At 63.1% G+C, this 56,048-nt stretch carries 54 protein-coding genes (2 of these 54 running past the window's edge); 25 read left to right on the top strand and 29 right to left on the bottom strand.

Features of this window, described 5'->3' with window-relative positions:
- The 8 genes from ACIP02_RS08160 to ACIP02_RS08125 form a co-directional block, all read right to left on the bottom strand.
- A protein-coding gene (locus ACIP02_RS08160; protein ID WP_400615020.1) for a DUF2025 family protein crosses the window boundary here: on the bottom strand, positions 1–261 show its 5' portion. Its footprint begins 69 nt before the window's first position; 261 of the gene's 330 nt are visible here — the first part of the coding sequence; its start codon is at positions 259–261; its stop codon lies beyond the left edge, outside the window.
- Between the two features lie 313 nt (positions 262–574).
- The gene (locus tag ACIP02_RS08155) at positions 575–1,444 is read right to left on the bottom strand and encodes an efflux RND transporter periplasmic adaptor subunit (RefSeq protein ID WP_400615017.1); all 870 of its coding nucleotides are present in this window, start codon (positions 1,442–1,444) and stop codon (positions 575–577) included.
- A 12-nt stretch (positions 1,445–1,456) separates the two neighbouring features.
- The gene (locus tag ACIP02_RS08150; RefSeq protein WP_400615015.1) at positions 1,457–1,663 is read right to left on the bottom strand and encodes a DUF1656 domain-containing protein; all 207 of its coding nucleotides are present in this window, start codon (positions 1,661–1,663) and stop codon (positions 1,457–1,459) included.
- Complete coding sequence (locus ACIP02_RS08145) at positions 1,650–3,638, bottom strand: FUSC family protein (protein WP_400615013.1); 1,989 nt, start codon at positions 3,636–3,638, stop codon at positions 1,650–1,652. Before ACIP02_RS08145 ends, ACIP02_RS08150 begins: the two co-directional genes overlap by 14 nt.
- A 264-nt stretch (positions 3,639–3,902) precedes the next feature.
- Complete coding sequence (ccoM, locus tag ACIP02_RS08140) at positions 3,903–4,019, bottom strand: cytochrome c oxidase subunit CcoM (protein ID WP_003254862.1); 117 nt, start codon at positions 4,017–4,019, stop codon at positions 3,903–3,905.
- A 135-nt stretch (positions 4,020–4,154) separates the two neighbouring features.
- On the bottom strand, positions 4,155–4,316 hold the full coding sequence (locus tag ACIP02_RS08135; RefSeq protein ID WP_003254864.1) for a hypothetical protein: 162 nt from the start codon (positions 4,314–4,316) through the stop codon (positions 4,155–4,157).
- 67 nt (positions 4,317–4,383) lie between these two features.
- A complete protein-coding gene (locus tag ACIP02_RS08130; protein WP_400615009.1) occupies positions 4,384–4,713 on the bottom strand; it encodes an aspartate-semialdehyde dehydrogenase in 330 nt (109 codons plus the stop codon).
- Between the two features lie 63 nt (positions 4,714–4,776).
- The gene (locus ACIP02_RS08125; RefSeq protein WP_400615006.1) at positions 4,777–5,472 is read right to left on the bottom strand and encodes a M949_RS01915 family surface polysaccharide biosynthesis protein; all 696 of its coding nucleotides are present in this window, start codon (positions 5,470–5,472) and stop codon (positions 4,777–4,779) included.
- A 151-nt stretch (positions 5,473–5,623) separates the two neighbouring features.
- Here ACIP02_RS08125 and rapA point away from each other — a divergent pair, with 151 nt between their 5' ends.
- Positions 5,624–8,470, top strand: coding sequence for an RNA polymerase-associated protein RapA (gene rapA / locus ACIP02_RS08120; protein ID WP_400615004.1), 2,847 nt, complete (start codon positions 5,624–5,626; stop codon positions 8,468–8,470).
- A 355-nt stretch (positions 8,471–8,825) separates the two neighbouring features.
- Complete coding sequence (locus ACIP02_RS08115; protein WP_400615002.1) at positions 8,826–11,090, top strand: putative bifunctional diguanylate cyclase/phosphodiesterase; 2,265 nt, start codon at positions 8,826–8,828, stop codon at positions 11,088–11,090.
- On the opposite strand, the gene ACIP02_RS08110 is transcribed toward ACIP02_RS08115, so the two are convergent.
- Positions 10,990–11,877, bottom strand: a complete 888-nt coding sequence (locus tag ACIP02_RS08110; protein ID WP_400615000.1) for an NAD(P)-dependent oxidoreductase — start codon at positions 11,875–11,877, stop codon at positions 10,990–10,992. The two genes, ACIP02_RS08115 and ACIP02_RS08110, sit on opposite strands and share 101 nt — an antisense overlap.
- Before the next feature lie 309 nt (positions 11,878–12,186).
- Positions 12,187–12,498, bottom strand: a complete 312-nt coding sequence (locus ACIP02_RS08105; RefSeq protein ID WP_400614997.1) for a DUF2288 domain-containing protein — start codon at positions 12,496–12,498, stop codon at positions 12,187–12,189.
- Between the two features lie 358 nt (positions 12,499–12,856).
- On the opposite strand from ACIP02_RS08105, the gene ACIP02_RS08100 reads away from it, so the two are divergent.
- The 8 genes from ACIP02_RS08100 to nhaA all read left to right on the top strand — a co-directional run bounded on the left by ACIP02_RS08100 (position 12,857) and on the right by nhaA (position 21,825).
- Positions 12,857–13,972, top strand: a complete 1,116-nt coding sequence (locus ACIP02_RS08100; protein ID WP_400614994.1) for a branched-chain amino acid ABC transporter substrate-binding protein — start codon at positions 12,857–12,859, stop codon at positions 13,970–13,972.
- Positions 13,973–14,159: 187 nt separating this feature from the next.
- A complete protein-coding gene (gene livH / locus ACIP02_RS08095) occupies positions 14,160–15,083 on the top strand; it encodes a high-affinity branched-chain amino acid ABC transporter permease LivH (protein WP_400614991.1) in 924 nt (307 codons plus the stop codon).
- On the top strand, positions 15,080–16,336 hold the full coding sequence (locus ACIP02_RS08090) for a high-affinity branched-chain amino acid ABC transporter permease LivM (protein ID WP_400614989.1): 1,257 nt from the start codon (positions 15,080–15,082) through the stop codon (positions 16,334–16,336). Before livH ends, ACIP02_RS08090 begins: the two co-directional genes overlap by 4 nt.
- The gene (gene livG, locus ACIP02_RS08085) at positions 16,333–17,100 is read left to right on the top strand and encodes a high-affinity branched-chain amino acid ABC transporter ATP-binding protein LivG (RefSeq protein WP_003254878.1); all 768 of its coding nucleotides are present in this window, start codon (positions 16,333–16,335) and stop codon (positions 17,098–17,100) included. The genes ACIP02_RS08090 and livG overlap by 4 nt, the downstream gene beginning before the upstream one ends.
- Entirely contained in the window at positions 17,101–17,802 is a 702-nt protein-coding gene (locus tag ACIP02_RS08080) for an ABC transporter ATP-binding protein (RefSeq protein WP_003254879.1), read from the top strand.
- 173 nt (positions 17,803–17,975) lie between these two features.
- The gene (locus ACIP02_RS08075) at positions 17,976–18,650 is read left to right on the top strand and encodes a COG3650 family protein (protein ID WP_400614986.1); all 675 of its coding nucleotides are present in this window, start codon (positions 17,976–17,978) and stop codon (positions 18,648–18,650) included.
- A 103-nt stretch (positions 18,651–18,753) separates the two neighbouring features.
- The gene (locus tag ACIP02_RS08070) at positions 18,754–20,361 is read left to right on the top strand and encodes an NAD(P)/FAD-dependent oxidoreductase (protein WP_400614984.1); all 1,608 of its coding nucleotides are present in this window, start codon (positions 18,754–18,756) and stop codon (positions 20,359–20,361) included.
- Between the two features lie 288 nt (positions 20,362–20,649).
- Positions 20,650–21,825, top strand: coding sequence for a Na+/H+ antiporter NhaA (gene nhaA, locus ACIP02_RS08065; RefSeq protein WP_400614981.1), 1,176 nt, complete (start codon positions 20,650–20,652; stop codon positions 21,823–21,825).
- A gap of 67 nt (positions 21,826–21,892) precedes the next feature.
- Here the strand turns inward: nhaA and ACIP02_RS08060 are convergent, their stop codons facing one another.
- Positions 21,893–22,357, bottom strand: a complete 465-nt coding sequence (locus ACIP02_RS08060; RefSeq protein WP_009684613.1) for a glycine zipper 2TM domain-containing protein — start codon at positions 22,355–22,357, stop codon at positions 21,893–21,895.
- A gap of 146 nt (positions 22,358–22,503) precedes the next feature.
- Between ACIP02_RS08060 and ACIP02_RS08055 the strand changes: the two genes are divergently transcribed.
- Positions 22,504–22,737: a hypothetical protein gene (locus tag ACIP02_RS08055; protein WP_400614978.1), complete on the top strand. Its 234-nt coding sequence runs from the start codon at positions 22,504–22,506 to the stop codon at positions 22,735–22,737.
- 131 nt (positions 22,738–22,868) lie between these two features.
- On the opposite strand, the gene pdxH is transcribed toward ACIP02_RS08055, so the two are convergent.
- The 5 genes from pdxH to dinG all read right to left on the bottom strand — a co-directional run bounded on the left by pdxH (position 22,869) and on the right by dinG (position 30,349).
- Positions 22,869–23,516 (bottom strand): pyridoxamine 5'-phosphate oxidase, encoded by a 648-nt coding sequence (pdxH, locus tag ACIP02_RS08050; RefSeq protein ID WP_400614976.1) that lies wholly within the window; start codon positions 23,514–23,516, stop codon positions 22,869–22,871.
- Positions 23,517–23,534: 18 nt separating this feature from the next.
- Positions 23,535–24,512 carry an OmpA family protein gene (locus ACIP02_RS08045; protein ID WP_400614974.1) on the bottom strand — a complete coding sequence of 326 codons (978 nt, stop codon included), beginning with the start codon at positions 24,510–24,512 and terminating at the stop codon, positions 23,535–23,537.
- 99 nt (positions 24,513–24,611) lie between these two features.
- On the bottom strand, positions 24,612–25,757 hold the full coding sequence (locus tag ACIP02_RS08040) for a serine hydrolase domain-containing protein (protein WP_400614971.1): 1,146 nt from the start codon (positions 25,755–25,757) through the stop codon (positions 24,612–24,614).
- A gap of 133 nt (positions 25,758–25,890) precedes the next feature.
- Positions 25,891–28,125, bottom strand: coding sequence for a beta-galactosidase (locus ACIP02_RS08035; RefSeq protein ID WP_400614969.1), 2,235 nt, complete (start codon positions 28,123–28,125; stop codon positions 25,891–25,893).
- A 79-nt stretch (positions 28,126–28,204) separates the two neighbouring features.
- Positions 28,205–30,349, bottom strand: a complete 2,145-nt coding sequence (dinG, locus tag ACIP02_RS08030) for an ATP-dependent DNA helicase DinG (protein ID WP_400614967.1) — start codon at positions 30,347–30,349, stop codon at positions 28,205–28,207.
- Positions 30,350–30,447: 98 nt separating this feature from the next.
- Between dinG and ACIP02_RS08025 the strand changes: the two genes are divergently transcribed.
- Positions 30,448–30,912, top strand: a complete 465-nt coding sequence (locus ACIP02_RS08025) for a CopD family protein (RefSeq protein ID WP_400614964.1) — start codon at positions 30,448–30,450, stop codon at positions 30,910–30,912.
- Between the two features lie 177 nt (positions 30,913–31,089).
- Here ACIP02_RS08025 and ACIP02_RS08020 read toward each other — a convergent pair whose 3' ends face one another.
- The 4 genes from ACIP02_RS08020 to ACIP02_RS08005 form a co-directional block, all read right to left on the bottom strand.
- Positions 31,090–31,848: a collagen-like protein gene (locus ACIP02_RS08020; RefSeq protein ID WP_400614961.1), complete on the bottom strand. Its 759-nt coding sequence runs from the start codon at positions 31,846–31,848 to the stop codon at positions 31,090–31,092.
- Entirely contained in the window at positions 31,841–32,116 is a 276-nt protein-coding gene (locus ACIP02_RS08015; protein ID WP_400614959.1) for a DUF1145 domain-containing protein, read from the bottom strand. The genes ACIP02_RS08020 and ACIP02_RS08015 overlap by 8 nt, the downstream gene beginning before the upstream one ends.
- A gap of 97 nt (positions 32,117–32,213) precedes the next feature.
- On the bottom strand, positions 32,214–32,933 hold the full coding sequence (locus tag ACIP02_RS08010) for an OmpA family protein (RefSeq protein ID WP_400614957.1): 720 nt from the start codon (positions 32,931–32,933) through the stop codon (positions 32,214–32,216).
- Positions 32,934–33,022: 89 nt separating this feature from the next.
- Entirely contained in the window at positions 33,023–33,715 is a 693-nt protein-coding gene (locus tag ACIP02_RS08005; protein ID WP_400614955.1) for an OmpA family protein, read from the bottom strand.
- Positions 33,716–33,873: 158 nt separating this feature from the next.
- Between ACIP02_RS08005 and ACIP02_RS08000 the strand changes: the two genes are divergently transcribed.
- Genes ACIP02_RS08000 through ACIP02_RS07985 form a run of 4 tightly spaced genes read left to right on the top strand, consistent with a single transcriptional unit; the run spans position 33,874 to position 35,537 of the window.
- A complete protein-coding gene (locus tag ACIP02_RS08000; protein WP_012273855.1) occupies positions 33,874–34,368 on the top strand; it encodes a DUF6231 family protein in 495 nt (164 codons plus the stop codon).
- 2 nt (positions 34,369–34,370) lie between these two features.
- On the top strand, positions 34,371–34,847 hold the full coding sequence (locus ACIP02_RS07995; protein ID WP_400614951.1) for a YchJ family protein: 477 nt from the start codon (positions 34,371–34,373) through the stop codon (positions 34,845–34,847).
- 2 nt (positions 34,848–34,849) lie between these two features.
- A complete protein-coding gene (locus tag ACIP02_RS07990) occupies positions 34,850–35,326 on the top strand; it encodes an LEA type 2 family protein (RefSeq protein ID WP_400614949.1) in 477 nt (158 codons plus the stop codon).
- A gap of 7 nt (positions 35,327–35,333) precedes the next feature.
- Entirely contained in the window at positions 35,334–35,537 is a 204-nt protein-coding gene (locus ACIP02_RS07985) for an SEC-C metal-binding domain-containing protein (RefSeq protein WP_110679145.1), read from the top strand.
- 252 nt (positions 35,538–35,789) lie between these two features.
- Here the strand turns inward: ACIP02_RS07985 and ACIP02_RS07980 are convergent, their stop codons facing one another.
- From ACIP02_RS07980 to ACIP02_RS07965, 4 genes are read right to left on the bottom strand one after another with little or no spacing between them, the layout of a single operon-like run.
- Positions 35,790–36,692, bottom strand: coding sequence for a pyridoxal-phosphate dependent enzyme (locus tag ACIP02_RS07980; protein WP_400614945.1), 903 nt, complete (start codon positions 36,690–36,692; stop codon positions 35,790–35,792).
- Positions 36,689–37,900: an MFS transporter gene (locus ACIP02_RS07975; protein ID WP_400614942.1), complete on the bottom strand. Its 1,212-nt coding sequence runs from the start codon at positions 37,898–37,900 to the stop codon at positions 36,689–36,691. Before ACIP02_RS07975 ends, ACIP02_RS07980 begins: the two co-directional genes overlap by 4 nt.
- A complete protein-coding gene (locus ACIP02_RS07970; protein ID WP_400614940.1) occupies positions 37,897–38,685 on the bottom strand; it encodes an alanyl-tRNA editing protein in 789 nt (262 codons plus the stop codon). The genes ACIP02_RS07975 and ACIP02_RS07970 overlap by 4 nt, the downstream gene beginning before the upstream one ends.
- Positions 38,682–39,386 carry a serine O-acetyltransferase gene (locus ACIP02_RS07965; protein ID WP_400614937.1) on the bottom strand — a complete coding sequence of 235 codons (705 nt, stop codon included), beginning with the start codon at positions 39,384–39,386 and terminating at the stop codon, positions 38,682–38,684. The genes ACIP02_RS07970 and ACIP02_RS07965 overlap by 4 nt, the downstream gene beginning before the upstream one ends.
- Positions 39,387–39,565: 179 nt before the next feature.
- Between ACIP02_RS07965 and ACIP02_RS07960 the strand changes: the two genes are divergently transcribed.
- Both ACIP02_RS07960 and ACIP02_RS07955 read left to right on the top strand, forming a co-directional pair.
- Positions 39,566–40,906, top strand: a complete 1,341-nt coding sequence (locus tag ACIP02_RS07960) for a PLP-dependent aminotransferase family protein (RefSeq protein ID WP_400614934.1) — start codon at positions 39,566–39,568, stop codon at positions 40,904–40,906.
- 103 nt (positions 40,907–41,009) lie between these two features.
- Positions 41,010–43,451, top strand: coding sequence for a penicillin acylase family protein (locus ACIP02_RS07955; RefSeq protein ID WP_400614932.1), 2,442 nt, complete (start codon positions 41,010–41,012; stop codon positions 43,449–43,451).
- Positions 43,452–43,495: 44 nt separating this feature from the next.
- On the opposite strand, the gene ACIP02_RS07950 is transcribed toward ACIP02_RS07955, so the two are convergent.
- Entirely contained in the window at positions 43,496–43,945 is a 450-nt protein-coding gene (locus tag ACIP02_RS07950) for a type II toxin-antitoxin system HicB family antitoxin (RefSeq protein WP_400614930.1), read from the bottom strand.
- Positions 43,942–44,124, bottom strand: a complete 183-nt coding sequence (locus ACIP02_RS07945; RefSeq protein ID WP_400614928.1) for a type II toxin-antitoxin system HicA family toxin — start codon at positions 44,122–44,124, stop codon at positions 43,942–43,944. The genes ACIP02_RS07950 and ACIP02_RS07945 overlap by 4 nt, the downstream gene beginning before the upstream one ends.
- 207 nt (positions 44,125–44,331) lie before the next feature.
- Between ACIP02_RS07945 and ACIP02_RS07940 the strand changes: the two genes are divergently transcribed.
- The 5 genes from ACIP02_RS07940 to pdeM all read left to right on the top strand — a co-directional run bounded on the left by ACIP02_RS07940 (position 44,332) and on the right by pdeM (position 51,565).
- Entirely contained in the window at positions 44,332–45,348 is a 1,017-nt protein-coding gene (locus ACIP02_RS07940; protein ID WP_400614926.1) for a ligase-associated DNA damage response exonuclease, read from the top strand.
- Entirely contained in the window at positions 45,345–47,003 is a 1,659-nt protein-coding gene (locus ACIP02_RS07935; protein WP_400614924.1) for an ATP-dependent DNA ligase, read from the top strand. Before ACIP02_RS07940 ends, ACIP02_RS07935 begins: the two co-directional genes overlap by 4 nt.
- Positions 47,004–47,115: 112 nt before the next feature.
- Positions 47,116–48,231, top strand: coding sequence for a succinylglutamate desuccinylase/aspartoacylase family protein (locus tag ACIP02_RS07930; RefSeq protein WP_400614921.1), 1,116 nt, complete (start codon positions 47,116–47,118; stop codon positions 48,229–48,231).
- A gap of 67 nt (positions 48,232–48,298) precedes the next feature.
- The gene (locus ACIP02_RS07925; protein WP_400614919.1) at positions 48,299–50,749 is read left to right on the top strand and encodes a ligase-associated DNA damage response DEXH box helicase; all 2,451 of its coding nucleotides are present in this window, start codon (positions 48,299–48,301) and stop codon (positions 50,747–50,749) included.
- A gap of 165 nt (positions 50,750–50,914) precedes the next feature.
- Positions 50,915–51,565, top strand: coding sequence for a ligase-associated DNA damage response endonuclease PdeM (gene pdeM, locus ACIP02_RS07920; RefSeq protein ID WP_400614917.1), 651 nt, complete (start codon positions 50,915–50,917; stop codon positions 51,563–51,565).
- A gap of 6 nt (positions 51,566–51,571) precedes the next feature.
- Here pdeM and ACIP02_RS07915 read toward each other — a convergent pair whose 3' ends face one another.
- Entirely contained in the window at positions 51,572–51,799 is a 228-nt protein-coding gene (locus ACIP02_RS07915) for a hypothetical protein (protein WP_201202766.1), read from the bottom strand.
- A 93-nt stretch (positions 51,800–51,892) separates the two neighbouring features.
- On the bottom strand, positions 51,893–52,459 hold the full coding sequence (dcd, locus tag ACIP02_RS07910) for a dCTP deaminase (protein ID WP_050704036.1): 567 nt from the start codon (positions 52,457–52,459) through the stop codon (positions 51,893–51,895).
- A gap of 327 nt (positions 52,460–52,786) precedes the next feature.
- Here dcd and ACIP02_RS07905 point away from each other — a divergent pair, with 327 nt between their 5' ends.
- Positions 52,787–52,996, top strand: coding sequence for a cold-shock protein (locus ACIP02_RS07905; RefSeq protein ID WP_003254922.1), 210 nt, complete (start codon positions 52,787–52,789; stop codon positions 52,994–52,996).
- Positions 52,997–53,155: 159 nt separating this feature from the next.
- Here the strand turns inward: ACIP02_RS07905 and apbC are convergent, their stop codons facing one another.
- Positions 53,156–54,250, bottom strand: coding sequence for an iron-sulfur cluster carrier protein ApbC (gene apbC, locus ACIP02_RS07900; RefSeq protein WP_012273870.1), 1,095 nt, complete (start codon positions 54,248–54,250; stop codon positions 53,156–53,158).
- Positions 54,251–54,407: 157 nt separating this feature from the next.
- Here apbC and metG point away from each other — a divergent pair, with 157 nt between their 5' ends.
- A protein-coding gene (gene metG / locus ACIP02_RS07895; protein WP_400614913.1) for a methionine--tRNA ligase crosses the window boundary here: on the top strand, positions 54,408–56,048 show its 5' portion. It continues 399 nt past the right edge of the window; 1,641 of the gene's 2,040 nt are visible here — the first part of the coding sequence; its start codon is at positions 54,408–54,410; its stop codon lies off the right edge, out of view.

The following is a 56,048-nucleotide window of genomic DNA, read 5'->3' as shown; positions in this document are numbered from 1 at the left end:
TAGCGGCTCACCGATGTTCAGGCGGTCATCCACATGCTGCTCCAGCAACAGCGCCAGCCGTTCACGACACAGCGCCATGCGCGGCCCTTGCTCGGGCCGCCAGACAAACTCGTTACAAGGCGTGATGCTGTCGTCGGCCACATCCATGCCGAACGCGTCTTCGGAAAACCGCACGATATGAACGCCGCGCTTGCCGTGAAAACCGACAAAGCCCTTGAGCTGGTCGGCAGCATTGCAGATGTCCTGGGAAGTGATGGCCATGTCGCAACCTCGCAATGAAAATGGAAGATACGCACGCCGGGCGGAATGGGGTCGCCTCTGCCGGGCAACTCGCAGCGGTCAGCCTAATGCAGGTGGCGACCCATGCGCCATGACCTTGCTCAATCACAGGCCGCAGCAATGCCGATCAGTTAAGAAATGGCAAGGTGTTCTTCATGCATTTAGCAGCGCCTATTCGATCGAGCGCCGCGCGGGCGGCGCTTCGCGGCACAAGGCCGCTCCCATAGCGAGACCGCAATCCCCTGTGGGAGCGGCCTTGTGTCGCGATTGGGCTGCAAAGCAGCCCCCTGGGCGCTCACTCCCGGTCTCGACCCTCATGCACCTGCACACTCGCTGTCATCCCGGCACTCAGGACTACCCCCTCCGGCACCTGGTCCAGTCGAATCCTCACCGGAATCCGCTGTGCCAGCCGCACCCAGTTGAAGGTCGGCTCCACCTCCGGCAGCAACTGGCTGTCCGGGTTGCTGTTGCGGTCGGTGATACCGCGGCTGATGCTCTCCACATGCCCCTGCATCGGCTCGCCCGCCCCCATCAGCCAGACGTTCACCGTGTCGCCCACGCGAATGCGCGGCAACTTGGTTTCCTCGAAATACGCCTGGATATAAAAGGTGGCGTCATCCACCAGGGCCATCACCGCTTCACCGGTGTTCACATAGTTGCCCTGGGCCAGGCGCAGGTTGGTGATATGCCCGTTGCGCGGTGCCCGCACTTCACTGCGCGCCAGGTTGATCTTGGCCACTTGCAACTGTGCCTCGGCTTCGTGCAACTCGCCACGGGCGATGGCCGCATTGATCTGCGCATTTTCACGCAGCTCGGCACTGATCGCCTCCGGCCCCAAGGCGGTTCGCCGGGCCGCTTCACGCTCGCGCAGCCGCAGTTGCTGGGCGCGGGTTTCGGTCACCGCACTGGCCTGATCGAAAGCGGCCTGGAAGCGCTCACGGTCGATGCTCATTAACAGGTCGCCCGCCTTGACCTGCTGGTTGTCGTGCACCTTCAGCTCGCGCACCCAGCCGGACACGTCTGGGGCGATCACCACCACATCGGCGCGCACGCGGGCATCGCGGGTCCAGGGGGTAAGCATGTAGTACTGCCACAGCTGATAGCCGGCCAACACGGCCAGTGCCACCACGCATAGGGTTACCAGGGTACGTACAGCCGCACGCATCGAAACACTCCTTTATAAAGCTCCCAGCAGGCGTACCACCAGGAACAGCACACAAACGAACAACGCCGCGTCGAACAGCGCTTCATGCCAGATCCAGCGCCCCAACGGCGTAGCCTGCACCAGCAGGCGCAGCAGGCCGGTAAGCGCCAGCGCCAGCAATACATAAAGCAGAAACGGGCTGAGCAGCACGCCGCCCACTTCCCACTCACGCAACCCCATGGGCTTCCTCCTGCCAGCGGCACCACTTGCCCCAGCTTTTCTGCAGTTGCAGCACCGCGCCCTCGGCCAGCCGCAATGGGTCGCTCGATGGCAGCCGGCGCAAAGCGGCAATGAACTGCTCGCTGGCACTGTCTAGGTGCTGCCCACGCCCGGCTGCAGGCCCCTTGGCCAGCACCGCCTCCACTTGCTGCAAATAGTCGCGCTCGGCCCGGCCCAAAGGCGCTTGGGCGACGGCCAGGCACATGCGCAGGTGCACCAGTTCGTCGCCGATATCCAGCCCGTGCAGGCCATCATCCCAGCGTTTGCGCTCGCCTTCCGGCAGGTCACTGGCATGCCGCGCCAGTTGCATCAGGCGGTCGGCCATGCGCCCGCCAAACCAGGTGTCGGCCCCGCGCAGTTCACGCCGTGTGAGGCGTACCAGGTCGCTTTGGGTGGCTGCGCGCAGGCGCCGGCCAAGCCAGGCAGGGTGGCGGAACACCAACAAGCGAAACGCCATGACCGCAGCCGACACCCCCACCAGCATGGCCAGGGCGCTGTTGAGCATGGTTGCCACGCCGAACTGCATGGCGTTAAGCGGCGACACCAACACGATGAAATGCAGGCAATACGAGGTGGCCGTGGCCCCGGTACGTGGGTGGGCCATGCCCAGCGCACCCAGAAACAGCGGCACGCCCATGCCCAGGCAAAGCATGGCGAAACTGCTCCACTGCGGCAGCAGAATCTGCCCGACCAGAAACGCTGCAGGTATCGCCAGGAAGATCCCGCGCAAGAAACTCAGGCCAATCTGCGCGCCGTTCTCCCGGCTGGCGAAAAGGCTGCAGACCACACAGGTCAGCACCAGGCCACCCGGCGCCGAAGGCCAGGCGGTGGTCAGCCAGAAACCGCTCATTACCAGAAAGGCCAGCGCGCTACGCGAACCGAACAACAAGGCCAGCGACCAGTCGCGGTGCGCAGCCAGGCCTTGGGCCATGTCTTTCGGCGCCCTGCCCGCTTCAACATCGTCCAGCGCCTGGCTGGCAGCCATGGCGTAATCCAGCAGCAGGGCCATGCGCGCCAGGCAGAAATGCTCCGCCGAACTGATCTGCTCATCGTGAGCGGCATCCCAGATGCGCTGGCGCAGCAGTAACAGGCTGGGCTGGTCGTGCTTGCCCAACAGCGTGCGCACTTCCAGCAACCAGGGCGTGAGGTGTTCGGCCTCGCGCTCATCCAGCTGCCGCCACTGGCGGCGTACCGAGCGGGAAATGCGCAACAGCACCATCAGCTTCTGGCTAAGGCCACGGATGGCACGGGCACGTTGACGCCCGCGATTGCCTTCGAACCAGGCATGTTCACGCTGGCTGTCGATGGCAACAATCCGCCCCAGGCTCTCCAGCAAGCCTTTGCGCGCCTCGTCTTCACCGCCGAGCATGGCGCTGGCGGCCTGCAGGCCGTTCTGCCAGGCCTGCCGCGCCTGCCCGCCCAGTTGCTGCTCCACCCGCATGGGCCATAGCAAGGCACTGCTGGCAGTGGCGCAGAAAATGCCCAGGCAGATCTCGGTGCAACGGGCCACCGCCTGGTCGAAGACCTGCAGCGGGTGGTCAATGGCCGGCAAGGCGATGATTGCAGCGGTGTAACCGGCCAGCACGAAGGCATAGGCCCAGGCGCTGCGCAGCTGGGTAGACGCTGCGGTACACAGCGCCAGCCACAGGGCCAGGGTGAGCAGGAACAACCACGGGGTTTGCGCGAACAGGCCAATGAAGAGCACCGACATGACGGTACCGACCAAGGTACCGGCCAACCGCGCCAGGCCCTTTTGTACCACCATGCCAGAAAGCGGCTGGGCGACGATGAAAGCAGTCATCAGTGCCCATGATGGTTGTTCCAGACCCCAGCGCATCGCCAGCCACAGCGCCAGGCCGCCACCCAGCACGGTCTTGATGGCGAACTTGAGGGCGAGGCTGCTGGGGGCGAACAGGGCCTGAAAGGTGATGGGCACGACGCGGACCTTGCGGGGGATGGTCTTACTGAAAAGATAGACAATAGTGGGGAGGATAAGGTGGAAACGAATAATTAGCTAGCTAATCATCTTTACGTGGGGGTTGGGGTCTCCTGTGCTGGCCTATTCGCGGGTGAACCCGCTCCTACAAAGGACCCCATACAACCCGTGAAGCCGCGAATACAGGCAAAACTCAAATCCCAGGCAAAAAAATGGGCGACCGAAGTCGCCCTAAATGCCTTGCGTGCTCGTGTACCCGGAAGGTCAGCGCGGCTTGCGCTTGTTCGAGTCCTTCCAGATGAAAATGCCCAGACCAGCAAAGAAAGCAACCATCAACCCGACCGTTACCACACCGGCGATAACCACATTGTCGAAGAACATGCTGGCCTCCCCATTCGTTTGCCGTTGTCCGATGGGAGTAAGTTAACCAATGTGCGGGGTGAGAAAATTGATCGGGGTCAATGGTGCCCGGGGCCGGGCACGCGAGGCGGGTGCAGGGTTGACCTGCGTCAAATTTCAGCGCTTCTTAGGTTTGCCCTTGGGCTTCTTTTTCTTGCTGGTGCTCAACGGCAGGGCCTGCTCGAACGCGTTGCGCATTTCGTTCAGGCGCTTTTCCTTGAGGTCATGAACGCGCTTGGCGCGTTCGGCATCGAAATCGATGAGGTTGTCTTGGCTCATGAGTGGGCTCGACGATCAACTGAGACGTGCATGATGAAGCCAGGCGCTGGCGCTGACCAGCCCCGCGTCAGACTTCGATGTCCACCAACAAGCCCTGGCGCTTGGGTTCGTCCAGCAAGGGTGCCACCGGCACGGTATTGTCGGCATTGACCTCATCGCCAGGCTCGGCGCTGTAGTCCCTTGCCCCACCCTGCTGGCGGCGTTGCTGCTGGCGGCGCTGCTCGTCCCGCAGCAGCAACGCCTGTTCTTGAGGGTCGCGCTGCTGCTTGAGGTCGATGGTACTCTCGCCGGACGCAGGCTGCGCCGGCACCACCGGCTTGATGTCGGGGGTTGGCTTGACCGGGTCCTGTTGCGAGGTCACCGGGGCGGCACTAAGCGGAATGATCGGTGGCAGCATGGACGTTCTCCTGTGCCCACTGTATCGGCAGGCGCGTGGTTACCTTGATGACTTGGACAACCGTTACTCGGTTTCGTCGTCACGGTCGTCCTCACTGGGCGGGCTAGCCTCGCTCCAGGGCCGCTTGTAAACCTGTTGCCAGACCGCATCCATATGATCGCGCAATACCTGCGGGGCGTTTTTCAGCGAGGCGCTGTCCGCTCGCTCGCCACCGACCGGTTCCTCGCCCGCCGGGGTGATCAGCGACTGGCCGGTGATGGTGTAGCTGGCCTGGCCTTCACGCATTTCGATGGCGATGTCGTGCGGGTCGATACCACCACCACAGAAGGCGTGGCTGGCAACCGTCACCTCGGCCACACCATCTTTGTTCAGGTCGCTGACATCACTGACGTCGGTATAGAAGTCCACGTCCAGGTCCAGGCCGGGGCACGTGGTTTCCTGCTCGATCTGCCAGCGTGCCTTGAAGGCATCACTATCGGCGGCGCGCCCGTACAAGGTGGCCTTGAGCACTACCTTGTCCACTTCCTGCTCGCTTTCCGGGTCGCTGGCCTGGCCATCGCTGCGGCTCAGTACCAACACGCCTTCGCCATCGCGGTCACGAAAGTGCACGCTCTTGATCGGCGTCTGCACGCCCAACACCTCAAGCTGCTCCGTCGGAATGGGCGGTAGCGTCTCGAAGTTTTTCTGCTCGCAGGCGCTCAGCAGCAACAGGCTGCCCGCAACCATGGAAGCGCTGATCCAGCTGTGCTTGGCAGACATGGTGGTGCAGGGCCCTCGTCGGCGGTGCGGTACAGGGCGATGAAACGACTAGACTGATGGCTTTCGGCACCTTTCGGTGCGCTCAGTGCTTTGGTCTGACCGGCCGATCCGTTAACATAACCGGCTTTTTCATCGCGGGAGTTCAGGCAGTATGGCGCAGCAGTATCAACCGGGGCAACGCTGGATCAGCGACAGCGAAGCCGAGCTCGGCCTGGGTACCATCCTGGCGCAGGATGGCCGCCTGCTGACCGTGCTCTACCCGGCCACTGGCGACACCCGCCAGTATTCCCTGCGCAATGCGCCGCTGACCCGCGTGCGCTTCTCGCCAGGTGACCAGATCACCCACTTCGAAGGCTGGAAGCTGACCGTCCGCGAGGTCGAGGACATCGACGGGCTGATGGTCTACCACGGCCTGGACGGGCAGAACCAGCCGCGCACCCTGCCGGAAACCCAACTGTCGAACTTCATCCAGTTCCGCCTGGCCAGTGACCGCCTGTTCGCCGGGCAGATCGACCCGCTGTCGTGGTTCAGCCTGCGCTACAACACCCTGCAGCACACCAGCAAGCAGATGCAGTCGGCGCTGTGGGGCCTGGGTGGTTGCCGCGCACAACCGATCGCCCACCAGTTGCACATCGCCCGTGAAGTCGCCGACCGCAGCGCCCCGCGGGTACTGCTGGCCGACGAAGTGGGCCTGGGTAAAACCATCGAGGCCGGCCTGGTCATTCACCGCCAGCTGCTGTCGGGCCGTGCCAGCCGGGTACTGATCCTGGTGCCGGAAAACCTCCAGCACCAGTGGCTGGTAGAAATGCGCCGGCGTTTCAACCTGCAAGTTGCGCTGTTCGACGCCGAGCGCTTCATCGAAAGCGACGCCAGCAACCCGTTCGAGGATGCCCAGCTGGCGCTGGTTGCCCTGGAATGGCTGGTGGACGACGAAAAGGCCCAGGACGCACTGTTTGCCGCCGGCTGGGACCTGATGGTGGTCGACGAAGCTCATCACCTGGTCTGGCACGAAGACCAGGTCAGCGCCGAATATGGACTGGTCGAGCAACTGGCCCAGGTGATCCCGGGCGTGCTGCTGCTTACCGCCACCCCCGAGCAGCTTGGCCAGGACAGCCACTTCGCCCGCCTGCGCCTGCTCGACCCTAACCGTTTCCACGACCTGGCCGCCTTCCGCGCCGAGAGCGAGCATTATCGCCCAGTGGCCGAAGCCGTACAGGAACTGCTCGACGAGGGCCGCCTGTCGCCGAAGGCCCACGCCACCATCCAGGGCTTCCTGGGTGCCGAAGGCGAAGCGCTGCTGGCTGCGGTCAGCGACGGCGATACCCAGGCCAGCGCGCGGCTGATCCGCGAGCTGCTCGACCGCCACGGCACCGGCCGCGTACTGTTCCGTAACACCCGCGCGGCGGTCCAGGGCTTCCCTGAGCGGCAGTTGCACCCTTACCCGGTGGCCATGCCCGAGCAATACCGCGAATTGCCGCCAGGTGAAAAGGCCGAGCTGTACCCGGAAGTGGCCTTCCAGGCCCAGGGTGATGCTGCCGACGACGAGCGCTGGTGGCGGTTCGACCCGCGCGTCGACTGGCTGATCGACACCCTGAAAATGCTCAAACGCACCAAGGTGCTGGTGATCTGTGCCCACGCCGAAACCGCCATGGACCTGGAAGACGCACTGCGCGTGCGCTCCGGCATCCCGGCTTCGGTATTCCATGAAGGCATGAGCATTCTTGAGCGTGACCGTGCCGCCGCTTACTTCGCCGATGAAGAATTCGGCGCCCAAGTGCTGATCTGCTCCGAGATCGGCAGTGAAGGCCGTAACTTCCAGTTCTCGCATCACCTGGTGATGTTCGACCTGCCGGCCCACCCCGACCTGCTCGAGCAGCGCATCGGCCGCCTGGACCGTATCGGCCAGAAGCACACCATCCAGCTGCATGTCCCGTACCTGCAGGAAAGCCCGCAAGAGCGCCTGTTCCAGTGGTACCACGAAGGCCTCAACGCCTTCCTGAATACCTGCCCGACCGGCAACGCCCTGCAACACCAGTTCGGTCCGCGCCTGCTGCCGCTGCTTGAAGGTGGCGACAGCAAGGCTTGGGATGCTCTGGTAGCCGACGCCCGTGGCGAGCGCGAACGCCTGGAAGCCGAACTGCACACCGGCCGCGACCGCCTGCTGGAGCTCAACTCTGGCGGTGCCGGTGAAGGCGAGGCGCTGGTCGAAGCCATTCTCGAACAGGACGACCAGTTTGCCCTGCCGATCTACATGGAGACCCTGTTCGACGCCTTCGGCATCGACAGCGAAGACCATTCCGAGAACGCGCTGATCCTCAAGCCGAGCGAGAAAATGCTCGACGCCAGCTTCCCGCTGGGCGACGACGAAGGTGTGACCATCACCTATGACCGTGCCCAGGCGCTGTCGCGTGAAGACATGCAGTTCCTGACCTGGGAGCACCCGATGGTGCAGGGTGGCATGGACCTGGTACTGTCCGGCTCGATGGGTAACACCGCCGTCGCGCTGATCAAGAACAAGGCGCTCAAGCCGGGTACCGTGCTGCTCGAACTGCTGTTCGTCAGCGAGGTGGTAGCACCGCGCAGCCTGCAACTGGGCCGCTACCTGCCGCCGGCGGCGCTGCGCTGCTTGCTCGATGCCAACGGCAACGACCTGGCATCGCGCGTGGCTTTCGAAACCCTTAACGACCAGCTTGAAAGCGTGCCGCGTGCCAGCGCCAACAAGTTCGTCCAGGCCCAGCGCGACGTGCTGGCCAAGCGCATCAGTGGTGGCGAAGAGAAGATTTTGCCAACTCACGTTGAGCGCGTGGCCGAAGCCCAGCGCCGCCTGGCCGCCGAGGCTGACGAAGAACTGGCCCGCCTGGTCGCCCTGCAAGCAGTCAACCCCAGCGTGCGTGACAGCGAAATCGACGCCCTGCGCAAGCAGCGCGAAGACGGCCTGGCCATGCTGGAAAAAGCGGCATTGCGCCTGGAAGCCATTCGCGTGTTGGTGGCTGGTTAACCCGGTCCGTGCGTCCCTAAGGGCTGTCTTGCACAGCCCTTGAGGACACAGATTTCTTGCTTATTATTCCAAGCCTGTTGCGATACCTGTGGGAGCGGGTTTACCCGCGAACACCGGCAAGGCCGGTGCCATCCACTGCGCTGCCCTATTCGCGGGTGAACCCGCTCCCACAAAGCCCTGGTGCAGCCCAATACTCATATTTTATATTCCTGGCTGCGATTGGTTTTATAACCAAATCGTAGGAATCAATATGCCATTATTCAGGAAGGCTTAAACACCTCTTCCTATACTGCCTCTGGACAGTCTGCACAGGGTTGTAGCGCAGACGAGTGAAAACTCGACCAAGAGGCATTCCATGGAGTGGCTGGGGCTGCAACTGTTCGCCGACCTGCCGGCAACCGGGCGTATCGTTATCGATTGCCGGCATGAACCGATGCTGGTGCTGCTCGCCTATTTCGTGGCCTGCGCGGCCTGCTTCGCCACCCTCGACATGGCCGAGCGCCAGTCCCACAGCGAAGAACCCACCGCCCATCGTCAGTGGAGCATGCTTGGCGCCTGCTGCCTGGCCGGCGGTATCTGGGCCATGCACTTCATCAGCATGCTGGCCTTCCAGGCCCCGGTGGAAGTGCATTACGACGTGTCACTGACCATCCTTTCACTGCTCATCGCCCTGGCTGTCGCCTGGCTGACCATGCACAGCCTTGAACGCAAGCAGATGCGCGCGCAGCACTTCGTGCAAAGTGCCGTGCTGATCGGCCTGGGCATCATCCTCATGCATTTTGTCGGCATGGCCGCGATGGAAACCGGTGCCCGGCAGTACTACCAGACTGGTCTGCTGCTGGCTTCTGCCGCCATGGCCTTGCTCACCAGCCTGGCTGCACTGTGGCTGGCCCGCTACTTTCGCAATGGCAGCGGCACCCTTTACCAGGCCATGAAATACGGCGCCAGCCTGCTGATGGCCGGCGGCATCGTCGCCACCCATTTCACCGCAATGTCGGCCATGACCCTGATCATCCCGGCCGATACGGCCCTGCGCCTGCCGTCTGGTGACAACAGCCTGCAACTGGCACTGGGTATCGGTTTCATTACCTTGCTGATCAGTGGCGCCTGCATCAGTGCAGCACTGGCCGACAAGAAGCTGCAAAGCAAGGAGCACGACCTACGCCGTGTCAGCATACTGCTCAGCCAACTGGATCAGGCCCGCGCTTCGCTGCAGCAGGCTGCGCATTACGATGCGCTGACCAACTTGGTCAATCGCCGTGGTTTCAACCAGGTATTCGCCGAACGCCTGCTCGAACACCAGGCCAGCGAAGCCCGCCTGGCGGTGATGTTCCTGGATATCGACCATTTCAAGCGCATCAACGATAGCCTCGGCCATGCCGCGGGTGACGAACTGCTGAAGGTGATCGCCAATCACATCAAGGCCGCTACCCGCAGCCAGGACTTGGTTGCCCGCTTTGGTGGCGATGAGTTTTGCGTGGTCACCAGCCTCAACGGCCGTGACGAAGCCCGCCATCTGGCCCAGCGCATCATGCAGCGCATGAAAGAGCCCATCGACCTGGGTGGTCGACGCATCGTCATGACCACCAGCATCGGTATCAGCATCTTCCCGGAAGACGGCAACACTGCCGAAGAGCTGCTCAAGCATGCCGACCTGGCCCTGTATCAATCCAAGGACAACGGCCGCAACAGCCTGAATTTCTTCAACGACAGCCTGAAGGCGCGTGCTTCGATTGCCTTGCAACTGGAAGAAGAACTGCGCCAGGCCCTGCTCGAAGAGCGTGGGCTGTGCGTGCACTACCAGCCAATCTTCGACCTGCGCAGTGGGCACGTGGCCAAACTGGAAGCCCTGGTGCGCTGGCAGCACCCGCAACACGGCCTGCTGGCGCCGGACCGCTTCATCGGCATCGCCGAAGCCAACGGCCTGATCATCGGGCTCGACCTGTGGGTACTGCGGCACGCTTGCGCCGACCTTGCCCACTTGCAGCGTCACGGCTATGGCGAGCTCAAGGTCACGGTCAATTGCTCGGCAGTCACACTCAGCCACGACGAACTGCCCAACGAAGTGGAAAAAGCGCTGACGCATGCCGGCCTTGCAGCGCGGCAACTGGAGCTGGAAGTGACCGAAAACGCCCTGATGGGCGACATCCAGCGCACGGTCAGCCTGCTCAAGCGCGTTCGCGCACTGGGTGTGACCTTGTCCATCGACGATTTTGGCACCGGCTACTCGTCACTGGCCTACCTCAAACGCCTGCCGCTCGACGTACTGAAGATCGACCGAAGCTTCCTGCAGGATGTGCCGGCAAACCAGAAAGACCGCGAAATCGTTCAGGCGATCATCGTCATGGCGCATACGCTGCACCTGCAGGTGGTGAGCGAGGGCGTGGAGACCGTCGAGCAACAGGCATTTCTCGAAAACCATGGCTGCGACTACCTGCAGGGCTACCTGCTGGGGCGCCCGGTACCGCTGGCCGAACTGCGGCCACTGCTGGAGCGGCTGCAGCGTCAGAACGGTGCGGTCACTGCTTGTTGCGGTAAAGTGCTACCAGTGTCGCCGGATCTTTTTGCAGGTAACCCTGGCTACCATGCAGGCGCATCAGTTGCGCGGCGAGGCCACTGAGCGGTGTCGCCGAACCCTGCTCACGGGAAAACTTGACCGCGCCATCAAGGTCCTTGAGCAAAGTGCGTACGTGCCACTTGACCGGCTCAAAGCGGCTCTCGGCCATTTGTGGCGCGAGGATCTGCAGGGGTTTGGAATCGGCAAAACCACCCGCGAGCGCTTCAGCGATGAGCGTTGCGTCTACCCCGGACTGCTCGGCCAGTGCCACCACTTCGGCAATCACCAGCGCATTGCACGCCACGATCATCTGGTTGCACGCCTTGGTGACCTGGCCCGCACCAACCGCCCCCATGTGCGTCACGCGCTGGCCAAGCACCTCCAATACCGGGCGTGCGCGCTGCAGGTCGGCCACTTCACCGCCAACCATGATTGCCAGGGTGCCGGCCTCGGCACCTGGCGTACCGCCAGACACCGGTGCATCCAGCCAGGCCATGCCGCACAGCGCTGCCAATTCGGCGGCCATTTCACGGGTGGCGGTAGGCTCCAGGCTCGAGAAGTCGATCAGCAGTTGGCCACTGCGCCCGCCCTCGGCAATGCCCTGTTCGCCGAACACCACCTCGCGCACCACCGCCGTGTCGGCCAAGCACAGCAACACCATGTCAGTTTCATGGCACAGTTCGGCCGGGCTGCTGGCCAGCTGCGCACCCGCGGCGACCAAGGCGGCACACTTGTCCGGGCTGCGGTTCCATACGGTCAGTGGGTAACCCGCGGCCAGCAGGCGGCGGCACATGGGCAGGCCCATCAGGCCGATGCCGGCGAATCCAAGCGAAGGTAGTGCAGTGCTCATTGATGACTCCTGACTAGTTCGAACATTTGCAGGCTGGCCACGAGCCTGTGGGAGCGGCCTTGTGTCGCGATGGGCTGCGCAGCAGCCCCTTGATCTCTGCATGAGCGCAAAAAATTGGGGGCTGCTGCGCAGCCCATCGCGACCCAAGGCCGCTCCCACAAGGTTCCGCTTCGCCTGGCAGATCTGTGGACACATTACGCATCCCGTAAACTGTTACCGCCACGCCGAATTGTTACTTACCTCTACCCGCATTGAACGCCCTCAAGCACCAAAACGGGGCTGTTGCGCATTTTTGCGCACCAAAAAAGATCACGCCTCAGCCGGGCCCTTTACCTGAATCACGATAAACGGCGAAACCACCACCGCCCAGATCTCTGGATCGCGGCTTTGCAGGTCCAGCGCCTGTTCGGCAGTCACCGGCCCAACAGTGCCATCACTACGCCACTTGGCGAAGATCTCGCTGCGATTCTCGGCCATCGCCTCGGCAACGGTGATCAGGTCCAGGCTGGTGTCGACCCAAATCAGGTCACCCTTGGCCCAGAAACGCTCCAGCGCTTTCCACTCGATGATTGCCGTCTCGCCAAGCAATTTGGCATAGAGGGTGCTTGTTTGATCAGTCATGGGTGGTATCCGCAAAAATCGGCCAATAAAAATGGCCGGCATTTTTGCAGAAAAACCCGGTTTCAAATACGTAATTTGGTCGATTGGCCCCGAAGTTGTGGGGCGGGGCCAGAGATGCAGGCAAATTGATGGCGCCTTTTTGTATCTTTGTGTCGACCATGCGACAACCCTGGGAACTGGCACTTTTAGCCCGCTTTTCAAGCGCGCAAACAGCGCTCTACACTGTACCGGTACAGTTCCGGGACATGTTCCGGGGAAGGTGGGCTTGCGCGTTGGCATGGCCGCGCCGCAAATCCCGCCCGGTCTGTAGCCCTGGCCGCCAGGACTATAAGAATTACAACAGAATGAGTGGAGCACTATGATCAAGATTTCCAAGCTGTTCGCCGCAATGGTACTGGCCGGGGTAGCCAGCCATTCGTTTGCCGCCGATACCATCAAGATCGGGATCGCGGGCCCTAAGACCGGCCCTGTGACTCAGTACGGCGACATGCAGTTCATCGGCGCCAAGCAAGCCATCAAGGATATCAACGCCAAGGGCGGCGTCGATGGCAAGTTGCTCGAAGCCAAGGAATACGACGACGCCTGCGATCCTAAACAAGCCGTGGCAGTCGCCAACAAAGTGGTCAACGACGGCGTCAAGTTCGTCATCGGCCACCTGTGCTCCAGCTCCACCCAGCCAGCGTCCGACATTTACGAAGACGAAGGCGTGATCATGATCACCCCGGCCGCCACCTCGCCGGAAATCACCGCCCGTGGTTACAAGCTGATCTTCCGCACCATCGGCCTGGACAGCGCCCAGGGCCCTGCCGCCGGCAACTACATCGCCGACCACGTCAAGCCGAAAGTGGTTGCGGTACTGCACGACAAACAGCAGTACGGTGAAGGCATCGCCACCGCGGTCAAGCAAACCCTGGAGAAGAAAGGCACCAAGGTTGCCGTGTTCGAAGGCCTGAACGCTGGTGACAAGGACTTCTCCTCGATCATCCAGAAGCTCAAGCAGAACAACGTCGACTTCGTCTACTACGGCGGCTACCACCCAGAGCTGGGCCTGATCCTGCGCCAGGCTCAGGAAAAGGGCCTGAAGGCCAAGTTCATGGGCCCGGAAGGTGTGGGCAACGACTCCATCTCGCAGATCGCCCAGAACGCCTCCGAAGGCCTCCTGGTGACCCTGCCGAAGTCGTTCGACACCGATCCTGAGAACAAGGCCATCGTCGACGCCATCAAAGCTGACGGCAAGGACCCAAGCGGCCCGTTCGTGTTCCCGGCCTACTCGGCAGTCGAACTGATTGCAAAAGGTATCGAAGCGGCCAAGTCCGAAGACACCGACAAGGTGGCAGCCGCCATCCACGCCGGCTCCTTCAAGACCCCGACCGGCACCCTGTCGTACGACGAGAAAGGCGACCTGAAAGACTTCAAGTTCGTGGTCTACGAATGGCACTTCGGCAAGCCGAAGACCGAAGTCTCCCCTCAGTAACTGCGTGACTAAATAGCTGACCGTAGAAGCCCACTGTGCGAGCAGTGGGCTTTGTTTTACGAGGTTCATGGGCCTGATCCCCGCGATCCGGGGGCCGACCCACCTGAAAATCTTAAAACCGTCACCCGCGGTTTCCTGGCCTTACCCCCGCCAGCGAAATGCAAATCAGGTTTTTAGGAGCGCTGTAATGCCTGAGATCTACCATTTCTTCCAACAACTGGTTAATGGATTGACCATCGGCAGCACCTATGCCTTGATCGCCATCGGTTACACGATGGTGTACGGCATCATTGGCATGATCAACTTCGCCCACGGCGAGGTGTACATGATCGGTTCCTACGTGGCCTTCATCGCCCTGGCGGGCCTGGCCATGATGGGTATCCATTCGCTGCCGATCCTGATGACCGTCGCCTTCGCCGCGACCATCTGTGTCACCAGTGCCTATGGCTACAGCATCGAACGGGTTGCCTACCGCCCCTTGCGCAACAGCAACCGCCTTATCCCGCTGATTTCCGCCATCGGCATGTCGATCTTCCTGCAGAACACGGTCTTGCTGTCGCAAGACTCCAAGGACAAGTCCATCCCCAACCTGATCCCCGGCAGCTTCTCGTTCGGCCCAGGTGGTGCGGAGGAGGTCCTGGTTTCCTACATGCAGATCCTGGTGTTCGTGGTCACCCTGGTGGCCATGACCCTGCTCACCCTGTTCATCTCCCGTTCCCGCCTGGGCCGCGCCTGCCGCGCCTGCGCCGAGGACATCAAGATGGCCAACCTGCTGGGCATCAACACCAACAACATCATCGCCCTCACCTTCGTCATCGGTGCCGCCCTGGCCGCCGTGGCGGCCGTGCTGCTGAGCATGCAGTACGGGGTGATCAACCCCAACGCCGGTTTCCTGGTGGGCCTGAAGGCCTTCACCGCGGCGGTATTAGGTGGCATCGGCAGTATCCCGGGCGCCATGCTCGGCGGGCTGGTGCTGGGCGTGGCCGAAGCGTTTGGCGCCGATATCTTCGGCGACCAGTACAAGGACGTGGTGGCATTCGGCTTGTTGGTTCTTGTCCTGCTATTCCGGCCGACCGGCATTCTGGGCCGCCCGGAGGTTGAAAAAGTATGAACAGAAATCTCAAACAGGCGTTCTTCAGCGCCTTGCTGGTCTGGGCCGTGGCCTTCCCGGTGCTGGGCCTGAAACTGAGCATCGACGGCATCAGCTTGGTGGTGCACAGCCAGGGCTCGTTCACCATCAGCATCATTGCCGTGTGTTCGGTGCTGATGTTCCTGCGTGTGCTGTTCGACCGGCAGTGGAGCGCGGTGATGGGCCGCCGTTCGGATCGCAAGCTGATCCCGCCGGCTGTCAGCAACTACCTGACCCTGCCGAAAACCCAGCGTTACGTGATCATCGGCCTGATTGTTGCCGCCCTGGTGTGGCCGTTCTTCGGTTCGCGCGGTGCAGTCGACATTGCCACGCTGATTCTGATCTACGTGTTGCTGGGCTTGGGCCTGAACATCGTGGTCGGCCTGGCGGGCCTGCTCGACCTCGGTTATGTCGGCTTCTACGCCGTGGGTGCCTACAGCTACGCCATGCTCTCGCACTACCTGGGCTGGAGCTTCTGGGTGTGCCTGCCGATCGCCGGCCTGATGGCCGCTACGTTCGGCTTCCTGCTCGGGTTCCCGGTGCTGCGCCTGCGCGGCGACTACCTGGCGATCGTGACCCTCGGCTTCGGCGAGATCATCCGCCTGTTCCTGCGTAACCTCACCGACTGGACCGGCGGCCCCAACGGCATCAGCAACATCCCCAAGCCGGAGTTCTTCGGCCTGACCTTCGAGCGCAAGGCCGCCGAGGGGATGCAGACCTTCCACGAGTTCTTCGGGCTGCAATACAACTCGATCAACAAGGTCATCTTCCTCTACCTGGTCGCCCTGCTGCTGGCCCTGCTGGCGCTGTTCGTGATCAACCGCCTGCTGCGCATGCCGATCGGCCGTGCCTGGGAAGCGCTGCGTGAAGACGAGATCGCCTGCCGTGCGCTGGGCCTCAACCCGACCATCATCAAACTCTCGGCGTTCACCCTGGGTGCCTGCTTCGCCGGTTTCGCCGGCAGCTTCTTCGCCGCGCGCCAAGGCCTGGTGACGCCGGAGTCGTTCACCTTCATCGAGTCGGCGATCATCCTCGCCATCGTCGTGCTCGGCGGCATGGGCTCACAGCTGGGCGTGATTCTTGCGGCCATCGTGATGATCCTGCTGCCCGAGCTGATGCGTGAGTTCAGCGAGTACCGCATGTTGATGTTCGGTGCGCTGATGGTGTTAATGATGATCTGGCGTCCGCAGGGCCTGCTGCCTATGCAACGTCCACACATGGAGCTGCGTCGATGAGCCGCGAAATTCTGCAAGTCAGCGGCCTGAGCATGCGCTTCGGCGGCTTGTTGGCGGTCAACGGCGTGGCCCTGACCGTCAAGGAAAAACAGGTCGTTGCGCTGATCGGCCCGAACGGCGCCGGTAAAACCACCGTGTTCAACTGCCTGACCGGCTTCTACAAGCCCAGCGGCGGCACCATTCTGCTCGATGGCCAACCGATCCAGGGCCTGGCCGGCCACCAGATCGCCCGCAAGGGCGTGGTGCGGACTTTCCAGAACGTGCGCCTGTTCAAGGAAATGACCGCGCTGGAAAACCTGCTGATCGCCCAGCACCGCCACCTCAACACCAACTTCTTCGCCGGCCTGTTCAAGACCCCGAGCTTCCGCCGCAGCGAGAAGGAGGCCATGGAACGCGCGCAGTACTGGTTGGAGAAGGTCAACCTGACCGAGTTCGCCAACCGTACCGCCGGTACCCTCGCCTACGGCCAGCAACGCCGCCTGGAAATCGCCCGCTGCATGATGACCCAGCCTCGCATCATCATGCTCGACGAGCCGGCTGCCGGCCTGAACCCGAAGGAAACCGAAGACCTCAAAGCACTGATCGCCTACCTGCGTGAGTCGCACAACGTCACCGTGCTGCTGATCGAGCATGACATGAAGCTGGTGATGAGCATTTCCGACCATATCGTGGTGATCAACCAGGGTACCCCCCTGGCCCACGGCACGCCGGAAGAGATCCGCGACAACCCTGATGTGATCAAAGCCTACCTGGGGGAAGCGTAAATGCTGAAGTTCGAAAACGTTTCCACCTTCTACGGCAAGATCCAGGCGCTGCACAGCGTCAACGTGGAAATCAACCAGGGCGAAATCGTCACCCTGATCGGCGCCAACGGTGCCGGCAAGTCGACCTTGCTGATGACCCTGTGCGGCTCGCCGCAAGCACACAGCGGCAGCATCAAGTACCTGGGTGAAGAACTGGTCGGCCAGCCGTCCTCGCACATCATGCGCAAGAGCATCGCGGTGGTGCCGGAAGGCCGCCGTGTGTTCGCCCGCCTGACCGTTGAGGAAAACCTGGCGATGGGCGGTTTCTTCACCGACAAGGGTGACTACCAGGAACAGCTGGACAAGGTGTTGCAGCTGTTCCCGCGCCTGAAGGAGCGCTATATCCAGCGTGGCGGCACCATGTCCGGTGGCGAGCAGCAAATGCTCGCCATTGGCCGGGCGCTGATGAGCAAGCCCAAGCTGCTGCTGCTCGACGAGCCCTCGCTGGGCCTGGCGCCAATCATCATCCAGCAGATCTTCGACATCATCGAACAGCTGCGCCGCGACGGCGTGACGGTGTTCCTGGTGGAGCAGAACGCCAACCAGGCCCTGAAGATCGCTGACCGGGCGTATGTGCTGGAGAACGGTCGGGTGGTGATGCAGGGGACCGGTGAGGCATTGTTGACCGACCCGAAGGTGCGCGACGCGTATCTGGGTGGTTGATTGGAAAGGGCCTTCGGGCCCTTTCCTTTTTCCTGCCAGAATGTAGAGCCTGTGCCGGCCTCTTCGCGGGTTCACCCGCGAAAGGGCCGGCACTGGCAACCATTAACTTGTGATCCACCACCAGCCTGCGTAACGTGGCCAGCTTTCACGGCAAAGATCCCGGAGCCCGCCCCATGCGCCTTACCCCCACCCTGCTGCTCACCGCCCTGCTGCCCCTGTTCGCCGGCTGCCAGCTGATGGCTGACGCCCCCAGCGACCCGAACATCGGCACCACGCGCATGCAGGGCGAACTGCGCGCCGCAGGCGGCCAGTTGCTGTTCAAGCCGTGCAGCGAGAACCGTACCTTCGTGATCAACGACGTCGGCGCCACCGGTATTTTGCAAGAAGCCGCCAACCTCGCCAAGGACGCCAACGACAAACTGTTCGCCGACGTCCGTGGCCACCTCACCGGCAGCAAGCAGGCCAACAATGACGGCCAGCTGGAAGTCCGCCGGCTGTACCGCCTGGAGCCTTCCGCCCGGGCCTGTGAAGACCCCAATTTCAAGCAGCTGACCCTGCGCGCCAGCGGCCATGAACCAGACTGGGACATCAAGGCCAGCGGCAAGGGCATGGTCCTCAACCGTGTCGACCAGGCGCCATTGCCCCTGCCGTTCCTCGAAGAAGAAGTGCCCGGCGGCGGCCTGACCCTGACCAGCGAAGCCAACGGCCAGCATGTGGAGCTGTGGGTCGCCCCACAACGCTGCGTCGACAGCATGAGCGGCGCCGTCCGCCACCTGCGCGCCGAACTGCGCATCGACGGCAAGACCCTGCAAGGCTGCGGTTACTACGGCGGCGCACGCGACAACTGATCGCCGGGCGCTTTTATCCTGCCAGTCAGGGCGGTGAACAGCTTATACTTGGCGGTTTGTGTAAAGCCGCCGGCCGCCCATGGCCGGGATACTGGACCCTGCCATGCTACGAATCACCGAACTGAAGCTGCCCCTGGACCACCCCGACGAAGCGCTGCGTGAAGCCATCGTCCAGCGCCTGGGCATCCGCGACGAGCAACTGCTCAGCTTCAACCTGTTCAAGCGCAGCTACGATGCGCGCAAGAAGAACAGCGAACTGCTGTTCATCTACACCATCGACCTGGAAGCCAGCAACGAAGCCGAACTGCTCGGCAAGTTCGCCGACGATCGCAACATCGGCCCGGCCCCGGACGTCACCTACAAGTTCGTTGGCCAGGCCCCGGCCGACCTGCAGGAGCGCCCGATCGTGGTCGGCTTTGGCCCGTGCGGCATCTTTGCCGGCCTGCTGCTGGCACAAATGGGTTTCAAACCGATCATCCTCGAACGCGGCAAGGAAGTGCGCCAACGCACCAAGGACACCTGGGGCCTGTGGCGCAAAAGCGTGCTCAACCCCGAGTCCAACGTGCAGTTCGGCGAAGGCGGCGCCGGTACCTTCTCCGACGGCAAGTTGTACAGCCAGATCAAGGACCCGCAGCACCACGGCCGCAAGGTGCTGGAAGAGTTCGTCAAGGCTGGCGCGCCAGACGAGATCCTGTACATCAACAAACCGCACATCGGCACCTTCCGCCTGACCGGCATGGTCGAGCAGATGCGTCAGGACATGATCGCCATGGGCGCTGAAGTGCGCTTCCAGGAGAAGGTCACCGACCTGCTGACTGATAACGGCCAACTGACCGGCGTGGTGCTGGAAAGCGGCGAGCGTCTGCATTCGCGCCATGTGGTTCTGGCCCTGGGTCACAGCGCCCGCGACACCTTCCGCATGCTGCACGCCAAGGGCGTGTTCATGGAAGCCAAGCCGTTCTCGGTGGGCTTCCGTATCGAGCACCCGCAAACGCTGATCGACAAGGCGCGCCTGGGCAAGTACGCCGGCCACCCGAAACTCGGCGCGGCCGACTACAAGCTGGTGTATCACGCCAAGAACGGCCGCTCGGTGTACAGCTTCTGCATGTGCCCGGGCGGCACCGTGGTTGCCGCCACCAGCGAGCCTGGCCGGGTGGTGACCAACGGCATGAGCCAGTACTCCCGTAACGAGCGCAACGCCAACTCCGGCATCGTCGTCGGCATCGACCCCGAGCGCGACTACCCGGGTGGCCCGCTGGCTGGTATCGAACTGCAGGAGCGCCTGGAGGCCCACGCCTATGTGATGGGTGGCAGCAACTACCAGGCACCGGCGCAGCTGGTGGGCGACTTTGTCGCTGGCCGGCCATCGACCGCGCTGGGTAGCGTAGAGCCGTCCTACAAGCCGGGCGTGACCCTGGGTGACCTGGCACCGAGCCTGCCGGACTTCGCCATTGAGGCAATCCGCGAAGCACTGCCGGCGTTCGACCGGCAGATCAAGGGCTACAACCTGCATGATGCGGTGTTGACCGGGATCGAGACGCGTACGTCGTCGCCGTTGCGGATTACCCGTGGTGAGGATTACCAGAGTTTGAACATGAAGGGACTGTTCCCGGCGGGTGAAGGGGCTGGTTATGCGGGCGGGATCCTGTCGGCGGGCGTCGATGGCATCCGGATTGCCGAGGCGGTGGCGCGGGATATGCTCGGCCTTTGATCCCTTTTTGCCTGCCGGGGCCTCTTCGCGGGTAAACCCGCTCCTACATCGTCCGTTGTAGGAGCGGGTTTACCCGCGAAGAGGCCCCGGCAGGCATCAGAATTATCCAACCTCAACACCAGACTTCTCCTCCCCCCATCCCTCCCCATTTGCATCTAGGCTTGCAACAGCCCAGCCAGCAACACCATATAACAAAAACGAATATAGTTTTTGTTTTAATGCATATCATCACAGGCTAGGGTGTACGCCCGTTCCATTCGTAAACTGCTCATGGAGAGCCTATAGCCCGTGCGTAGCCTGTTTACCCGTTTCTTCCAGCTCGAAGCCGCCAGCGGCCTGCTGCTGATCGCCGCCGCCGTATTGGCCCTGGTCATCAACAATTCGCCACTGTCCTACCTGTACAGCGGCCTGCTCGACGTTCCCGTCGCCGTTCAGGTCGGCGCACTGAACATCGCCAAACCGTTGCTGCTGTGGATCAACGACGGCCTGATGGCCCTGTTCTTCCTGCTGATCGGCCTTGAGGTCAAACGCGAGGTGGTCGACGGCCACCTGTCCAAACCCTCGCAGATCGTGCTGCCTGCCACGGCCGCGATCGGCGGCATGGTGGTGCCGGCGCTGATCTACTGGTTCATCAACCGCGAAGACCCCGCCGCCGTGGCCGGCTGGGCGATCCCCACGGCCACCGACATCGCCTTCGCCCTCGGCGTGCTGGCCCTGTTGGGCAAGCGCGTGCCGGTGTCGCTGAAGCTGTTCCTGATGACCCTGGCGATCATTGACGACCTGGGCGCGATCATCGTCATCGCCCTGTTCTACTCCGGCACCCTGTCGAGCATATCGCTGCTGCTGGCTGCGGCTTGTCTGGTGGTGCTGGTGGCCATGAACCGGCTGGGCGTGGTCAAGCTCGGCCCGTACATGGTCATTGGCCTGATCTTGTGGGTCTGCGTGCTCAAGAGCGGCGTGCATGCCACCCTGGCCGGTGTCGCCCTGGCCTTGTGTATCCCGCTGCGCACACGCAACGCCGAATCTTCGCCACTGTTGGCGCTGGAACATGCCCTGCACCCATGGGTGGCCTACGCCATCCTGCCGCTGTTCGCCTTTGCCAATGCCGGCGTTTCGCTGGCCGGCATGTCCCTGGACAGCTTCACCCACCCCGTGCCAATGGGCATCACGGTTGGCCTGCTGCTGGGCAAGACCGTGGGGGTTTTCGGCCTGACCTGGCTGGCGGTCAAGCTGCGCCTCGCCGCACTGCCTGCGGGTGCTGGCTGGGGGCAATTGCTGGGGGTGGCGATACTCTGCGGCATTGGCTTCACCATGAGCCTGTTCGTTGGCTCGCTGGCCTTTGTCCCGGGCAGCAGTGACTACGCCGGCATGGACCGCATGGGCATCCTGACCGGCTCGTTCTTCGCGGCTGTAATCGGCTATGCCGTCACCGCCATGGCCAGCCGCAAGAACATCACCGGCTGACGTGGCTGACGCATAAAAAACCCCGACTGGCGCAAGCCAGTCGGGGTTTTGTTTTACTGCGCTACGGTCAGTGCGAGACGCGGCTGGTACCGTCAACGGTCATGATGCGCACACGGTCGCCAACGCGGAAGATTTCATTCTCCTGCACGGCCTGCACATAGGCACGCATGCTGCCGTCGTCTTCACGCACAGTGATTTCGACGCCTTGGGTGCGGGTCAGGCCTTCTTCAGCAGCGGAACCGGCCAGGCCACCGGCCACGGCACCGATTACTGCGGCAACGATGCTGCCACGGCCACCACCCACGGCACTGCCGGCAACGCCACCGACGATAGCGCCAGCACCACCGCCGATCGGGGTCTTGGTACCCTCGATCTTGACCGGACGCAGGGATTCGATGGTGCCCATACGTACGGTTTGCACGCGGCGGGCCTCATCACGGGAGTAGCTGTCACCGGTCAGGCTTGAGGCGCAGCCCCCCAGCAGCAGCGACATGGTGGTAAAGGTTGCCACCAGCAAAGCGGATTTACGCATGGGTAAAGTCTCCATAAGTCAGGTGCTTATTAGACGCTGCACATTGACGGCTGTCACGGTACAAACCTAATAAAATTGTTTTCATTCAGCCGGGGTACAGCCAGTACAGCTGTGCCATGGCGCTTCAATTGAGACCAAGGATAGCCATGGATTACTTCATCGTTGTGGTTACAACCGTTGCCGGGTTGTATTTCCACGGGTGGTTATATGTGCGCATGCGCCGCTGGATGGACCGTGACCTGGCATTGTCGCTGGCGGGGACGGACCCGGGGAAGCGGGAATTTATGCTGAAGAGGCTGGAGCAGGCGCGGGTGGAGAAGGTGAAGCGCAAGGAACTGGCGGGGTGGTTGGAGCGGGAGGCGGCGGGGTATTCGGGGTAACTTTAGAGATTGCTGGGGCCGCGTTGCGGCCCTATCGCGACGCAAGGCCGCTCCTACAAGTTGCCGGATGCGCGATCCCATGTAAGAGCGGCCTTGTGTCGCGACAGGACCGCGCAGCGGTCCCGGCGACATCAGGGTGCCAGCCGCTCGCGCAGCCACTGCCCATCAACCGACCGATAGTTCAGCCGGTCATGCAAACGACTCGCGCGCCCCTGCCAGAACTCGATACGCTCAGGCAACAACCGGTAGCCGCCCCAATGCTCCGGGCAATGCGGCTGGGTATCCGAGAACCGCGCTTCGGTGGCCTTGACCAAGCCCTCCAGCTCCTCTCGCCCGGCAATCACCCGGCTCTGCGGCGACGCCCAGGCACCCAGGCGGCTACCCAGCGGGCGCACCTGGTAGTAGTCGTCCGACTCCTTGGCCGAAACCTTGACCACCCGCCCCTCGATACGCACCTGACGCTCCAGCGCCGGCCAGAAAAAGGTCATGGCTGCAAACGGGTTGGCCTGCAGTTGCTGGCCCTTGGCGCTGTCGTAGTTGGTGAAGAAGGTGAACCCCTGCTCATCGAGCCCCTTCAGCAGCAAAACACGGCAATGCGGGCGGCCTTCGCCGTCCACGGTGGCCAGGGTCATGGCGTTGGCTTCCACCGGTGCCTGCTCGGTTTTCACCGCATCGGCAAACCACTGGTGGAACAGGGCAAACGGCTCGCCCGGCGCCTGGGCTTCAGCCAGGCCATCACGGGTGTAGTCGCGGCGCATATCGGCCAGGGATTGGGTCATTACTGCGTTCCTTGACGATCAGTTGGTCTTCGCAGGGCTGTTGGCAGCTACTTTTTTATCAGCGGTAGCTTTTTTGGCGGCCGGCTTGGCTGGCGCGGCTTTTTTCTTGGCGGCCGCCTTTGCAGGCGCCTTGGCCTTGGCTACCGGCTTTTTCGCCGCAGGCTTGGCAGCTGGCTTGCTGTCGGCGGACTTGGCGGCGGGTGCCTTGGCATCCTGTACCGCTACCATGGAAGCCGGGACGGGTGCCGGCGCAGCCTGCTGGTACTTGGCCAGCAGTGCGACCATGGTGTTTTGCGGGGTGAGCAGCATTTCCACGCGACGGTTAAGGGCACGGCCCTCGGCGCTGTCGTTGGCGGCACGTGGCATCACCGAACCCATACCCTTGAGGGTCAGGCGGTCACGCTGCAGGCCACTGAGGCGGAAGATGGCCGACACCGAAGCGGCGCGCTCCAGGCTGAGCTTCTGGTTGGCAGCAGCGGCACCACTGGTGTCGGCATGGCCCAGTACCAGCACGGCAGTCTTCGGGTCGCCTTCGACCGTCTTGGCCACGCGGGTGATCGGGCCGAGGGTCATGGGCAGCAGCATGTTCGGGCGGTCCGGGTTATACGAGCTGTCCACCGGGATGGTCACGGCCAGTACGTTATCGCGGCGCTCCAGCTCCAGCTTACTGTCCTTGATCGCTTCGCGCAGCTTGGGCTCGTACTCGTCCAGCCAGGCCTGGGTTGCCTTCTGGTCGATCTTTGGTACCACTGGCCCCTTGGCTTGCTTTTCATCGCCGCCGAACGGCCACCACCAGCGGCTGGCGCTTTCGGATTTGGCGTCGGCCTTGGCCACTTTTTCAGTAACGGCTGCCTTCACTTCCTGCTCGGCGACCTTGTCCGAACCGAAAGGCCACCAGCTGGAACCGCCCTCCTTGGCGCCCTGCGGGGAGTGGCTGGCGCAACCGGTAACGGCGGTCAGGCACAGGGCGAGTGCTAAGGTTTTATGTGAAGACATCAGCGATACACCATGAAATAGAAAGATATTTTGCCTAGGCACTTCAGGCGTTGGCATTGAGGATAGTCAAAGGGGTGGGGCAATACCCGCATTACCCGATCAAAGGCAACTGGCAAGGACACGCACCAGTTTTTGCGCACGCGGGTCCATGAGTACATACGGGCCGAGGGTATTGACCACGAAACCGAAGGCCACATCGTGCTCCGGGTCGGCAAAGCCGACCGAGCCACCGGCACCGGGGTGGCCGAAGGCGCGGGCGCCCAGGCCAAAGGTGGCGTTAGCCACGTCAGGCTGGTCAAGCATGCAGCCCAGGCCGAAACGGGTCTGGGTGAGCAAGGTGCGGTCCTGGCCGAGGCTGTGCTCGCGGGTCAACTCATCAAGCAGTTCGGATTCGAGCAGGCTGCCATCCAGCAGGCCGGCATAGAAGCCCGCCAGGCTGCGGGCGTTGCCATGGCCGTTGGCCGCAGGCTGCTGCATGCGCCGCCATTCCGGCTTGTTGGTGCTGGTCAGGATCGCTGGCGGGTTGGTGAAGGCACGGGTCGACAGGGCCTCGGGCTCGCGCATGGTCACCTGCAGCAAGCGCTGTGCGGCGGCATCGCCGGGGTTGCCCTTGCCACGGGCGATGTGCGCCACGCGGTCGAAGTCTTCGTCGGCCAGGCCAACATGGAAATCCAGCCCCAGCGGGCGAGCGGTGCGGGCCACGATCGAGTCACCGGGGCCACGGCCATCGGCACGACGTATCAGTTCGCCGATCAGCCAGCCGTAAGTGATAGCCGCATAACCGTGTTCTGTGCCAGGTGTCCACCATGGCGTCTCGGCCGCCAGGGCATCGACCATGGTCTGCCAGTCATACAGGGCTTCAGCCGGCAGCAGCTCACGAATGGCCGGCAGGCCGGCACGGTGGCTGAGCAACTGACGCAAGGTGATCGACTGCTTGCCGGCCTGGGCGAACTCGGGCCAGAAGTTGGCCACTGGGGCATCGAGGGCCAGCTTGCCCTCGCCAACCAGCTGTAACGCGGTAACAGCGGTAAAGGTCTTGGTGCAGGAAAACAGGTTGGCGATGGTGTCGCTGTGCCAGGCCTGCTGGCCGTCCTTGTCGGCACTGCCGGCCCACAGGTCGACAACAGTCTCGCCGCCAACCTGGATGCACAGCGCGGCGCCACGCTCCTGGGGATCATCGAACAGCGCGGCAAAGGCTTCGCGCACGGCTTCGAACTTCAGCTCATAGTGACCCTGGATCTGCACCCGCTGCTCTCCGTACGACCATATTCAAAAAAGGTGTGCATTGTTTCAGTAGTTTGGCGTTTTGCAAACTGGCTTGGGCTGGGTGGTCGCGATGAATGGTGCTCCCACAAAAGCAAACGGCGTCAGCCTGTAATCAGGGCGCCGGTTTTTCCAGCTCGGTGCGCAGCTGGGCCATGGTTTGCAAATTGCTCTTGCGCACGGCATCGACAAAGCCCGGGTACGGCATGTCGGTGATCGCCACCAGCCCGAGGTGGCCGTTCTCGCCGTCGAGCAGACGGCCGCTGGCCGGCTGGTCGAGGTACTGGAACCAGTGCGCGCCGACGATCATCGGCTGCTCAAGCGCTGCCTTGAGGAAATTGCCATAGGCCGGGCCACGGTCTTCTTCGCGCACCAACTCCAGCGGCCCGGGCCAGAACGGCCCGCGATCACGCGAGCCAAACTGGAACTCGGACACCAGCACGGGCTTGTCCAGCTCGGCCAGACGGGTGAAGTCGTAGCCGTCCTGCGGCTTGAGGGTGTAGAAATTGAAGCTGAGCACATCACAGAACTCGGCGCAGGCCTTGACGGCCTCCGGCGTGCTGACGGCATAACGACCACCCAGCAACAAGTGGTTGGGTGCATGCCACTTCAATGCATCAGAAATGGTCTTGAAGTAGGTTTCGGCAAATACCTGCTGGAAATGCTGGTAGTCACGCTCGATTTCCGGATGTTCCGGGCTGGGCAGTGGCGCTTCGAAGCCCGGGTCTTCCATCAGTTCCCAGGCAGTCAGTTCGATGCCCCAGGCCTTGGACAGCCCCTCCTGGTTGCGGTACTTGTCGCGCAACTGCTTGAGGAAAGCGCGCTTGGCCGGCACGTCGGTGGTCAGGCGCAAGGTGCCGTAGGCCAGGCCATAACGGGCCTTGGGGTCGTCACCCGGTGCAGCCCAGGCCAGCTCGTTGTCGGCGAAATAGCCAATCAGCCAAGGGTCATCACGGTGATCGCGGGCGGCGATGGCCACGGCACGTTCGGTAGCCATGGCAAAGCGCGGGTCGAACGGGTCGGGCATGCGGCCCCACCAGTCCATGCCAGTGCTGATGCTGGCGTAATCGCCAACGATCGACAGCGGCAAGGTATATGGCATACGCCTGGCCTGGTCGAGGGCTGGCTCACTCCAGTTACCAAGGGTGTTGAAACCCCATGCCTGCAAACGGTCAAGTGCATGCGCCTGCCAGCGTGCTGCATCCAGCGCCAGCGGTGGGCAAGCGGCCGGCTGCCCTTCTACCGGAGGCGGGCAGGGTTTGCCATAGGTACGCTGCAGGTTGGCGGCATAGAAGTCGAACCAGCGCCCTTTCTTGAAATTGCGCCCTTGCGACGAGGTGTTGCCATCGTCGTTGTTGCCTTCGCCATAGAACGCGGCCAGTGCATCACCCTCACCCGGCAATGCCTTGAACATGGTTTCGCGACCGGCGGTGTAGGTACGCCCGCCGTCGGCTGCCACGGCATTCACCCCCAGCGAGTAGAACGGGTGCCCTTCCGGCGTTACCAGGTACCAGCGGCCATCGCGTTTTTCGGTACGGAAGAAGCCCTTGGCCGCAAACGCCGGCCCGGCCACCAGGCCACCATAGGCATCCAGATGCTGCTTGCCACGCTCTGCCAGCCAACCCTTGAGCTGCTGTTGCTCACGGCTATCGGCTGCCTTGAGCTGGTCGTCATTGGTAACCTTCTCGGGCCAGTTGCCACGGGTGGATTGGCCGTACGCATCGATCAATTCGTGATAGGCCGCCTTGTAGGCCTGGTCGTCGTCCTGGATACCCACCCGCTCGATCAGCAGGTTCTGCGCGACCTTGGGGTTGGGGATGCTGAGGCTGATCGAGGCCACCTGCTTGAGGTCGACCGCACCAGCGCTGCTGGTCAGCAACAGGCGCTGGCCAGCATGGTTCCAGGGCATCGGTGGGCCGGCGCGCATGCCCTGGCTGAGTGGTGAACTGGCCGTCAGCGGCACCATCACGGTTTGCGCGGGGCCGGCCGGCAGGTCGATACGGCTGGTCAAGGTACGGCCATCGCTACCTTGCACCGTAACATCCACGGTCAGCGCCCAGTCCATGGCACTTTGCAGGCGCATGGTGAGGAACTGCCCGCTGGACCAGTCCCAGACCCCACCTTGCGGGCTCAGGCGCAGGGTCGGCCGCTGGGCGGGGTTGAACACCACACGCCGCAACACCTCGCCTTCAGCCGTTTGCTCCGCGTTGTACTGCGGCATGCCGGCATCCTCGGTCGCCACATTGACCACCGAGGCCGGGCGCACGAAGCTGAACAGCGTCTGCTGCCCGGCCAGCAAGGGCGAGCTGAACAACAGGGCGAAAACGGCAGGCAAGGTACGGCGGACCATAAGGCTGAGGCTCTCCTTCAGGGCCGTCATGGCCCAGGACTGAGTAAAGGACAACGCGCCGCAGCAAGTGCTCCGGCGGTCAGGAAATCTCCCGCCGGAACGGCGGCAGCGCATTGAGAATAGCCTTGCCGTAGCGCTGGGTGACCAGGCGCCGATCCAGCAAGGTGATGACGCCGCGATCCTGCTCGGTACGCAGCAGGCGGCCGCAGGCCTGGATCAACTTGAGCGAGGCGTCGGGCACGGCAATTTCCATGAACGGGTTGCCACCGCGCGCCTCGATCCACTCCGACAACGCCGCTTCGACCGGGTCGTCGGGTACGGAGAACGGAATCTTGGCGATGACCACGTGCTCACAGTACGCCCCCGGCAAGTCGACCCCTTCGGCAAAGCTGGCCAGGCCGAACAGCACGCTGTGCTGACCATCGTCGACCCGCGCCTTGTGCTTGTTCAGGGTTTCCTGCTTGGACAGGTTGCCCTGGATCAGCACCAGCTTGCGCCAGTCACGGTCCAGCCCATCGAACACGTCCTGCATCTGCTTGCGCGAAGAGAACAGCACCAGCGCGCCGCGGGCATCTTCGACGATATTCGGCAGCTCGCGGATGATCGCTGCCGTGTGCGCCGCCGCGTCGCGTGGGTCGGCCTGCAGGTCGGGGACCCGCAGCAGGCCGGCATCACCATGCACGAACGGGCTGGGCACCACGCAGGTAACCGCATCACGCGGCAGCCCGGAGCGCATGCGGAAGCGGTCGAACTTGCCCAGCGCAGTCAATGTCGCCGAGGTCACCAGCGCGCCATGGGCCACGCTCCACAGGCTTCGACGCAGCATTTCGGCAGCGAGGATGGGGCTGGCGTTGACTTCGATGTCGAACAGCGCACCACTTTCGGCCAGGGTCAGCCAGCGCGCCATTGGCGGGCTGTCTTCCGGGTCTTCGGCGGTAAAGGCCGTCCACAGCTCCCAGTTGCCCTGAGCACGTGTGACCAGGCTGCCGAACAGCGGGTACCACTCTTCGGCCTGGTGGCTGGCGATACCAATGCTGACCTCGCCGTCCATGCCTTCCTTGAGCAGGTCGGCCAAGCGGGTGAACAGGTCGTTGAGGCGGGCAAAGCCTTTTTTCAGCTCGATGCCCACTTCGCGGATCTGCTCCGGTACCACGCCACCCTCGAAGCGGTAACGCGGGCGCTCACGGCCTTCGGTATCCTCGCTGGGGCGGAAATCGGCCACCTGCTCGCACAGGGTGAACATGAACTGCTGCTGGGTGCGCACTTCACGCGCCAGCTCCGGCACCTGTTCGATGTACTTGCCCAGGTCACCGGGCAGCGGATGCTGGGCCAGCAGCTTGGTCAGGTTCTTGGCGGTCTGCTCCAGCCAGTCGGCGGTGGAGCGCAGGCGCGAATAATGGGCGAAATGGCCAATGGCCTTGTCCGGCAGGTGGTGGCCTTCGTCAAACACGTACATGGTGTCACGCGGGTCGGGTAAAACCGCACCACCGCCCAGGGCCAGGTCGGCCAGCACCATGTCGTGGTTGGTGACGATCACGTCGACCTTGCCCATGCCTTCGCGGGCCTTGTAGAACACGCACTGCTGGAAGTTGGGGCAGTGGCGGCCGGTGCACTGGCTGTGGTCGGTGGTCAGGCGGGCCCAGTCCTGGTCTTCCAGGGCTTCGGGCCAGCTGTCGCGGTCGCCGTCCCAGCGGTTGCCGGCAAGCTTCTCGATCATGCTGTTGAACAGCTTCTGGCTGCGCTCGTCGACTTCGATGTGGAAGCCTTCTTCCTCGAACAACTGGGCGGTGGCCGACTGGGCGTGGCCTTCCTGCAACAGGATGTCGAGCTTTGACAGGCACAAGTAGCGGCCACGGCCTTTGGCCAGGGCGAAGCTGAAATTCAGGCCGCTGTTGCGCATCAGGTCGGGCAGGTCCTTGATGACGATCTGCTCTTGCAGGGCCACGGTTGCGGTGGCGATCACCAGGCGCTTGCCGGCTGCCTTGGCGGCCGGGATCGCGGCCAGCGCGTAGGCGACCGTCTTGCCGGTACCGGTGCCCGCCTCCACCGCCACCACGGCAGGCTCGCCAGCACGGCGGCCTTCATCGTCGCAGGCGATGTCGCCAAGTACTTTGGCCACTTCGGCGATCATCAGGCGCTGGCCATAGCGCGGCTTGAGGCTCTTGGCTTCGAGAAAACGCGTATAGGCGCCCTGGATGGTGGCTTTGAGTTCGGTGCTGATCATGGTCTGCAAGCGCCCGGAGGGCTGGATATATTTTCAGTGTTTCGCATGGGGCGGCTATCATACCCCGCTATTGCCCTTTGTGCCGCATGGAGATCCGGATGCTCGCCTTTGCCCTGCCCTACACACTGCATGTTCTGGCCGCCCTGGTATGGGTCGGCGGTATGTTCTTCGCCTGGCTGGTGCTACGCCCGGCAACGGTTGCAGCCCTGGAAGGGCCTGCCCGCCTGCGCTTGTGGGTGGAAGTTTTCCGACGCTTCTTTGGCTGGGTCTGGCTGGCGGTGGCGATTTTGGCGATCAGTGGTATCGGCATGTTGCACATGCGCTTCAGCGGTTTCGAGACGGCGCCGAAGTATGTGCAGGTGATGATAGGTGGCGGGATCGCCATGTTTGCCTTGTTCATGCGCATTCAGGCGTTGCTGCTGCCGGAACTGAAAGCAGCGGTGCAGGCCGAGGACTGGCCGGCGGGTGCGGCCGTGCTGGGGCGGATTCGGCGGATGGTGGGGGTCAATTTGCTGCTGGGCGTGGCGGTGGTAGCCGTTGCCAGTTCGCGGCTGATGATCTGAGAGGTTTTACACTGTACTTGTAGGAGCGGCCTTGCCGGGGCGCCGGACCGGTCGGATGGGCTGCGCAGCAGCCCCGGCGGTTTATGCGTACTCACTGAAATCTGGGGCTGCTGCGCAGCCCATCCGACCGGTCCGGCGCCCCGGCAAGGCCGCTCCTACAAGGGATCGCGGTGAGGTTCAGAGGCGCTGCAGAATCAGCTCACCCGCTGCCCCCGCCAAGCCAGGCTGGCCTGGTTGCCCGGGCCGGCCATTGGCGCCAGCGCTGGTGCTGTACACCAGGCACCCCTTGCTCGCCCCGCCTTTACCGGCTTTACCCGCCGCCCCGGGTTTGCCCGGCGCACCGCCATCCAGGCGCACGACTATGCGTTCCTGCGCAAAGCCCTGCGGCAAGCTCAGGCGAACGCGCCCGCCCGGCGCACCATCATGCCCGTTGCCACCATCATCGCCATTGGCACCACGGCTGGCTTGGCCCCAAGTGCAGCCACCGGCTTCGCCGTTGCCACCATCGAGCCCCACGTAACCGGGTGCACCGGCGCCGCCACGGGCATCGATCACTACCCGCTCGGCATCCACTTCAGCCAGTTTCAGGTCCAGGCTGCGGCCGGAACGGGCTGCCCGCTGGTAGTTACCCGCCGCCCCCGTGGCACTGAACTCACTGCCCTCGCCCAACCGCGCGCTGCGTGCCTCGATCAGTAGCGGGGTCTCGGAAGGCGCAACAACGATGCGCGCATCACGCCCCAGCTCTAGCTGGTCGACCGTCAATTGCGCGAGCGACGCAGGCAGCATCAGGGTTGCTGCGTCAGCAACACGCAAATGCGTAAGGTGCACGCTGGCCGACTTGTCGGGCAGGCGCAACATGGAATTGGCGGCAACGTCCAGGCTCTCGGCCTGGGCAAAAGGGGCCGCCAACAAGGCCAACAACATCAGATTACGCATTTCGTGGCGCCTCCTGCGCACGGGGGATAGACATGACATGGAAGATACCCGTCAACAGGATCTGCAAGCGATCGAACCAGCGATGGCTGCGCCCGCGCAAGCTGGCGTTGAAGAACAGTACTTCAAGCAGATGCAGGCTTAGTAGAAAAATGCCAACGGCATTGATCAACAAATTGAAAGGCAACGGTTGTGGCATCAGCTGATTGAACAGCACCACACCCCAGAAAGCGACCGTCAGGACCTTGCCCAGGCCCAGGATGAACTTCATACCCCGCCCCCTAGATTGTTGTTATGTCGAGACGGCCCGAGCGAGCGGGCCGTGCGACCCACATTAACTGCAATGCCAAGGCAGGCGCCAGCACCGCTCAGTTGAGGTGCAGCTCCACCCGTCGGTTGCGCGCGCGGCCCTCTTCGGTTTCGTTGTCGGTGACCGGCTCGCTTTCGCCGCGCCCCTGGCTGGTGACCTTGCCCGGCTCCAGGCCCTGGCCGATCAGGTACTCGGCCACGCTACTGGCGCGGCGCTCGGAAAGCGCCTGGTTGTAACTGTCGGACCCGACGCTGTCGGTGTGCCCGATCACTTTGACCTTGGCGATTGTCGGTGAGTTGAGTTGCGCCACCAGGCCTTGCAGGCGCTGTTTGGCAGCGGCGGTCAGCTCGGCAGAATCGAAAGCAAACATCACCGCGCCGTTGTCATCAAGGATGATCACATCCGGCGAGGGCTCGGGAGCAGTGGCAGGTGCTGCCGCCGGGTACTCCTTCAGCGGGCAGCCCATGTGGTCGACCGCCGTGTTGGCGGGGGTATCGGGGCAGTAGTCGCGGCGATCAAAAATACCATCGCCATCTTTGTCACCGTCCTGGGCAAAGCAGATCAGCCCGCCGGCGACAGCGCCCAGGGCACCGCCCGCTGCAGCCCAGGTAGAACTTTCGATAGCGCCCAGGCCGCCACCGACCAAGCCGCCCAGCACGCTGCAAATGGGCCAGATCCTTTGGTTGAGGGGCGCGCTGCCATCGGTGTGCGTGGCGCAGCCCGTGAGCAGGCTGGCAGCGACCAACAGCGGCAGAGCCGCCTTCGACATCACACTCATGCTGAATGCTCCTGGGTCATTGGCCACAAACGGCGGACCGGCTTCAAAGCGCGCCCGTGCCACTGCTCAAGGCACGGGCATACGCCGTTTCAACGCTGGATCTTGATTTCGGTACGACGGTTCATGGCACGCCCTTCAGCCGTGGCATTGTCCGCTACCGGTTGGGTTTCACCGGCACCGACCACCGAAATGAAGCTACTGCGCGGGACCCCTTCCTCGACCAGGTAATCGGTCACCGAATGGGCACGGCGCTCGGACAGCTTCTGGTTGTAGCTGTCGGAGCCGACGCTGTCGGTATGGCCGCTGACGCTCAGGCGCGCAGATGGCGCTTCCTGTTTCAGGCGCGTGGCAATGGTATTGAGGCGTTCCTTGTCGCTGGCGGTCAGGCGCGCAGAGTCAAACTGGAAGTGCACATCGCGGATGACGATGACTTCTTCCTTCTGCACCACCACTTCCTCGACCACCGCAGGTGCTGGTGGCGGGCAGCCATCGGCATCAACCTGCACACCACGCGGCGTGCCAGGGCACTTGTCGCGGCTGTCCGGCACGCCATCGCCATCCTCGTCGCCATCACCATGGGCCCAGCAATAGCCCGCTGCCAGGCCACCGCCGAGCAACGCACCCCAGCCAGCCCAGCTGGAACTTTCGATGGCGCCCAGGGCGGCGCCGCCTACACCCCCGACGGCGGCACATTTCGGCCAGTCGGTTTTTTGCAAACCTGCACAACCAGTCAACACACTGGTGAGCAGTACCAGGGGTATCGCTGTGCGTACTATGCTCATTTCATTGCTTCTCCTAGGGGAATCGGCATATGGCCGATCTCTGGGAGTAAAGACCGCGCATTCCAATGCTGCCAGCAATAAGCCACGACGCGGTCACATGCCTCTTTGCCCGCACGCTGCGGCCCGCTAGTCTTGGACGACTTGAACGAGGATTGGCAATGACCGACGGTTTTTCCCAACGCACCCCACAGCAAGCCCTCGCAGCCTTGCTCGAGCGTTTTACTCCGCAACGCCTGCTGCTGGTGGGCACGCGCTTCCCGGCACTGGACGCCTTTGCCCAAGCGCACCCGCAAGTGACGATTGCAACGGCTGCCCCTGGCCCGCTGCCGGCAGAACTGGCAGCCCAGCGCTTTGACCTGGCGGTGCTGGTGGACTGCCTGGAGCACCTGCCCAAGCGCACTGGCCTTGAGTTGCTGGGCGGTATTCGCAACCTCAATGCCAGCCGGGTTGCCGTGCTGGCCGACCTGGCCGCGTGCGGCTGGCAGGACACCGACTTCTTCGCCCTGGCCCTGTCGGCCAGCGAGAAATTCTGCCGTGACCAGCAGGTCTTGAGCCTGTTCACCTATGATCTACATGATTACAAGCAGGTCCCGGACTGGCTCAATGCCCGGTTCTGGGCCAACCCTGAAAACTTTGGCAAGTACTGGTGGTAATGATGAGTGTCTCGGTCTGCCCTTGTGGCAGTGGCAACCTGCTTGACGCGTGCTGCGGGCATTACCATGCCGGTACCCCGGCACCGGATGCCCAGACGCTGATGCGCTCACGCTACAGTGCCTACGTGCTGGGCCTGGTCGACTATCTGGTGGCAACTACCCTGCCGGCCCAGCAAGCCGGCCTGGACCGCGCCGCCATGGCCGCCTGGAGTGCCCAGAGCACTTGGCTGGGCCTGGAAGTGGAAAGCGCCGAGGTGCTGGGTGGCCAACCGGAGCACGGTTTTGTCACCTTCACTGCGCGCTGGCACGACGCGGACGGTGACCACCAGCACCGCGAGCGCTCGGCGTTCGTGCAGCACGCCGGGCGCTGGTATTTCATCGACCCCACGGTCGGCCTGAAGGCCGGGCGCAACGACCCTTGCCCTTGCGCCAGCGGGCAGAAATTCAAGAAATGCTGCGCCAGCTACGTGGAGAACTGACCATGATCCAACGCGCCCGTCTGCTGCTACTCGGTACGCTGATGGCATGGTTGACGGGCTGCGCCAGCTGGGGCGGTGACGACTGGCGCGAACCTCAAGTGCACCTGGTCGAGGTCGAAACGGTCAAGGCCAGGCTGCTGCAGCAAGAATTCGTCCTGCACGTGCAGGTCGACAACCCCAATGACAGCCGCCTGTTCATCCGCAACCTGTCGTATGCCGTGCGCCTCAACGACCTGCTGCTGGTGCAGGATGAAGAGAGCCTTTGGCGCAGTGTGGGCGGGCACGCCCGGCGCACCTTCAAGATCACCGCGCGTACCAACCTGTGGCAGCACCTGAAACCACTGGCCAAGTTGCTCAAAAGCGGGGAACCGCTGCATTACACCCTGCAGGCCGAACTGGCGACCGGGTTGATCATTCATCGGGACCTGCACTTATCGCGCAGTGGTGAGATAATCCCCGGCGATCACTTCCCGGAGTAACCCTGCAATGTCCCAACAACCCCACGTTCATGGCCCTGACTGCAACCACGACCATGATCACCACCATGACCATGATCACGGCCATGTGCACGGCCCGCACTGCAACCACGGCCACCAGGAGCCGGTGCGTAACGCCCTGAAGGACGTTGGCCGTAACGACCCGTGCCCGTGCGGCAGCGAGAAAAAGTTCAAGAAGTGCCACGGCGCCTGATAGCTGCACACCTGGCCAGGATCTAGCTGGACCAATGTGGGAGCGGGCGAGCCCGCGAACACCGGCTATGCCGGTGCCATCCACCGCGTCGCATTCTTCGCGGGTAAACCCGCTCCCACAGGTTGGGTACAGGCCTCAGGCTGGCGCGGTCCCTGTGGGAGCGGCTTCAGCCGCGAACACCGGCCATGCCGGTGCCATCCACCGCGTCGCATGCTTCGCGGGCACGCCCGCTCCCACAGGGATTGCGCAGGGTTATGCAGCCTTGCGCCGGTTCGCCCCCAGCAAATCCTGGTACCACAGGCCGGCGTCATAGGCGATGGTTACCAGCGTGGTACCGGCATAACGCGGGTGCTGGGCCATGCGCTGGGCAACCGCGAGGCAGGCCGCAGCGGTGTTACCGACAAAAATGCCACTCTGCATGTAGAACCAGCGCTGCGCAGCCAGCATCTCCGGGTGTTGCACTTGCGCCCGCTCATCCACCAGCGACCAGTCCATGAACGGTGGGCACACGCCTACCGCCATGCCCTCAAAACGGTGATCGGTGAACACGCCAGCCCTCGAGTCACAGCCACTGGGGTCGACCAGCACCGTAGACACCTCGAAGCCATGGTCCTTCAGCCCCAAGGTGATCCCGGTGAAGCTGGCGCCCGTACCTGCGCAACCGACAAACAGGATCTCCTTGCCAGCCCCGGCATTGGTCAATTGCAGCGCCAACTCGCTGGCTGTCTGGTAACGGTGGGCCTCGATACCCACCGGGTTGTTGAACTGGTCGGTATAAAAGTATGACTTGCCCAGTGCAGCCTGGTTTTCCAGGTGGTGCATTACCACATCCTTGGGTGTGGCACCGGCCATCAGCATGTCCTTGCCGATCAACCGGGCACCAAAGCACTCCAGCAAATCCCGCTTGGTCTGGCTGAAGCTCAGCCCCACCGCCAGCTCTACGGCGACCTGGTACTTGTGGCAGGCCGCCAGCAAGCCGAAGCCGAAACTGCCACCGGTTTTTTCGATGACGGTTGTCACCCCGGGGATGATGTCGCCATTGCGCACTGCATGTTCGACGATGCGCCGGGCCGCCCGGTACTTGTGGCTGCCGCCCGGGTTGTTCATTTCCAGCTTGGTGTAGATGCGATCGCTGACACTGATGAGCTCGCTCATTTGCGGCCACCTTCAATTGAAGTCTGCAGCCAGGCCTTGTTCTGCAGCAGGCCGGCAGTGGCAAGCAGCAGCCCGATGCACAGGGCCATGCAGATGGCATTGGTACCGTCCCAACCGACCGTACTCAGCAACAGCGGGGGGCTGAACGCACCAATGGTGGCAAAGATGGCGATGCCCAGGTCGTTCTTGCCCTGCATCTGCATGGCTGCCGGGCTGTTCTGCAGCGACTGCGCCAGCAAGGCACCGCCACCGACATAGGTCAGGTTCCAACCCAGCCCGAGGGCAATCAGTGCCACGGTCATCATGGCGTAGCTGTGCGACCAGATATTCAGCGCCGAGCACCCGATCAACAGCGCCAGCCCCGCGCAGATGGTGGTCCTGATACCCAGCCGCTGGATAATCGCACCGGTGAAGAACGATGGGGCAAACATGGCGATCACATGCCACTGGATTGCCAGGCGCACGTCCGTGAAGTCCTCATGCATGTGTTTCATGTGCATCGAGGCCTGAATCATCAACAGGTTCATGATGCCGTAGCCCAGCGCCGCGACAGCCATTGCCACGATCACGCTCGGGCTTAGTGGCTCGGTACGGCTGGTGGCTGGCGTTGCTAAGCTGTTGGCCGCGCTTGCCCGGCTGGCATCGTTGGGCAGGCACAGGGCAATCAGCAACGACAGCAGCGCCAGGCCGACAAACGCGGCATAGCAGAGCGAGAACAGTGGGTAGCCACCAACGTCGCGCAACCACTCGGTGAGCGTCGGCCCGACCACGGCCGCAATGACGCCCCCGGCCACGACCAGCGAAAGGGCTTTGGGCTTCAGGGCCTGAGAAAGGTTGTCAGTAGCCGCGAAACGGTTGAAGTTGGCGAAGGCGATGTACACCCCCAACGCAGAATGGCTGAGCACCAGGGTTGCAAAATGCTGATGCTCCACCGCCAGAAAGCCGCTGACGCCAGACAACGCCAGGGGAATTGCGCCGAGCATGAAGGCTTTCTTGCGGCCGATGCGGCTCATCAACCTGGACACCGGATAGGTGGCCAGCATCAGGCACAGGAACTGGAAGCCGTAAGGCACCGTGGACCATGCGGCGTCGGGCGCCAGTGCGGCACCGACGATGGCAGCCATGGTCACCGACATGACCGCGGTGGTCAGGTTGATCGACTGTGCGGTGAAATACAGATACGTGCGCCGCGGCAGGGTACTGTTCATAGCGCGTGCTCGTGGTAAATGGTCAGGTCGATTTCGGCCTCGGGGAACACGCAAATCAGCCGTTCCTTGCCTTTGCCCAGGCGTTTGCGCTTGACGCTCAGGCGCCCGATGCGCCGAGGTGAATCGAGGTGCGTGCCACCGCACGGGATCTCGATGCCGTCGTAGGTCCACAAACGCGCGTCTTCCAGCCCCTCGACCGCGTAGTGCTCGATGGGCGCATCGCAGCCGATCAGTTCATTCGCCCGCCGCTCTATTTCAACCACCTCTTCAGCCGTGAAGGCGTCCTCGACCAGGAAGTCGAAACGTGCCGTGTCCTCCTTGATATGGCAGCCGATGGTCCATTGCTTAAGCTCTTCACGCAGCCCGACGGCAGCGGCATACAGGAAGTGGCTGGCACTGTGCGACAGCGTTAGCCGTTCACGCCGTTCAATATCGATGGTGACGCGGGCCGGCATGCCGACGGTGACTTCATCCAGCAGGTGCAGGTCATCCGGGTGCAGGCTGTGAATAATGATGCCGCCCAGTTTTCCGCCTTTGAAACCTTCCAGGCGAATGGGGCTACCGTAAAGTTTTTTTACCCAGACGAACCGCACGGTCCCGACAGGCAGTTCAATGGTACCGAAGTCTGCTTCCTGGCCGCCGCCTTCCGGGTAGGCCACGGTACTTTGCAACTCGATGCCGTCACTGTGCACCCGCGTTACTTGCGTATTGGCACCGGCCAGGTATTGGTCTTTGTAATACAGCTTCTCGGTATTTCGCAAAACTTCATAGTTCAGAGCGTTCATGATTCAAGTACCACCTGCAATGATGTTTTAACCTGCACCCGGGCGGCGGCAGGAACGTCTTTGGTTACAATGCAGCCCGGCCCGATAAAGGCGCCATCGCCGATGTGGATAGCGCCCAGCACACTGGCGAAAGCGCCGATCTGTACGCGGTTGCCAAGGGTCGGGTGCCGGGCGCTCGACGGGTTGTCGCTGATGCCGCGGGCGCCCAGGGTGACGCCGCCAAGCACGTAGCAATCGTCCCCGATGGTCGAGGTTTCACCAATGACGGTGCCCATGCCGTGATCGATGATGAAGCGCGCGCCGATACGGCTGCGGAAGTGGATTTCCGCACCCGAGAGCATCTTCCCGCGCCGGGAAACCATGGCCGCCAGGCATTGGCCGCCGGCGCCGTAAGTTGTAGCGCTGTTGTTGTAGATCCAGTGGGCAAGGCGGTAATGCAGAACCGCGGAATAAGAGGTATAGGTTCTGGCGATGAAGATCACGTCACGGCCCGCGGCCGGGTCCTTCATGGCAAATGCCAACAAATCGGCATGCGCCTGTTCAGTCACGGCTTCAATAATCGCTGTTTGTTTCAGCGTTTCGAATTCTTCAATTGAACAGCACTCCAGTAACGCAGAGGTCACAAGGTTTTTTACAACTTTGTATGACGCCAGTTCATCAGGCACAGGAAGCCTGGCAATGACGGCTGATTGCATGTCCATAGGTGCAGGGCTCGTTATCCAGTTGTCTGGTTTGCACAGACGCTAAAAGTGCTGCCTTGGCTGGCAGCCGAAAGTTCCGACAAGGGGATAGTGGCAGGTACTGGCCATTTGCAAACGAACAGTCGACAAGCATTTCCGTTAACTGTTAGGCTTTTTTTTCTAACGGTTTCGGACCTGCCATGACCACCTGCAGCCTTCATGACCTGTTGAAACAACGCCTCGATGCAGGGGAGTGGTTGCCTGGCCAGCGCATGCCCTCGATCCGCAAGCTGACCGCTGCCGTCGATTTCAGTTACCACGACGTGGTGTCGGCCTATGCCCAGCTGGTCAGTGAAGGCGTGTTGACCGCCTCACCCGGGCGCGGCTACTTCGTCGCCAATCGGGCACGCCAGACGAGCGTGATCCACGAGCCCGAGTGCATGGCCGGTGACCCGTTGTTCCGGCTGCTGCAGGGCGGCCAGCACTACACCAAGCTGGGCAGCGGCTGGCTGCCCCCGGCATGGCGAGATACCGAACTGCTGGCAAAGGCCATTCGGCGCACGGCGAGGCTGGAGCAAAGTTCGCTGGCAGAGTACGGCGATATCCAGGGCTACCTGCCCATGCGCAAACAGCTTTGCGTACACATGAAGCGGCTGACCCGGGTCGATGCCCGCCCCAACCAGTTGTTGACCACACTGGGCGCCACCCAAGGGTTGGACCTGGTTGCGCGGTTGTTGATCAAGCCTGGCGATCACGTGTTCGTCGACGAGCCGGGCAACGGCAACCTGATCAAGCTGATCCAGCTGGCCGGCGGCCACGTGGTCGGCATCCGGCGCACCCAGGACGGTCCGGACGTGGAAGAAATGCGCAGCTACCTGGCCAGGCACAAGGTCCGGGCGTTTTTCTGCAACAGCACCTTTCACAACCCGACCGGCAGCAACATCAGCCCACATAACGCCTTCAGCGTGCTGCGCCTGGCGGTTGAACACGAGTTCTACGTGGTCGAGGACGATGTGTATGGCGATTTCAGCCCGGCCGTGCGCCAGACCTTTGCCGAGCTGGACAACCTGGACCGGGTCATCTACATCGGCAGCTTCTCCAAATGCCTGTCGGCATCGTTGCGCGTGGGGTTCATCGCCTGCTCGCAAGACCTGATTGAACCGCTGACCCGCTTGAAACTGCTGACGTGCGTAGCCGTCCCGGCGTTCTGCGAGCGCTTCGTCAACACCATATTGTCGGATGGCACCTATGCGCGGCACATGAAGGATGTGCAGCAACGCCTGATTCGCCAGCAGGTGCAGACCCAGCGCTTGTTGCTGGAGCGCGGCTGGCAGTTCGAGATTGCGCCGCAGGGGGGCATGTTCCTATGGGTCTACCACCCGGACCTGCCCGACCTGCAACCTTTCATACGCAAACTGGAGCAACACAAGATCCTGCTGATGCCAGGTTCTGCATTTGCCGTCACCCGTGACTACCGGCGCTATGCACGTATCAACTGCACGCATTTTTCCGACACCCTGGCCGAGCATTTCGACGTTTGATCTGCCACAGGTAAATAAACCGACCTGAGACCTTGCATGGCGCCTGCGCGCTTACTACCTTAGCGCCTTTCCACACCAGCCTCGCCTTGCAGGAGCCCTTGTCATGGCCGCCGCCGCCTTTCCTCCCTTCCGCCTGCGGTTCGCAACCGCTGCTACGCTGCTCGGCATGCTCGGGCTGGCCGGCTGCCAGACGGGCGGCTACCAGGACAGCGTGCCACCGACCAGCGGCGTACAGCCGCTCAAGGGCCTGGCGCAGAACGTTTCGGTACGGCGCAACGCCATGGGGGCACCGCTGATCGAAAGCAGCAGCTTCCATGACGCGCTGTTCAGCCTGGGCTATGTGCACGCCGGTGACCGCATCGAGCAGATGCTTGCCATGCGCCTGCTGGCCCAGGGCCGCCTGGCCGAGCTGGCCGGCAGCGAGGCGCTGGACATCGACCGCCTGATGCGTGCCGCCAACCTCAAGCAGAGCGCCGCCCAGCAGTACGCCGATGCCTCGCCACGGCTCAAGCGCTTCTTTGAAGTGTATGCGCGCGGCGTCAACGCCTACCTGTTCCGCTACCGCGACAAGTTGCCAGCCGGCCTGGCCAACAGCGGCTATCGCCCGGAGTACTGGAAGCCTGAAGACTCGGCGCTGATCTTCTGCCTGTATGCGTTCAGCCAGTCGGTGAACCTGCAGGAAGAACTCAGTGCCCTGACCCTGGCGCAGCAAGCCGGCAGCGACAAACTGGCCTGGCTGCTGCCCGGCGCGCCGGATAAGCCGTTGGCCGAAAGCGAGGTGGACAAGCTCAAGGGCCTGAACCTGGCCAACCAGTTGCCTGGGCTGCCCGCCCTGGCCGCCGCCAGCCAGAAACTGGCCGACCTCAACCTGCTCGGCAGCCCGGGCTCGGCCAACCTGGCCCTCGGCCCACAGCGCAGCCGCAGCGGCAAGAGCCTGCTGGCCAGCGACAGCCGTGCAGCCTGGGCCCTGAGCCCGGTACAGATCCATACCAGCAAGTACCAGGTCGCCGGCCTGTCGTTGCCCGGCCTGCCGATTGTGCTGGCCGGTTACAACGGCAAGCTGGCCTGGAGCAGCAGCGCGGTCATGGCCGACAACCAGGACGTGTTCCTCGAACAACTGCGCCGCCAGGGCAGCCAGCTGAGCTACCTGGCAGACGGTAAATGGCTGCCGGCCCGCGCCCGCAGCGAAACCTTCTTCGTGCGTGGCCAGCGGCCGCTGCGCGAAGTGATGTATGACACTCGCCACGGCACCCTGTTGCCCCAGCCCGACAATGCCAGCCTGGGCCTGGCCCTGAACCTGCCGCAGTTCAAAGGCGACCGCAGTCTGGATGCACTGTTTGACCTGACCCGCGCCAGTAACCTGGAGCGGGCCTTCGACAGTACCCGTGAAGTGACCGCCGCCGCCCTCAATTTCGTGTTCGCCGAGCCCGAACACATCGGCTGGCAAGTCAGTGGCCGCTACCCTAACCGCCGCGAAGGCCAGGGCTTGCTGCCCTCGCCGGGTTGGGACGGGCGCTACGACTGGGACGGCTATGCCGACCCGATGCTGCACCCGTACGACCAGGACCCGAGCGCCGGCTGGATCGGCCATGCCAACCAGCGCAGCCAGCCACGTGGCTATGGCATGCAGCTGTCTAGCACCTGGTACTACCCCGAGCGCGCCGAACGCCTGGCCCAGCTGGCCGGCAATGGCCGCCACGACAGCCGTAGCCTGATGGCCCTGCAGAACGACCAGGTAACCCTGCTGGCCGACAAGCTCAAGCAGATGTTCGACGCCCCTGGCATGGCCCAGCCGCTAAAGCAGGCGATCGACGCCCTGCCTGGCGCACAGCGCGACAAGGCCCGCGACACACTGGCCCGGCTCAAGTCTTTCGATGGCCGCCTGAGCCCGGTGTCGGCAGATGCCGCACTGTACGCCCTGTTCTTGCAGGAAGTGGCACGGCAGACCTTCCTCGATGACCTGGGCCCGGAGTCCGGCCCAGCCTGGCAGGCCTTTGTCAGCAATGCGCGGTTGTCGTTCTCGGCCCAGGCTGATCACCTGCTGGGGCGCGATGACAGCCCGTTCTGGGATGACCGCAACACCCCGCAGAAAGAAGACAAGCCGGCTATCCTAGCCCGCAGCCTGGCGGGGGCAGTGGATGCTGGCACCGCACAACTGGGCGCCGACCGCCGCGCCTGGCAGTGGGGCAAACTGCACCAGTACCGCTGGCCGGCACCGGCCTACCATGGCCTGGGCGATGCCCTCAGCCGAGCGCCGCTGGCCGCAGGTGGTGACTTCACCACCCTGGCACTGACGCCGTACGCCTGGGGCAGCGACTTCGACACCCGCCTGCCGGCCTCGGCGCGGATGATCGTCGACTTCGGCCAGGCCGAACCGCTGCAGGTCCTGACCAGCAGCGGCCAGTCCGGCAACCCGGCCAGCGCGCATTACAGCGACGGGCTGGATGCCTGGTTCAAGGGGCGCTTCATGAGCCTGCCGCTGCAGCAGCAGAACTTTGGGCGGGCGTATGGCAACCAACGGTTGACCTTGGTGCCGGGCAAGTAAGCTTGTACGCCAAAGCCGTCAGCCTCGGCGGCTTTGGCCTTGCACTAAACGGCTACGACCGAAAGCTCGATCCGCTGCCCCAACACATGCAACGCATGTTCAACCTGCTCGATCTTGGACCGATGCAACAAGTCGACCAGACGATCAACCTGAGGGCGATTGACCCCTAGACGGCGTGCCATCTCGGTCTTGCTGATTTTCTGTGCAAGCATCGTATTCCACAACGCTGCCTTCGCTGCCGTCAGCGCTGGTAGGCGTACGACAGGTTGGCCTGCCTTTGGAGAGGCAGGTAACGGGATAGCCTGCTTTTGATCCACGTAGAACGAAAGCGCGGACTCCAAGGCATCCACAGCATCGAACAGGGCTTCCTCTGACGTATCACCCGCACAGGCCATCTCAGGGACATCGGGGCAACCCACCCAGACGCTGCCCTCCTCCTGATGAACGACCACCGGATACTCGAATACCATTACGTGCTCCTCTGAACCGTTCATGCTTTCAACCCCAGATCTTTCAGGATCTTCAGCCTCAGGCCTTCGCTAATTTCCTTCGCGCCGTGATCCGGGAAAATCGTCTGGCGATTGCCGAGGTAAACCTTGAAATGACTACCCTTGGCAGCCACGAACGTAGCGCCTTGGCCGCGTAGCCATCGGCGAAACTCACTGTATTTCATGCCTGCCTTCGTCGACTTAATGTGCATCACGCGCCAGAAGATCGCAACATTTTTGTTGCATCACTTCGACCTGAGCTCACAGTTAACCGCAAAAGCCGTTTCGCCATTTCTGAACAGCCCTTAGTCCATTTCCCTTGATAAACCGTTCGAACTCCCGGGACAGTTCCGTGCTCCTATCAAGTACTCTCGGCAACCAGCGCCCATGCCATGGACCTCGTGATCGCCCGCCCCGAAGGGCTCTATTGCCCCCCCGGTGATTTCTATATCGACCCGTGGCGCCCCGTGGACCGCGCCGTGATCACCCATGGCCACGGCGACCACGCCCGCACCGGCAACGGCCATTACCTGACCGCCAGCCCCGGTGCCGGCATCCTGCGCAGCCGCCTGGGCCAGGACATTGCTTTGCAGACCCTGCCCTACGGCGAACGCCTGCTGCACCACGGCGTCACCCTGAGCCTGCACCCGGCCGGGCATGTACTGGGCTCGGCGCAAGTGCGCCTGGAGTACCAGGGTGAAGTGTGGGTCGCCTCTGGTGACTACAAGGTAGAGCCCGATGGCACCTGTACGCCCTTTGAACCGGTGCCGTGCCACACCTTCATTACCGAGTCGACCTTCGGCCTGCCGATCTACCGCTGGCCCAGCCAAAGCGAAATCTTTGCCGGTATCAATGCCTGGTGGCGGGCCAACTGCGAGCAGGGCAAAGCCAGCGTCTTGTTCTGTTATGCCTTCGGCAAGGCACAGCGCATTCTGCACGGGCTGGATGCCAGCATCGGCCCGATACTGGTGCACGGCGCCGTCGAGCCGCTTAACCGGGTTTACCGGGATGCCGGGGTCTACCTGCCGGAAACCCGCTATGCCGGCGATATCCCCCGCAACGACCCCTTGCTGCGCCAGGCGCTGGTGCTGGCCCCGCCGTCGGCTGGCGGCAGTAGCTGGATGCGCCGCTTTGGCGATTACAGCGATGCCTTTGCCAGTGGCTGGATGCTGCTGCGCGGCACCCGCCGACGCCGTGGTGTGGACCGGGGCTTCGTGCTTTCCGACCACGCCGACTGGCCCGGCTTGCTGTGGGCCATCGGCCAGACCGGCGCCGAGCGGGTGATGGTCACCCACGGTTCAGTCAACGTGCTGGTGCGCTACCTCAACGAACAAGGCCTGGATGCCCGCGCCTTCGTCACCGAGTACGGTGAGGAGGACGATGTGCCAAACACCGAGCCGTCATCATGAAAGCCTTCGCCGCGTTGTACCTGCGCCTGGATGCGACCACCTCCAGCAACACTAAGCTGGAAGCGCTGCGCGATTACTTCAGCACAGCCCCCGCCGAAGATGCCGCCTGGGCGGTGTACTTCCTGGCCGGCGGCCGCCCGCGTCAACTGGTCCCCACGCGCCTTTTGCGCGAACTGGCCACGGCCTTGGCCAGCCTGCCGGACTGGCTGTTCGAGGAAAGCTACCAGGCCGTGGGCGACCTGGCCGAGACCATTTCGCTGCTGCTGCCGCTGCACGCCGCGGGCAGCGAAGAGGGCTTGGCCATCTGGGTTGAACAGCACCTGCTGCCCTTGCGCGGGCTGCCGCCCGAGCAGATCCAGCAGCGCCTGCCGGCGCTCTGGGCGCAGCTGGACCGGCCCAGCCTGATGCTGTGCCTGAAGCTGATTACCGGCAGCTTTCGCGTGGGCGTGTCCAAGTTGCTGGTTACCCGCGCCTTGGCACAACTGGCCGGGCTGGACGTCAAACGCGTGGCCCAGCGCCTGGTAGGCTACACCGATATCAGCCATCGCCCCACAGCCACCAGTTACCAGAAGCTGATCGCCGCGGAATCCGCCGATGAGCACAGCCAGCGCGGCGGCCAGCCCTACCCCTTCTTCCTGGCCCACCCACTGCAGGCGCCAAGCGAGCAGTTCGATGCCTTGCTCGGGCCGCCAAGTGACTGGCAGATCGAATGGAAGTGGGACGGCATTCGCGCCCAGGTGGTCAAGCGAGAAGGCCAGCTATGGGTGTGGTCGCGTGGCGAGGAACTGGTGACTGACCGCTTCCCCGAGCTGCACAGCCTGGCGCAAACCTTGCCCGATGGTGTGGTGCTCGACGGGGAAATTCTGGTGTGGAAGCCAGGGAATGCAGGTGCTGAACTGGCCGTACAGCCGTTTGCCTTGCTGCAGCAACGTATTGGGCGCAAAACGCTGGGCAAAAAACTGTTGAACGATGCGCCGGTGGTGCTGCAGGCCTACGACCTGCTGGAGTGGCAAGGCGAGGACTGGCGCAGCCGACCTCAGCACGAACGCCGCAGCCAACTGGAACGCCTGCTGGATGAGCACCCGCAGGCCCCGGTACTGCTATCGCCGCTGCTCGATGGCCCGGACTGGGCCGACCTTGCCCGCCAGCGCGAGCAGTCGCGCAGCCTGGGCGTCGAAGGCCTGATGCTGAAGCAGCGCGAAGCCCTGTACGGCGTGGGCCGCACCAAAGACATGGGCACCTGGTGGAAATGGAAGATCGACCCGTTCAGCGTCGATGCCGTGCTGATCTATGCCCAACGTGGCCACGGCCGCAGGGCCAGCCTGTACAGCGACTACACCTTCGCCGTGTGGGATGCGCCGGCCGGCACGCCGGGGCGGGCCCTGGTGCCCTTTGCCAAAGCCTATTCCGGGCTCAGTGACGAAGAAATGCGCAAGGTCGACAGCATTATCCGCAAGACCACGGTAGAAACCTTCGGCCCGGTGCGCAGCGTGACACCCACGCTGGTGTTCGAGCTGGGCTTCGAAGGGATCGCCCTGTCGCGCCGTCACAAGAGCGGTATTGCCGTGCGCTTTCCGCGCATGTTGCGCTGGCGGCTGGACAAGCCAGTAGAAGAGGCGGATGACCTGGCGACCCTGCAAGCATTGCTGGCCTGACACAACTCGGTGCCCAGGAAAACACCCATGGAGGCGCAAGGCCAAAAACTGTGCTTCTATCTGTGTGCCGACCCGTGTCGCAGACCGTTTTCGCCACGCAGCCAGGACCACCATGCACCATTCAACCCACGACCTGCTCTCACCCGTTCCGGGCATTACCCGCCAACTGCACAGTTTCCACTTCGGCCCCCGCGGTGGCGGCAAGGTCTACATCCAGGCCTCGCTGCATGCCGACGAGCTACCTGGCATGCTGGTGGCCTGGCACCTCAAGCGCCGCCTGGCTGAACTGGAACAGCAGGGCCGCCTGCAGCGCGAGATCATACTGGTACCCGTGGCCAACCCGGTTGGCCTGGAACAGGTGCTGCTGGATGCGCCGCTGGGGCGCTTCGAACTGCAAAGCGGCGAGAACTTCAACCGCAATTTCGTCGACCTTTCGGACAGCATTGGCGACCAGATCGAAGAACACCTGAGCCAGGACCCGGCACACAACATTGCCCTGATCCGCGAATACCTGCGCCGGGGGCTGGACGCGCACCCGGCGCGCACGCCGCTGCAGGCCCAGCGCCTGATCCTGCAACGCCTGGCCTGCGATGCCGACCTGGTGCTGGACCTGCACTGCGACTTCGAAGCGGTCGAGCACCTGTACACCACCCCAGACGCCTGGCCACAGATCGAACCGCTGGCCCGCTACCTGGGCGCCCAGGCCAGCCTGCTGGCCACCGACTCGGGCGGGCAGTCGTTCGATGAATGCTTCAGCCTGGTCTGGTGGCAGTTGCAGCAACGTTTTGGCAAGCGCTTCCCGATCCCGCTGGGCTGCTGCTCGGTCACCGTCGAGTTGCGCGGCCAGGCCGATGTCAGCCATGGCCTGGCCAGCAAAGACTGCCAGGCAATGCTCGACTTCCTGACCCATGTGGGCGCTATCGAGGGCACCAGCCCCGCCTTGCCCGCCCTGCCCTACCCGGCCACGCCGCTGGCCGCCGTAGAGCCGGTGGCGACACCCTTGGGCGGGTTGCTGGTGTACCACGCCAAACCTGGCCAGCACCTGGAGGCCGGCCAGTTGATCGCCGAAGTCATCGACCCGCTCAGCGACCGGGTGACTGCCGTGCATAACAGCCAGCCCGGCCTGTTGTACGCGCGCAGCGTACGGCGAATGGCCACTGCCGGGATGGTCATCGCCCATGTGGCCGGCGATCAGGTTTGCCGCAGCGGCTACCTGCTGGGCAATTGATCCGGTAAAACCATTGCCGGCAGCAGGCGGTCTGTAGATGCACAGCCTTCGAAGGACCGCCCACCCTATGCCCCCCACTACCGACCTCGCCAATGCCTGGTTCGCCAAACGTGGCTGGAAACCTTTCGCCTTCCAACGACGGGTGTGGGCGGCCGTAGCGCGTGGCGAGTCCGGCTTGCTGCACGCCAGTACCGGTGCCGGCAAGACCTACGCGGTATGGCTTGCCGCACTCCGGGCATTCAAGGCGCTGCCCCAGGGGCGCCAGCCTGTGCCGTTGCAGGTGGTGTGGGTCACGCCCATGCGTGCACTGGCCACCGACACCGCCCGCGCCTTGCAGGTGCCGCTCGATGACCTGGCGCTGCCCTGGAACGTTGGTGTGCGTAGCGGCGACACTGGCAGTGCCGAGCGCGCCCGGCAAGCCCGGCGCCTGCCCAGCGTGCTGGTCACCACCCCCGAAAGCCTGACCTTGCTGCTGACCCGGGCGCAGGCACGCGAGGATTTCGCCATGCTGCGCCTGGTGGTAGTGGACGAATGGCACGAGTTGCTTGGCAACAAACGCGGGGTGCAACTGCAACTGGCCCTTGCGCACCTGCGCCACTGGCAACCCGGCCTGATGACCTGGGGCCTTTCCGCCACCCTCGGCAACCTGCAGCACGCGCTGGACGTGCTGCTGCCACAAGGCGGCCAGCTGGTACAGGGCCGGCAGGACAAGGCGCTGCAGGTCGACACCTTGCTGCCGGCAGCGATCGAGCGCTTCCCTTGGGCCGGGCACATGGGCCTGAAGATGCTCGCCCAGGTCAGCGAGGAAATCGATGCCAGTGCCAGCTGCCTGGTATTCACCAATACCCGTGCACAGGCCGAGCTTTGGTATCAGGCCCTGCTTGAAACCCGCCCGGACTGGGCCGGGCTGATTGCCTTGCACCATGCCTCGCTGGCCCGGGATACCCGCGACTGGGTCGAGCGCAGCCTCAAGCAGGGCAGCCTGAAAGCGGTGGTGTGCACCTCCAGCCTGGACCTGGGCGTCGACTTCCTGCCGGTTGAACGGGTGCTGCAAATCGGCTCGGCCAAGGGCATTGCCCGCCTGATGCAGCGTGCCGGTCGCTCAGGGCACGCGCCAGGACGGCGCTCGCGGATCACCCTGGTCCCCACGCACAGCCTGGAGTTGGTGGAAGCCGCGGCGGCCCGCCAGGCACTGCAAGCCGGTCACATTGAAGCGCGCTTCTCACCACGGCTGTGCATGGACGTGCTGGTGCAGCACCTGGTCAGCATGGCCTTGGGCAATGGCTTTCGCCCCGAGCAATTGCTGGCCGAGGTGCGCAGCACTTGGGCTTTTGCCGAGTTGCACGACAGCCAATGGCTGTGGGCGCTGGATTTCGTCTGCCACGGCGGCAGTTCGCTGACGGCCTACCCGGACTACCAGCGCGTTGAACGCCAGGCCGACGGCGCGTACCGCGTGGCCAGCGAACGCCTCGCACGGCGCCACCGCATGGGCATCGGCACCATCGTCAGCGATGCCAACCTGCAATTGAAGTTCTGGAGCAAGGGGGGTGGGGGCAAGACGCTGGGCAGTGTCGAAGAAGCGTTCATCGCCCGCCTGCGGCCAGGCGATACGCTGGTATTTGCCGGGCGGGTACTGGAGTTGGTACGGGTGGAGAACATGACTGCCTACGTGCGTCGCAGCACGGCCCGCAAAGCGGCGGTGGCACGCTGGAATGGCGGGCGCATGCCGCTGTCCAGCGAGCTGGCCGATGCCGTGGTCGAGCAACTCGACGCGGCGGCGCATCACCGTTTTGACGGCCCGGAAATGCGTGCGGTGCGACCGTTACTGGCCTTGCAGGCACAGTGGTCGGCCTTGCCCACCACCGGTACGTTATTGGCCGAGACTTACAAATCCCGTCAGGGCTGGCATGTGTTCCTGTACCCGTTCGCCGGGCGCATGGCCAACCTGGGCTTGGCCAACCTTGTTGCCTGGCGGGTCAGCCGCGAGCAGCCTCTGTCTGTGTCGATTGCCGTCAATGACTACGGGTTCGAGCTGCTCAGCCCTGGCAATGTGGACTGGGCGACGCATTTGCCACGGGCACTGGGCACCGAACATCTGCTGGAGGACGTGCTGGCCAGCCTGAACGCAGGCGAGATGGCATTGCGGCGCTTTCGCGAGATCGCCCAGATTGCCGGGCTGGTGTTTGGTGGCTACCCGGCGGCACAGAAGAGCACCCGGCAGATCCAGGCGTCGAGTGGGTTGTTCTATGAGGTGTTTCGCAAGCACGATGCCGGCAACCAGCTGCTTGGCCAAGCGCGGGATGAGGTGTTGAGCGAGGAGCTGGAGATTGAGCGGCTGCGCCGGCAACTGCTGAAAATGGCTGGGTTGCGGCTGGACCTGCGCGAACTGAAGCGGCCGGGCCCGCTGGCGTTTGCCTTGCTGGTGGAAGGGATGCGCGAGACGCTGAGTACCGAGAAGCTGGCAGACCGGATTGCGCGGATGGTGGCGGAACTGGAGCGTGCGGCGAGTGGGGGGTGATGTAATGCCTTTGGGATTTTTGGGGCTGCTTTGCAGCCCTTTCGCGACACAAGGCCGCTCCTACAGGCGACCGCGCATCGCCACGGGTACGCGCTTCCCTGTAGGAGCGGCCTTGTGTCGCGAAAGGGCCGCAAAGCGGCCCCGGACCCAAAGGGCTAACGCTGCATGAATCACGAACCCATCGAACACTGCGGCCAGACGCTCTGGCTGCTCCCTGACAAGGCCATCTACTGGCCTGCCCATCGCGCACTGCTGGTAGCCGACGTGCACATCGGCAAAGCCGCCAGCTACCGCGCCCTGCACCAACCGGTGCCACGTGGCACCACTGAGGCGACCCTCGCCCGCCTGGATGCCCTGCTGGAAGCGCACCACTGCGAACAACTGATCGTGCTGGGCGACTTCCTGCATGCACGCACAGCTCGAGCGCCTGCAACAATGGCCCGACTGCACGCCTGGCGGGAACGGCATGAACATCTCAAAATCGTGCTGATACGCGGCAATCACGACCGTAACGCCGGCGATCCGCCCACCTTGCTCGGCATCGAGGTCAAGGACGAACCGTGGCTGCTAGGCCCGTTTGCCCTGCAGCATGAACCCGAACCTCACCCGACACACCCCGTGCTGGCGGGCCATGTGCACCCGGTCTTCGTTCTGCGCGGCAAGGCGCGTCAGCGCCTGCGCCTGCCCTGCTTCCTGATGGATGAGCAGGTCAGCCTGCTTCCGGCATTCGGTGAATTCACCGGCGGCTGGGAAATCACCCCCAGCAGCACCAGCCAGGTGTACCTGACCGGTGCCGACCGCGTCTGGCCGCTGTAACAGCGATCAGGCGACTGGCGCGGGAGGTGGCTCGTCCGGCAAGGTAGGCTCGCCAGGCTCCATGGGCGGTGTTTCACCCGGTTGCGGCGGTTGCGGGGTATCGGGACCAGGCTGGTGGGGCACGCCCCCCGCCTGCATTGGCAGCGGGTGCGCCAGCAGTGACCAGGGCAACAACCCGATGTGGTTGGGCTGCAGGCCTGCCAGCTTGGCACTGATTGCGGGATGGAGTTTCATTGGCTGCTCCTGACGGGGCCGATGCGCATCATGCGCACCAGCGTTACTCCGTTGGAGTGCCAAAGGCGCGGGTAATTCCCCGCGCTCGTCGGCTCAGGTACGCGGCAGGGTGACGCCGCGCTGGCCCTGGTACTTGCCGCCGCGGTCCTTGTACGACACTTCGCACGCTTCGTCGGACTGCAGGAACAGCATCTGTGCCACGCCTTCGTTGGCGTAGATCTTTGCCGGCAGCGTGGTGGTGTTGGAGAACTCCAGCGTCACGTGGCCTTCCCACTCAGGCTCGAGCGGGGTGACGTTGACGATGATGCCGCAGCGGGCATACGTGCTCTTGCCCAGGCAGATGGTCAGCACGTCACGCGGAATACGGAAGTACTCGACAGTGCGGGCCAGGGCGAACGAGTTTGGCGGAATGATGCACACGTCACTCTTGATGTCGACGAAGCTGCCGGCATCGAAGTTTTTCGGGTCGACGGTGGCCGAATTGATGTTGGTGAACACCTTGAATTCGTCCGCACAGCGCACGTCGTAGCCGTAGCTGGAAACGCCGAAGGAGATGACACGGCTGTCCTGCTCACCGCGCACCTGGCGCTCGACGAACGGTTCGATCATGCCGTGTTCCTGCGCCATGCGGCGAATCCACTTGTCCGATTTGATGCTCATGGCGGGTGTCCTGAGAGAGTTGCGTGGTAAAAATCGTGGTGCGCATCTTACCGGTCCCGGCGCCCAGGTTAAAGTTCCATGCCACATCCCGCGCCGGGCGGGGGCTGCAGCCGCCGTCGATCCGAATTTGCGTAAAGCGCCTTCAGACCATTGGCAGGTTGCGGAAAGTGGGGTAAGGTGGCGCCACTGTGCTGCACGTGACACCGAGAATCTCTAGTTTGATGCACGATCCTGATCGGCCCATCGCTGAATTTTCTGCTCTCTTTGCGCTCAGTCCCGGGCAGGGTTTTTCCTGACCGTTATCAAATTGTCCAAGGAGACAGAAAAATGTCCAACCGTCAATCCGGTGTTGTTAAGTGGTTCAACGATGAGAAAGGCTACGGCTTCATCACCCCTCAGTCGGGCGACGACCTGTTCGTGCACTTCAAAGCCATCCAAGCTGACGGCTTCAAAACCCTGAAAGAAGGCCAAGCTGTTACTTTCGTCGCTACCCGCGGCCAGAAAGGCATGCAGGCTGAAGAAGTTCAGATCGCCTAAGTCGATCTAGCTTTTTAGCTTTCAAAAAAACCCGCCTTCTGGCGGGTTTTTTTATGCCTGACTGTAAGACCGAGTTGCTTTCTTCGCAGGTAAACCCGCTCCTACACAATCAATGTAGGAGCGGGTTTACCCGCGAAGAGAGCGACTCGGTCTGACAGATCAATCTTCGCTGATGGTAATGCTCGGCATCGCCGGCGCCGCAGCTTCCTGCAACACGATCCGCGCCCCCACCTGGCGGGCCAGTTCCTGGTAGACCATGGCAATCTGGCTTTCCGGCTCGGCAATCGCCGTCGGCTTGCCGCTATCGGCCTGCTCGCGGATCAGCATCGACAGTGGCAGCGACGCCAGCAGATCGACGCCATACTGGCTGGCGAGCTTCTCGCCACCGCCCTCACCGAACAGGTGCTCGGCATGACCACAGTTCGAACAGATGTGCACGGCCATGTTCTCGACCACGCCCAGCACCGGGATGTTGACCTTGCGGAACATCTCCACGCCCTTCTTGGCATCTAGCAAGGCCAGGTCCTGCGGGGTGGTGACAATCACCGAACCGGCCACCGGCACCTTCTGCGCCAGGGTCAGCTGAATGTCGCCGGTGCCCGGTGGCATGTCGATCACCAGGTAATCCAGGTCGTCCCAGGCAGTCTGCGTCACCAGTTGCAGTAGCGCGCCGGAGACCATCGGGCCACGCCAGACCATCGGCGTATTGTCGTCGGTGAGAAACGCCATGGACATGACTTCCACACCATGCGCCTTGATCGGTACAAACCACTTCTGCTCGCGAATCTGCGGCCGGGTGCCTTCAGCGATACCGAACATCACACCCTGGCTGGGGCCATAGATGTCGGCATCAAGAATACCGACCCGCGCACCTTCGCGGGCCAGCGCCAGGGCCAGGTTGGCCGCGGTGGTCGACTTGCCGACGCCGCCCTTGCCCGAGGCCACGGCGATGATGTTCTTGACGTTGGCCATGGCCGGCACCTGGGCCTGAGCCTTGTGCGCCGCCACCACGCAGTCAATCGACACCTGGGCGCCGCTGACACCCTCAAGGTTGCCGATGGCGGTCTGCAGCACCTGGGCCCAGCCGTTCTTGAACAGCCCTGCGGCATACCCCAACTGCAACTGCACGCTGACCTGCCCGCCCTGGATATCGATGGCGCGCACACAACCGGCGCTGACCGGGTCCTGGTTCAGGTAGGGGTCGGTGTACTGGCGAAGCACGCCTTCGACGGCGGCACGGGTGACGGCACTCATGGAGACTCCCATTGGCAAACTGAATGTAAAACAGGCGCCTATCCTAACCCGTCAACCGTCAGCAGATGCGCATGCGGGGTGAAATATCTTCGCCAGCCCTTTATAGTGGCCGATCACCCTTATTTTTACCCCGAGCCAGATAAGTAGCCGAGCCACCATGTCCGAGCCACGTCAGATTCTCGTCACCAGCGCCCTGCCCTATGCCAATGGATCGATCCACCTTGGCCATATGCTGGAGTACATCCAGACGGACATGTGGGTGCGCTTCCAGAAGCTACGCGGCAACCAGTGCATTTACGTCTGCGCCGACGACGCCCACGGCTCGGCCATCATGCTGCGCGCCGAAAAGGAAGGCATCACCCCGGAACAGCTGATCGCCAATGTCCAGGCCGAGCACAGCAGCGACTTCGCCGACTTCCTGGTGGACTTCGACAACTTCCACTCCACCCACAGCGAAGAAAACCGCGAGCTGTCGAGCCTGATCTACACGCGCCTGCGTGATGCCGGGCACATTGCCACCCGTTCGGTAACCCAGTACTTCGACCCGGAAAAGGGCATGTTCCTGGCCGACCGCTTCATCAAGGGCACTTGCCCCAAGTGCGCGGCTGAAGACCAGTACGGCGACAACTGCGAAAAATGCGGCGCCACCTACGCCCCTACCGAGCTGAAAAACCCCAAGTCGGCCATCTCCGGCGCCACGCCGGTACTGCGTGATTCGCAGCACTTCTTCTTCAAGCTGCCGGACTTCCAGGCCATGCTGCAGCAGTGGACCCGCAGCGGCACCCTGCAGGATGCGGTCGCCAACAAGCTGGCCGAATGGCTGGACTCGGGACTGCAGGAGTGGGACATCTCCCGCGACGCGCCGTACTTCGGCTTTGAAATCCCGGGTGAGCCAGGCAAGTACTTCTACGTGTGGCTGGATGCACCCATTGGCTACATGGCCAGCTTCCAGAACCTTTGTGCACGCCGCCCGGAGCTGGACTTCGATGCGTTCTGGAACGAAGGCTCCAAGGCCGAGCTGTACCACTTCATCGGCAAGGACATCGTCAACTTCCACGCCCTGTTCTGGCCAGCCATGCTCGAAGGCGCGGGCTTTCGCAAGCCGACCGCAGTCAACGTGCACGGCTACCTGACCGTCAACGGCGCGAAGATGTCCAAGTCGCGCGGCACCTTCATCAAGGCCCGCACCTATCTGGATCACCTGCAGCCGGAATACCTGCGTTACTACTACGCGGCCAAGCTGGGCCGTGGCGTCGACGACCTGGACCTGAACCTGGAAGACTTCGTGCAAAAGGTCAACTCCGACCTGGTCGGCAAGGTGGTCAACATCGCCAGCCGCTGTGCCGGCTTTATTCATAAAGGCAACGAAGGCGTGATGGTCAGCGGTGATGCCGCACCTGAGCTGACCGAAGCCTTCCTGGCTGCGGCCCCGTCCATCGCTGAAGCCTACGAAGGCCGCGATTTCGGCCGTGCCATGCGCGAAATCATGGCCTTGGCCGACCGCGCCAACGCCTGGATCGCCGACAAGGCACCGTGGTCGCTGGCCAAGCAGGAAGGCAAGCAGGACGAAGTACAGGCCATCTGCGCCCAGGGCATCAACCTGTTCCGCCAGCTGGTGATCTTCCTCAAGCCGGTACTGCCGCTGCTGGCTGCCGATGCCGAGGCCTTCCTCAACGTTGCCCCGCTGACCTGGAACGACCACCAGTCGCGCCTGGAAAACCACCCGCTGAACCCGTTCAAGGCACTGATGAGCCGCATCGAGCCAGCCAAGGTCGAAGCCATGGTCGCGGCCAGCAAA

Origin of the sequence: Pseudomonas sp. NPDC089408 (genome assembly GCF_044749445.1) — a bacterium.
GTDB lineage: Bacteria > Pseudomonadota > Gammaproteobacteria > Pseudomonadales > Pseudomonadaceae > Aquipseudomonas.
The sequence above is the reverse complement of the archived record's forward strand: the minus strand, read 5'-3'. Positions and strand labels throughout refer to the sequence as shown.

What these genes read in the sequence shown, in the direction of transcription:
- ACIP02_RS07930 (WP_400614921.1), top strand. Translation starts at nt 47,116, where the DNA reads ATGCACCATTCAACCCACGACCTGCTCTCACCCGTTCCGGGCATTACC.
- ACIP02_RS08055 (WP_400614978.1), top strand. Translation starts at nt 22,504, where the DNA reads ATGGATTACTTCATCGTTGTGGTTACAACCGTTGCCGGGTTGTATTTC.
- rapA (WP_400615004.1), top strand. Translation starts at nt 5,624, where the DNA reads ATGGCGCAGCAGTATCAACCGGGGCAACGCTGGATCAGCGACAGCGAA.
- ACIP02_RS07975 (WP_400614942.1), bottom strand. Translation starts at nt 37,900, where the DNA reads ATGAACAGTACCCTGCCGCGGCGCACGTATCTGTATTTCACCGCACAG.
- ACIP02_RS08060 (WP_009684613.1), bottom strand. Translation starts at nt 22,357, where the DNA reads ATGCGTAAATCCGCTTTGCTGGTGGCAACCTTTACCACCATGTCGCTG.
- ACIP02_RS08115 (WP_400615002.1), top strand. Translation starts at nt 8,826, where the DNA reads ATGGAGTGGCTGGGGCTGCAACTGTTCGCCGACCTGCCGGCAACCGGG.
- ACIP02_RS08125 (WP_400615006.1), bottom strand. Translation starts at nt 5,472, where the DNA reads ATGTCTGCCAAGCACAGCTGGATCAGCGCTTCCATGGTTGCGGGCAGC.
- ACIP02_RS07940 (WP_400614926.1), top strand. Translation starts at nt 44,332, where the DNA reads ATGGACCTCGTGATCGCCCGCCCCGAAGGGCTCTATTGCCCCCCCGGT.
- ACIP02_RS07905 (WP_003254922.1), top strand. Translation starts at nt 52,787, where the DNA reads ATGTCCAACCGTCAATCCGGTGTTGTTAAGTGGTTCAACGATGAGAAA.
- ACIP02_RS07955 (WP_400614932.1), top strand. Translation starts at nt 41,010, where the DNA reads ATGGCCGCCGCCGCCTTTCCTCCCTTCCGCCTGCGGTTCGCAACCGCT.
- ACIP02_RS08070 (WP_400614984.1), top strand. Translation starts at nt 18,754, where the DNA reads ATGCTACGAATCACCGAACTGAAGCTGCCCCTGGACCACCCCGACGAA.
- ACIP02_RS08025 (WP_400614964.1), top strand. Translation starts at nt 30,448, where the DNA reads ATGCTCGCCTTTGCCCTGCCCTACACACTGCATGTTCTGGCCGCCCTG.
- ACIP02_RS08010 (WP_400614957.1), bottom strand. Translation starts at nt 32,933, where the DNA reads ATGAGTGTGATGTCGAAGGCGGCTCTGCCGCTGTTGGTCGCTGCCAGC.
- ACIP02_RS07960 (WP_400614934.1), top strand. Translation starts at nt 39,566, where the DNA reads ATGACCACCTGCAGCCTTCATGACCTGTTGAAACAACGCCTCGATGCA.
- livG (WP_003254878.1), top strand. Translation starts at nt 16,333, where the DNA reads ATGAGCCGCGAAATTCTGCAAGTCAGCGGCCTGAGCATGCGCTTCGGC.
- ACIP02_RS07970 (WP_400614940.1), bottom strand. Translation starts at nt 38,685, where the DNA reads ATGAACGCTCTGAACTATGAAGTTTTGCGAAATACCGAGAAGCTGTAT.
- ACIP02_RS07985 (WP_110679145.1), top strand. Translation starts at nt 35,334, where the DNA reads ATGTCCCAACAACCCCACGTTCATGGCCCTGACTGCAACCACGACCAT.
- ACIP02_RS08005 (WP_400614955.1), bottom strand. Translation starts at nt 33,715, where the DNA reads ATGAGCATAGTACGCACAGCGATACCCCTGGTACTGCTCACCAGTGTG.
- ACIP02_RS07995 (WP_400614951.1), top strand. Translation starts at nt 34,371, where the DNA reads ATGAGTGTCTCGGTCTGCCCTTGTGGCAGTGGCAACCTGCTTGACGCG.
- ACIP02_RS08015 (WP_400614959.1), bottom strand. Translation starts at nt 32,116, where the DNA reads ATGAAGTTCATCCTGGGCCTGGGCAAGGTCCTGACGGTCGCTTTCTGG.
- ACIP02_RS08135 (WP_003254864.1), bottom strand. Translation starts at nt 4,316, where the DNA reads ATGAGCCAAGACAACCTCATCGATTTCGATGCCGAACGCGCCAAGCGC.
- ACIP02_RS07925 (WP_400614919.1), top strand. Translation starts at nt 48,299, where the DNA reads ATGCCCCCCACTACCGACCTCGCCAATGCCTGGTTCGCCAAACGTGGC.
- ACIP02_RS07915 (WP_201202766.1), bottom strand. Translation starts at nt 51,799, where the DNA reads ATGAAACTCCATCCCGCAATCAGTGCCAAGCTGGCAGGCCTGCAGCCC.
- ACIP02_RS08000 (WP_012273855.1), top strand. Translation starts at nt 33,874, where the DNA reads ATGACCGACGGTTTTTCCCAACGCACCCCACAGCAAGCCCTCGCAGCC.
- ACIP02_RS07950 (WP_400614930.1), bottom strand. Translation starts at nt 43,945, where the DNA reads ATGAACGGTTCAGAGGAGCACGTAATGGTATTCGAGTATCCGGTGGTC.
- ACIP02_RS08035 (WP_400614969.1), bottom strand. Translation starts at nt 28,125, where the DNA reads ATGGTCCGCCGTACCTTGCCTGCCGTTTTCGCCCTGTTGTTCAGCTCG.
- ACIP02_RS08100 (WP_400614994.1), top strand. Translation starts at nt 12,857, where the DNA reads ATGATCAAGATTTCCAAGCTGTTCGCCGCAATGGTACTGGCCGGGGTA.
- ACIP02_RS08130 (WP_400615009.1), bottom strand. Translation starts at nt 4,713, where the DNA reads ATGCTGCCACCGATCATTCCGCTTAGTGCCGCCCCGGTGACCTCGCAA.
- pdxH (WP_400614976.1), bottom strand. Translation starts at nt 23,516, where the DNA reads ATGACCCAATCCCTGGCCGATATGCGCCGCGACTACACCCGTGATGGC.
- ACIP02_RS08150 (WP_400615015.1), bottom strand. Translation starts at nt 1,663, where the DNA reads ATGGGGTTGCGTGAGTGGGAAGTGGGCGGCGTGCTGCTCAGCCCGTTT.
- ACIP02_RS08155 (WP_400615017.1), bottom strand. Translation starts at nt 1,444, where the DNA reads ATGCGTGCGGCTGTACGTACCCTGGTAACCCTATGCGTGGTGGCACTG.
- livH (WP_400614991.1), top strand. Translation starts at nt 14,160, where the DNA reads ATGCCTGAGATCTACCATTTCTTCCAACAACTGGTTAATGGATTGACC.
- dcd (WP_050704036.1), bottom strand. Translation starts at nt 52,459, where the DNA reads ATGAGCATCAAATCGGACAAGTGGATTCGCCGCATGGCGCAGGAACAC.
- ACIP02_RS08080 (WP_003254879.1), top strand. Translation starts at nt 17,101, where the DNA reads ATGCTGAAGTTCGAAAACGTTTCCACCTTCTACGGCAAGATCCAGGCG.
- ccoM (WP_003254862.1), bottom strand. Translation starts at nt 4,019, where the DNA reads ATGTTCTTCGACAATGTGGTTATCGCCGGTGTGGTAACGGTCGGGTTG.
- ACIP02_RS08105 (WP_400614997.1), bottom strand. Translation starts at nt 12,498, where the DNA reads ATGACTGATCAAACAAGCACCCTCTATGCCAAATTGCTTGGCGAGACG.
- ACIP02_RS08110 (WP_400615000.1), bottom strand. Translation starts at nt 11,877, where the DNA reads ATGAGCACTGCACTACCTTCGCTTGGATTCGCCGGCATCGGCCTGATG.
- ACIP02_RS08090 (WP_400614989.1), top strand. Translation starts at nt 15,080, where the DNA reads ATGAACAGAAATCTCAAACAGGCGTTCTTCAGCGCCTTGCTGGTCTGG.
- apbC (WP_012273870.1), bottom strand. Translation starts at nt 54,250, where the DNA reads ATGAGTGCCGTCACCCGTGCCGCCGTCGAAGGCGTGCTTCGCCAGTAC.
- ACIP02_RS08045 (WP_400614974.1), bottom strand. Translation starts at nt 24,512, where the DNA reads ATGTCTTCACATAAAACCTTAGCACTCGCCCTGTGCCTGACCGCCGTT.
- ACIP02_RS08020 (WP_400614961.1), bottom strand. Translation starts at nt 31,848, where the DNA reads ATGCGTAATCTGATGTTGTTGGCCTTGTTGGCGGCCCCTTTTGCCCAG.
- ACIP02_RS07945 (WP_400614928.1), bottom strand. Translation starts at nt 44,124, where the DNA reads ATGAAATACAGTGAGTTTCGCCGATGGCTACGCGGCCAAGGCGCTACG.
- ACIP02_RS07980 (WP_400614945.1), bottom strand. Translation starts at nt 36,692, where the DNA reads ATGAGCGAGCTCATCAGTGTCAGCGATCGCATCTACACCAAGCTGGAA.
- pdeM (WP_400614917.1), top strand. Translation starts at nt 50,915, where the DNA reads ATGAATCACGAACCCATCGAACACTGCGGCCAGACGCTCTGGCTGCTC.
- ACIP02_RS07990 (WP_400614949.1), top strand. Translation starts at nt 34,850, where the DNA reads ATGATCCAACGCGCCCGTCTGCTGCTACTCGGTACGCTGATGGCATGG.
- ACIP02_RS07935 (WP_400614924.1), top strand. Translation starts at nt 45,345, where the DNA reads ATGAAAGCCTTCGCCGCGTTGTACCTGCGCCTGGATGCGACCACCTCC.
- dinG (WP_400614967.1), bottom strand. Translation starts at nt 30,349, where the DNA reads ATGATCAGCACCGAACTCAAAGCCACCATCCAGGGCGCCTATACGCGT.
- ACIP02_RS08075 (WP_400614986.1), top strand. Translation starts at nt 17,976, where the DNA reads ATGCGCCTTACCCCCACCCTGCTGCTCACCGCCCTGCTGCCCCTGTTC.
- ACIP02_RS07965 (WP_400614937.1), bottom strand. Translation starts at nt 39,386, where the DNA reads ATGGACATGCAATCAGCCGTCATTGCCAGGCTTCCTGTGCCTGATGAA.